Consider the following 46,009-nt stretch of genomic DNA (forward strand, 5'->3'; position numbering starts at 1 on the left):
TCCAGTTCGGTCTCGACTGAGAAATTCCCGTTAGGCAGGGAGACGTCCTTCCTGGACCCGGGCTGATCCCTCGCCAAACCTGCACGCTCCCCCGTCCCAAGGGGAGCGTGCTTTGCCATTGACGGGGACTTGCGTCGGTCGCATGGATCGCAATGTCGGTTTCCCCCGGCGTGATGCCCGCAAACAGGGTAAACAGGCGGCAATCCCAACAGGAAGCGGTTCCATGTTCCTCAGCGTTTTCGACATCTTCAAGATCGGTATCGGCCCGTCCTCGTCCCACACGATGGGGCCAATGACGGCGGCGGCGCAGTTCCTCGAACAGCTGCGCACCGGATTGCGGGAACCCGGCGCCGGAGATGTGGCGCGGGTCATGTGCTCTTTGCACGGGTCCTTGGCGTTTACCGGCAAGGGCCATGCGACCGACCGGGCCGTGATCCTGGGGCTATTGGGGTTTCTTCCGGCCACGATCGACCCGGACAAGGCGGAAGTGGCGGAAGCAGTGCTGAAAGACAGCCACACCCTGACGCCGGAGGGTTTGCCCCCCCTGTCATTTGATCCCGAAAAGGACGTGGTGTTCGATTTCGGGCCGCCGCTGCCGGGCCATGCCAACGGGATGATCCTGCGGGGCTTTGATGCGGCCGGGAACCTCTATATGGAGGAAACCTATTACTCCATCGGCGGCGGTTTCGTGATGACCGCGGCCGAACTTGATCGCCACAAGCAGGGCGGGGCCGAGGAGCTCCATGCGGAGAAAGCCGCACACGGGTATCCCTATCCGTTCGGTTCGGCGGAGGAGATGCTGCGCATGGGGCAGATCTCGGGCAAGTCCATTGCCGAGATGAAATGGGAAAACGAGGCCACACATGGTGGCCGCGCCGAGGTCAAAACGCGACTGGACGCGATCTGGTCAACTATGGACGCCTGTATCGACCGGGGACTCTCCCAGGAGGGGATCCTTCCCGGCGGGCTGAAGGTACGACGCCGGGCGAAGGCGATCCACGAACAGCTGCTCTCCGAGCGTGGCACGAACCTGGCGCAGCCGCACACCGTCAATGACTGGCTCAGCGTCTACGCCATGGCCGTCAACGAAGAGAACGCCGCTGGCGGCAAGGTCGTGACGTCGCCCACGAACGGAGCTGCCGGGGTCGTCCCGGCTGTCCTGCGCTACTACCGCGATCATTGCATCGGCGCCACCGAAGAGGGTCGGCGTACCTTCCTGATGACCGCTGCCGCGGTAGGCGGCCTGATCAAGCATAATGCCTCGATCTCGGGCGCGGAGGTCGGCTGTCAGGGCGAGGTCGGGTCCGCCGCCGCGATGGCCGCTGCCGGGCTTTGCGCCGCCTTGGGAGGCACGAACGAGCAGATCGAGAACGCCGCCGAGATCGCGCTCGAACACCATCTGGGCATGACCTGCGACCCGGTCGCGGGCCTGGTGCAGGTGCCCTGCATCGAACGCAACGGGTTGGGGGCGATCAAAGCTGTCTCCGCCGCTTCGCTGGCTTTGCGCGGCGACGGGCAGCATTTTATGCCCCTGGACAACTGTATCGAGGCTATGCGCCAGACCGGGATCGACATGAGCGAGAACTACAAGGAAACCAGCCGTGGCGGCCTTGCCGTGAATATTCCGGAATGCTGAGAACATCTTGATCACTCCGCTGCCGTGGCTTCTGCGGCCTGAATCCGTTCTTCCTCTTCGATGTATCGAAGCAGCATTTCCTTCGCCGCCTCGTCCGTGACCTTGAAATCGCTGATCCGGTTGCGGTTGAGCATATGCCGCAGCTTGGGCAGGTTGCGGGCACCGAGCGCGCCGTCGAGCCGTTCGTTCAGCTGACCCGCCGCCGATTTGGCGCGCAGCCACTGGCGCAGGTATTCGTGATCGGTCGGGGCCCGTTCGCACCAGACGCGCTCGAAGGTCATCATGATGAAATCCTGTACGGATTTGTACAGGTGGCGCCGGTCTTCCTTGAAGGGGTAGTTGAAGATGTCGGCCACGATTTCGTAGGACGGCCAATAGAAGATATGCTCTTCGTCCTTGAATTCCCGCATCACTTCGTCGATGGCAACGCGCAGCACGGCCTTGGATACGCTGTTGGCGCTGATGCAGCTTTCATCGCGGAAGGTGGCGATCAACGGAATGGGCGACAGGGTCAGGATGATCTTGGCATCCGGGCGATGCTTGCGGATCAGGCGGTAGATTTCCCGTAGATTGTCGGCGTTTTCCTGGGCGGTCGAAACACGGAATTTATGACGTTCGGGGTCGTACTTGTCCTTCGGCAGGGTGCGCCAGAAGACACCTCCGGTCGGTTCGTCATACCAGACCTCGGACAGGCCAAGGGTCAGGATGAAGACGTCGGTTTCATTGAAGAGCCGCAGCGTTTCAGCGCGTACATCTTCGTCATAGCCGAACTCTTCCGACTTGTAGCCATGCCACAGGGGCGCGTCGAAGCTCTTGGCCTCGAACGCCCATTCGAACTGCTGGCGGATGACGAAGGTGTTGACCATTCCCTCGCCGCAGCTGACCACATAGGCGTTGCTTTCCTTGTTGCGGGTCAGCACGTTGTAATGGCGAGAGGCCAGCCAGTCCGAGATATAGGCGGCAAAGCAGCTGCCGAAGGCGGTCACTTTCGTGGTTTCATTGATGCAGGGGGCGGGAGGTTCCCAGCCTTTCAGCACATAGTCCAGAACAGCCGTTTCCGGCATCATCTGCATGGCCTTGGGTGGGCGGCTGCCCTTTGATCCCCGGAACCATGTCTGGTGGACACGTCCCTCTTTCGTGGATTCGTTGCCTGCCACACGATCTGCCGCCTTGGTCACCGCGGCCGGGTCCAATAGTTTGGTCATCTTGTACCTTCTGCTCGATCCGGGCTTTTGTGCCCGGTTTTCCTGAATCGTAGCAGAGATGACGAAAAAATGAATCCCCTTTTCTTGGAAGGGGTTCGGAATGTGTCAGACGGGGGCGCGCATGGTATCTCCGGGGTCGAAACCGGCATCCATGGTGATGATCTGATCGCAGCTTTCACCGGCCACGCGCGCGGCGATGATCTGGGCCGCCGCGCGGCCGATCTCCAGCCTGCGCGTGTCCATCGTGGCCAGGCGCATCGGCAGACCATCAAGGATCTCCACCGCGTTGAACCCGGCAAGCCCCAAATCCTGGGGAATGCGAATGCCCTTCTCAAGGCAATACAGCAGCCCGCCTGCGCCGATCATATCATTGGAATAGTAGAGGAAATCGAGGTCGGAGTGCCGCGTCAGCATCTCTTGTGTCATCTCGCGTCCTTTGCCCAGGCCCGAACCGCCGGAGTAGAAGATGCGATCCACCAGATCGACTCCGGCCTCGTTCAGAACGGCTTCAAACCCTTCCAGCCGTTTCCGCGCCCGGTAATCCAGCGGCATCTTGGTGCCCATGAAGCCGATCCGCCTATAGCCGCGCAACAGGATCTCTTTTGCCATGCGCGCCCCGGCGGCGCGGTGGCTGATGCCGACCATCGCGTCGATCGGGTCGCCATCGGCATCCATGATCTCGACCACCGGAATGCCGGAATTGGTCAGCATGGCAATCGACGCCTCGGAATGCTCGATCCCCGCAACGATCATGCCCGACGGCCGCCAGGACAGCATCTCGTAGATCACTTCCTCTTCGCGTTCCGGCTTGTAGTGGGTTGCCCCGAAGACCGGTTGCAGCGGTGTGTCATCCAGCACGTCCGAGATGCCCGCCAAGACCTGCGGGAACACCATGTTGGACAGCGACGGGATGACCACACCGACAAGATTGACGCGCGACGAGGCCAGCGCCCCGGCGATCTTGTTGGGTACGTAGCCGAGCGACCGGGCTGCCTCCAGAACCCGCGCCCTTGTGGCCTGCGAAACGTCCCCCCGGTTGCGCAACACACGGCTGACCGTCATTTCCGACACGCGCGCGGCCTCGGCCACATCGCGAAGGGTCAGTTGAGGTCGACCTGGATCTTGGCTTCTGGGGGGCAAGGCGGCGGGCTCCGGTTGATTGCGATAACACGACTGTTACGCACTTCCGGGCGGCTTGTCCAAACCAGAACGTCGCAGACGGATTTTTCCCGGCCAAGCGCTTGCCAGCGCGGACGGAATTGGCCAGAACGGGCAAAGGCTGGCCCCGTGGCTCAACTGGATAGAGCAGCCCCCTCCTAAGGGGCAGGTTGCAGGTTCGAATCCTGCCGGGGTCACCACTTTAGTCGATGAAATGCACCAGCCCTTCGCGGACCAGCCGACGCAGCAAGACAGCTTTGCCCGCATCGTCCAGATCACCCGGCAGATCAGCCATCGTGAAGCGCGGGGTGGAGATTGCATATTCCAGCGGTTCGCGGGCATGGGCGGGCAGGGTGATCACGGTGCCTTGGCAGGACAGGGCGACGCTGTCGGGCTGGTCGCCCTTCGCGGGCACATCTGTCAGGCGGTAGATCAGAGTCGGGCGGGCCCCCATCACGCTGTCGGGGCCAAGCCCGTCAAGCCGCGCCATCTGGGCAAGTTGATCATGCGCGCGGGGCAGGCGGGTGGCGATGAAATCTTCGCGGAACTCGTTCAGCACGGGGTCCAGAGTGGCACCTGACAGCTTGCCCAGAAGAGCCGAGAATTTGGCCTCGGCCCCGCTGCCTTCAAAGCCCTCATTGGCAAAGCCCGGCGGCAGTCCCTCGCGGAATTCGGCGTCACTCAGGGCCATTTTCCGCACCGCCTCGACCATCACATCGGCCCAGGACCGCATCATCAGCCCCGTCGTGATATGCAGGCTAGTCTGGTCGGTCGACACCGCATCATGGGTCAGCCCTCGGGGCACATAGACCATGTCGCCCGGTTCCAGCACGAAACTGTCGGTCATCTCGCCGATCGGGACGTCATGGGGGTTGAAGGCCTGTTCCTCCAGCGGAAGGTGAACGGGCGTGTCGTAGATGCGCCATTCCTTGGTGCCCTCGACCTGCAGAACCAGAACGTCATGTCCGTCGTAGTGGGCCTTGAAACCCTGGCTATGGGCGGGGGTCATGTAGATGTTTGTCTGCACGCGGGCGGAGAAGACCTTCTCCAGCTCCCGGCAGAACATGGCCAGCTTCGGCAGCCGTTCCTGAAGGTTCGACATGATGATCGTCGCGCCCTCGGCGAAGAGCTGATTGACCGCGACCGGATCAACGAAGCCGCTGCCATAGGCGAAATCGGCTGCGGTAATCTCCCGATCCGCCTGGACAACGTTCACTTCGGGCACTGACAGCCCGAGCGTTGAGACCGCCCAGTCAATATCGGCGCTCGCCAGCAGGCTGGAATAGTAATCCGCCTGCCCCCTGCGAATGACCAGATGCTTCTTTTCAAACGAATGGTCGAAGAAGTCCTTTGCGGTGACCGGTGCAATGGCCTGATCGAAACTCATGGACATCTGTCCGCTCTCCCATCTGCTGACTGGAGCGTCAGCTCTGCATCGTGCCGGAGGGGCCGCAACCGGCGTGAATTGGCCGATGGACGGAGGCGGGCATTGACGGGCTTACCTGTTGTCCATATAGTTCGTGTGAGTATTACACATGATTTGGCAGCAAGGAAGGCCACCATGTCTAAAAAAGATAAGACCGGCCAAAAGACGCTGACCGACAGCGATATTTCTACCGCGCGTCCGGCCCGGCGGGCCGTGCTTGGCCTGATGGCAGCGAGTGGAGTTGTGGCGCTGACCCCGTCGACAGCGCAGGCCAGCGACGTGGACAACGGAAACTGGACCGACAGCGGGTCTTGTCCGCGTGGCGGAGGTGGGGCCTATACCGGCCACACCGATAGCGACAATGGCCGCATTACGGATCGAGGCGGCTATGGGCGCGGTGCGCCTTACTGCTGATTTCGGTGCAACATCTGCTATAGTTCACGTCGGGCCCCTAGGGGCCCGTGCATTCATCAGACCAAAGGATTGGACCGCCAATATGACCGAGAAATCCGACAAGACCCTGACGGATAGCGATATTCAGGTGGGCCGCAGTGGACGGCGGCGGTTCCTTGGTCTGGCTGCCGCCGGTGGCACGGTTGCGATTCTACCGGGTCAGGCGCAGGCCGCCGATGGCGATACCGGATCATGGAGCGATGGCAACGCCTGCCCGCGTGGTCCCGGCGGCACCCGCACCGGCTATACCGACAGCGACAATGGCAGCATTTCGGACAGGTCCGGCTATGGTCGCGGGCGGCCCAACAATTGCTAGGCCGGACCCCGGTCAGATCATCTTGATCACGTCCTTGTCGATCGCCAGCATATAGCCCCGGCGGGCGATGTTCTTGACCAGCAATTCGCTGACCATCTGATTGCCGAGCGTATCGCGCAGGCGTTTGATTCGCGTGGCCCCGGCGGCTTCCTCGCAATCCGATGCCGGTTTCCCGGACACCATTGATTCGATTTCCGCGCCGGACAGCACGTCGTCATCCATCCGCGCCTCGGCCAGAACCGACAGGGTTTCCATCGCGGCGGCGGTCAGCTTGAATTCCATGTTGTTGAGGTAGACGACCCCCTCTTCACGGCTGACGACCAGCGAAGACACCTGGATGCCAGACCGCTCGATCTCATGCATGCGGCGGTTCAGGGTGATGATCGTGACGAGGAAGACGAGACAGGCAATCAGCAGCGCCGTGGCGAAGACGATCAGCACGAAGATGATCGCGCGATAGCTGGCCAGAACCTTGGAAAAGGTGGTCCCGGATTGCGCCAGAATCTCAAGGATTCTTATGGATTCCGTGGTGGTCAACGCATCGTTGACGACGAAGATCTCCTCGACCGCGTCGTTGAACGCGCCTGCATCGGGCAGGTAGGAGAACAACAAAATCGCCGCCACCGCGAGGATGGCGACGACTGCCACGATCCCGAGCTGTACGACCCGGGTACCGGTGATCCGCGACTCAGAAGCGGAGGTAGTATTGTCCTGCACGGTCTCTCCTCGAATCGAGGCCGGTCTCGTCGAAGACCGACATAACTTCCAGGAGCTGCCAGCCGCCCGTCAGGCGACCTGCGATGTTCGACGCAGCGGCGCCAACCGAACAGGCAGAATCCGGCAACTCGATCACACCGTAATGCAGGCGGAGCGGGTTATCCATCTTTGCCTTGTAATCGGCGAAGCAAGTTGCGTTGGCCGTAGTGGCGAGCCCGATGAGGGCGAGGGAAAGAATAAGCTGTTTCATGAGGTTGAGTTAGTGTCAGATGGCCCTGTCATTCAATATCAGACGCCCGAAAACGGCCTGTTATCCGATATCGAGGGGCTGATATTGCCTGTCTGACCGGGTCAGGGGGATTTTGGACGCACCAGCCGCGCATGCCCGCGGTGTTTCATGACGTGCCCCCAACACTCATCTACCCGGAGACCAACCCATGTTTAAATCCCTTCCCAAATCCCTTGCCGCCGTGGGGCTGGCCGTGACCGTCGCCCTGACGGGCACCTTCGCCAGCACCACCGAAGCCCGCGCCGACCGCGATGACCTGCGCACCTTTCTGGGTGCAGCCGCTGGTATCGTGATTCTCGGCAACATCCTGAATGACCGTCACAACCGCACCCACTACTATGCGCCCGCGCCGGTCACGCGCTACGTTGCCCCGCCCGCCACGCATTATGTGGTGCCGCAGGTGATCGTGCCGAACCTCGTGGCCCCAAGGTCCTGCCACCGCCGCTTCGAGGGTCCGAATGTCGATATGCGCGCTTTCGGTGCCCATTGTTTGCAGCAGCACGTGCCCCATTATGCGGCCCTGCCCGGCAGCTGCCGCGAACGCATCTTCACCTATCAGGGCTGGCGCGACGTCTATGATGCGCAATGCCTTTACCGCCATGGCTGGGTTCGGTCGTAACGGCTGACCAGCTTTCGTCGAGCAGTGCGACGGAAGGCGGCGGGGCTGTGGCCCCGTCGTCTTTTTGTTGTGTCTGTAGGGCTGCCATGGTTTCTGGCCGCATGGCAGAGGGACCGGATTTCAGTTTCGAGATGCAGATCGGCGGCCGCGTGGCCGGCGTGGACGAGGTGGGGCGGGGTCCCTTGGCCGGGCCAGTGACTGCCGCCGCCGTAGTGCTGGACCCTGCCGCGATCCCCGAGGGGCTGAACGATTCCAAGAAGCTGACCGCCCGCAAGCGCACGGCGCTGCTGGAAACGATGCTGACCAGTGCCGAGGTGTCGCTTGGGTGGGCCAGCGTCGAGGAGATTGACGCGCTCAACATCCGCAACGCCACCTTCCTTGCCATGACCCGCGCCCTTGCCGGGCTTGCCCCCGTTGATCACGCCCTTGTGGATGGCAACGCCTTGCCGCCCGATCTGCCCTGTCCCGCCACCACGATCATCAAGGGCGACGGGCGCAGCCTGTCGATTGCCGCGGCATCAATTGCGGCAAAAGTTGGGCGAGATGCGCACATGATGGCGCTTTCAAGGCAATTTCCGGGCTATGGTTGGGAGAGGAACGCAGGCTACCCCACAGCGGATCACAGACAGGCGCTTCTAGATTTGGGGGTGACCCCTCACCATAGACGCAGCTTCAAGCCCGTCCACAATATCTTGTATCAAGAAAAATCTATAACCTCCTGATTCAAAAAAGAAATTGACGGCGAATCACCTTTGACTCATCCTTGGGGCACAAAATGAGTGCCCGAAAGAGGCGCCAAGTCAGAGGCAGTAATGACCAAGAAAACGCAAGACACGGGGGCGTCCGCGCTTCCGCTGAACACCATATTGTCCGGGGACTGCATCGATGTGATGAACAGTCTGCCCGAAGCGTCCGTCGATCTGATCTTCGCGGACCCGCCCTATAACCTGCAGCTCAAAGGCAACCTGCACCGGCCCGACAATTCCATGGTGGATGCCGTGGATGACCATTGGGACCAGTTCGACAGCTTTGCCGTCTATGACCGCTTCACCAGAGAATGGCTGAAAGCGGCACAGCGGCTGCTGAAGCCAAATGGTGCGATCTGGGTCATCGGCAGCTATCACAACATCTTCCGTGTCGGGGCCGAGCTTCAGAACCAGGGCTACTGGATTCTGAATGACGTGGTCTGGCGTAAATCGAACCCGATGCCGAACTTCCGGGGCAAACGCCTGACCAACGCGCATGAAACGATGATCTGGGCGTCGAAATCCGAGGGCGCGAAATACACCTTCAACTATGAGGCGCTGAAGTCCCTGAACGAGGGTGTGCAGATGCGGTCGGACTGGGTTCTGCCGATCTGCAACGGGCATGAGCGTTTGAAGGATGAAAAGGGCGACAAGGCCCATCCGACGCAGAAACCCGAAAGCCTGCTGCACCGCATTCTGGTTGCCACGACCAATCCCGGTGACGTCGTGCTCGACCCGTTCTTCGGGACCGGCACCACCGGCGCGGTCGCCAAGAAACTGGGCCGCGACTATATCGGGATCGAGCGTGAAGCGGCCTATCGTGACGTGGCCGAGAAACGCCTGAAATCCATCCGCCGGTTCGACCGGTCTTCGCTGGAGGTCACCACCTCCAAACGGGCAGAGCCGCGCATTCCCTTCGGCCAACTGGTGGAACGCGGGTTGCTGAACCCCGGCGAAGAGCTGGTCAGCCCGCGCGGCAAGGTGGCCAAGATCCGCGCCGATGGAACGCTTGTGGTGTCCAACACCAAGGGCTCTATCCATCAGGTGGGCGCCAAGCTGGAAGGCGCACCGTCCTGCAATGGCTGGACCTACTGGCACTTCCGGCGTGAAGGCAAAACCGTGCCGATTGATATCCTGCGCCAGCAGGTCCGGTCGGAACTCAGCGGCTGAGAACACCAAGAAATTACCGCCCGTGCCTGTGGTCTGAATGGTCGCGGCACGACACCTATCCCCGCCCGCGGCAACGCGCTGGCGGGGCTTTTTCACGTCACTGTGACTGGACTCAGGGATATCTACCTACTAGTTGGTAGATATGACCATGAAAGCCAATCTCTTGACTCACGCCGAAGCCTTGGCCCGCAGCCGCGGGATCGACGCGTTCAGCTATGCCGATCTTGCTGCCGCCACCGGCATCCGCAAGGCGAGTGTTCATTATCACTTTGCCACCAAGGCCGATCTGACTCTCGCTTTGATTGAAGACTATGCCGCGCGTGTCGCTGACAGGCTGAACCAAATCGAAGCCCAAAGCGCCGCTGCCTCTGGTGCCTTGCGTGATTTCCTGCAGCTTTATCATGACGCGCTTGGTACAGGTGACAGCCTATGCCTCTGCGTGGCTTTCAGTGCGGCGACGGACAGCCTGCCCGAAGCGAGCGTCACGCGGGTCGAAGCCTTTCGCAATGACGTGACCGCTTGGCTCAACGCCCAGTTCGACCGCGCGCGACAGGACGGATCGGTTCGCGCCCTGTCCGATCCCGCGCAGGAGGCCGCCGCGCTGTTTGCCCTTGTCGAAGGCGCACAGCTCGTCGCCCGCGCCGCCCGCAACCCTGACCGCTTCACCGATGCGGTCGCACACTTCTCTGACCGACTGCTGATGGGAGCCATCCAATGAAACTCAACGCCGACTTCTCCAAACGCGTTGTCATCCGGCCCGACGACTACGATTGGGTCGATTCCCCCGCATCGGGCGTTCAGCGGATGATGCTGGACCGGATCGGGGAAGAGGTGGCCCGCGCCACGACCATCGTGCGCTTTGCCCCGAACAGCCAGTTCGATCCCCATACCCATGGCGGAGGCGAGGAGTTTCTGGTGCTGGAGGGCGTCTTCTCGGACGAACACGGCGACTACCCGGCGGGCAGCTATGTGCGCAATCCGATCGGCACGTCACATCGCCCCCATATCGGGCCAGAGGGCTGCACGATCCTGGTCAAGCTGTGTCAGTTTTCCGAAACGGATACCGATCAGAAGGCCATCGACACGCGCAAGGCGGCGTTCCTGCCCGGATCGCGCCCCGGCCTGACGGTCCTGCCGCTGCATTCACATGAGGCGGAGAATGTCGCGCTCGTCAGATGGGCCCCCGGCACGCGCTTTGCCGATCATGCCCATTGGGGCGGTGAAGAGATCTTCGTGATCGAAGGCACCTTTCAGGACGAGCATGGCGACTATCCCGCCGGCACCTGGATCCGCAGCCCGCACCTGTCGCGCCACAACCCGTGGTCGGATGAGGGATGCCTGATCTATGTAAAGACCGGGCACCTGCCGGACATGGCGGCCTAGCTGGCCCCGCGCGGCATGGGTGTCTTGCCCTTGTTGTAAGCCTGCCAGTCTGTGACTTCCGGGTAATACATCTGCCGCCAGCGGCGCACGCGCGGGTTCATGTGCCTGCGCCAGAGCGGCGGGAACAGGGCAATGGCGGTCATCGCCGGATAGCCAAGTGGTAGCTGCGGGGCGTCGGCCTCTGAGTATGTCTGCAACAGCGGGAAGCGACGGCTTGGCTTGTAGTGGTGGTCCGAATGGCGTTGCAGGTTGATCAGCAGCCAGTTGGACACGCGATGCGAGGCGTTCCAGCTGTGGCGCGGCTGGACATGCTCGTATTTGCCATTGCCCAGGTGCTTTCGCGTCAGTCCGTAATGTTCGATATAGTTGGTCAGCTCCAATAGCGACACGGCGATAAAGGCGGCGAACAGGAACAGGCCAAGCCCGGCCCATCCGCCGACGATCAGCACCAGAATGATCATCGCGCCCTGCAATGCCCAATAGCGCCAGAACGGGTTGGCCGCGTCATGCCAGGGCCGCCCCTTGCGGGCCAGCATCGCCTTCTCGGCCCGGAAGGCGGATTTCGGGCAGTCACGCAGCACCCGCCAGAAAAACCGGTGGAAACCCTCGTTATAGCGCGCCGTCACTGGGTCACGCGGGGTACCCACATGGATGTGGTGAACCAGCAGATGTTCGCTGCGGAAATGACTGTAGAGCACCGAGGCCATCAGCAGATCGCCCAACCAGCGTTCCAGCTTGTTTTTCTGGTGCATCAGCTCATGCGCGTAGACGATGCCGATGCCTCCCGACATGACGCCGACGCCGTAGAACAGCAGCAGCTTTTCCCAAGTGGCGAGGTGGCTCGAATGGGTCGTGTACCAGATTAGGGACAGGACGGTGACGAATTGCACCGGAAACCAGATCAGCGTGACCAGTCGGTACCAGAACAGCCCGTCATCGGGTGTCTCGGGATCGGGGTTGTCCTGGTTGAGGCCAGAGATCGCATCGAGCAGCGTCGTCAGCCCGATGGCGTAGAGTGGCAGCAGCAGCAGCGCCAACCCCCCGGCCCAGGCCCCGAACACCGCCAGCGGCACCAGCAGGACCGACATCCAGAAGGGCAGGGCGTTTTGCAGTTTGGCAACCTGAGAGGCGGGGATCATCGCGGGGGCCTTTGTGACAGGGCGTCGGGTACTGGTGACACGGATTGCTGAAAACGAGTTAAACGCAGTCTTGCGCAAGCGGCAGCGTATCTCAATCCTCTGGCCACGCACCTTGCGCGAGGTCAAAGGCCTTTCGCATCACCGTGGGCAGGTTCGCGGGGCGGAAGGCATCGCGCGTCAGAAAATTGCCCCGGTCGGGTTCGGCGGTGGTCACCAAGGCCAGTCGCAACGACAGGCGCAGGTGGAAATGCGTGAAGGTATGGCGCACCTCCAACCCCGGATCGTGCCAATCAGCCTTTAGAGGAGGCGCCTCCCGTGGGGCGTCCTCGGTCCAGTCGGTGCCGGGCCAGCCGAGCATCCCGCCAAGCAACCCCTTCTCGGGTCGGGTCTCCAGCAGCCACGCGCCATCCGCTCGTCGAGCCAGATAGGCAATTCCGTACCGGATCGGCTTAGCCTTCCTGGGGGACTTTCGGGGCAGATCAGCGGCTATACCCTCAGCCCGCGCTTGGCACGGATCGCGCAGGGGGCAGATGCCGCAGGCAGGATTGCGGGGCGTGCAGATCGTCGCGCCAAGGTCCATCACCGCCTGCGCATGGTCGCCGGGGCGCAGCGCGGGCGTCAGCCGGGAAGCATGAGATTTCAGGAGCGGTTTCACCTCAGGCAGCGGCGTTGTTTCCGCAAAGAGCCGCGACATCACCCGTTCCACATTGCCATCCATCACCGGCGCGGGCCGGTCGAAGGCGATGGAGGCGATGGCGGCGGCGGTATAGGGGCCGATGCCGGGCAGGGTCAGCAGGCCCTCCTCCGTATCGGGAAACGCACCACCATGCTCGTCCGCCACCACGCGGGCACATTTCAGCAGGTTGCGTGCGCGGGCGTAATAGCCAAGCCCGGCCCATTCGCCCATGACCTCGGCATCCTCTTCTGCTGCCAGCGCCTCCACCGTCGGCCAGCGTGTTGTGAACCGGTGGAAATAGTCTTTAACGGCGGCAACGGTCGTCTGTTGCAGCATGACCTCTGACAGCCAGACCGCATAGGGGTCGGGCACCACACCCGCGGCTCGGTCCGCAGGCCCAACCCGCCACGGCAGCACGCGCGCGTGCCGGTCATACCAGTCCAGCAGGACGGCGCTGTAATCTTCGTCACGCAAGTTTTATCTCTCCGCCCGTTGCTGACCCATTGGTTCCCCCGCCCGGGAAGGATAGATTGACAGGGATGAAAGGAAACCCGATGCCCGCAGCCCGGCCCAAAATGCCGCCCAAGCCGCCCCGCCGCAAGCGCGGGTTCGAGGCCGCGTCCAAACTGGTCGCCGGGCATCTGCGCGGGCCGCTGGAAAAGCGCGGGTTTTCAGAAGCCAAGCTGATCACCCATTGGCCCGAGATCGTGGGCGAGGAGATTGCCGCGAGTGCCATGCCGGTCAAGATCCGCCACGCACATGGCGGGATAGGTACGACGCTGGTATTGCTGACCACCGGCGGCCATGCACCGCTGCTGGAAATGCAGAAGGATGCGATCCGCCAGAAGGTCAATGCCTGCTACGGCTACAACGCCGTCAGCAAGGTGCAGATCACCCAGACCGCGCCAACCGGCTTTGCCGAGGGGCAGGTACAGTTTGCCGCCCGGCCCAAGCAGAAACCTGTGCCAAGCCCGGAGGTTTTGCAGGCCGCCCATGCCGCTGCCGCCCCAATTCACGACGAACGTCTGAAAGAGGCGCTTGAACGCCTTGCCCGGAACGTTCTAACCAAGAACAGCCATTGAGGAGAGCATTCATGTCCCGCACCCTTATTCTGTCTGCCCTGTCCGCCGCTATGGTGGCATTGGGCGGGTATCTTTACCTGACCGCCTCGCAGTCGGTGAACCAGACCCTCAGCCAGCCGCTGATGGCCGCCAGCGCGCAAGAGGCCGGCAGCACCGATACCGCCCCCGCAGATGCAGGCGAGGACGCTGCCGTTGAAGTGATCGAGATGGTGATGGGCGATGAGGATGCGCCGATCACGGTGATCGAATACGCCTCCTTCACCTGCCCGCACTGCGCCCGCTTTCACGAAGAAGTCTACCATGACCTCGTGACGAACTATGTCGACACGGGCCATATCCGCTTCATCATGCGCGAGGTGTATTTCGACCGCTACGGCCTGTGGGCCGGTATGGTGGCCCGCTGTGGTGGCCCGCTGCGCTATTTCGGTATCTCCGAGATGATCATGGAAGAGCAGCGCGATTGGGTGCAGGGCGAACCGGCTGAGGTTGCTGCCAATCTGCGCCGCCTTGGCCTGCGTGCGGGCCTGTCCAACGAGGCGCTGGATGCCTGCCTGACCAATAACGACATGGCGCAAGCCATGGTGACCCTGTCGCAGGAACAGGCGGAAGCCGATGAGGTTCAGGGCACCCCAAGCTTCGTGATCAATGGCGAGATGTATTCCAACATGAGCTACGCGGCCTTTTCCGAAGTGCTTGACGGGCTGCTGGCTGAAATCGAGGGATGAGCACGCCGCTTGAAGGGCTCAAGGTACTAGAGCTTGCACGTATCCTGGCCGGCCCTTGGGCCGGTCAGACTTTGTCGGATCTTGGGGCCGAAGTGACCAAGGTCGAAAGCCCCGCGGGCGATGATACTCGCCAGTGGGGGCCGCCCTTCATCGAGCGCGAGGGAGATCGCACGGCGGCCTATTTCCATTCCTGCAACCGGGGGAAGCGGACGGTCACCGCCGATTTTCGCACGCCCGAGGGTCAGGAACTGGTGCGCAAGCTGGCCGTCGAATCCGACATCCTGATCGAGAATTTCAAGCTTGGCGGGTTGAAGAAATACGGGCTGGACTATGACAGTCTGTCGCAAATCAACCCCCGGCTGATCTATTGCTCCATCACCGGGTTCGGGCAGACCGGCCCCTATGCGCACCGCGCGGGCTATGACTACATCATTCAGGGCATGTCGGGGCTGATGTCGATCACTGGCGACCCCGATGGTCAACCGCAGCGCGTCGGGGTCGCGGTCACTGATCTCTTCACCGGGCTTTATTCCGTGAACGGCATCCTTGCCGCGCTGTATCAGCGGGAACGGACCGGGAAGGGCCAGCATATCGATATGGCGCTGCTGGATTGCGCCGTGTCGATCACGGCCAATCAGGCGATGAACTATCTGGCGACGGGCACGCCACCGGGCCGGACGGGAAACTATCACCCCAACCTGACACCCTATCAGGTCTTCGATTGCGCCGACGGCTTCATCATCATCGCAACTGGTAATGATGCCCAGTATCGGCGGCTTTGCGGTATTCTGGGTCTGGAAGAGATGGCAGAGGCGCCAGAGTTCCTGACCAATGCCGATCGCATCGCCAACCGTGAGACCATGATCGCCCGCCTGATGGAGCGCACCCGCCAGCGCAGCAAGGCCGACCTGCTGGCTGCCTGCGAGGCCGAGGGCGTGCCTGCCGGGCCGATCAATGACATGGCCGAGGTCTTTGCCGACCCACAGGTTCAGGCACGCGGGATGCGGATTGATCCCGAAGGCGTGCCGGGTGTGCGGTCGCCGTTCCGGTTCTCGGATGCCGAACTGAAGCTGGACCGGGCCTCGCCCAAGCTCAGGCCTTAGGCCAACAGCCGATCCAACGCGGCGTCCAGAAGCTCCGGGTTGTCCAGCCGCAACCGGACCGGCACCGTCAGCACCTTGCGGCGGAACCGGTCGGGCAGGCGGACGGCATCTTTTTCGGTGGTCACCAGTTGCGCGCCCAGATTGAACGCATCCTGTTCCAGCCGTGACAGCAAGGCATCGGTCAAGGGCTGGTGATCTGACAGAGGTTCAGCGCGCCGAACATCTGCCCCCACGGAACGAAGCGTGGCGAAGAACTTGCCCGGATGTCCGATCCCGGCGAAGGCCAGCACCGGCAGCCCGTCGAACGGCATGCCCGTGGGCAGCGGCTCCAGCCTGCCGGTGAGGTGGGGCAAGCGGATGTCATTGGCCCAGTCTCCCTTAAACCGTTCCTGTGCCTTTGCTGGCCCGATGGACAGGACCAGATCGGCACGGGCAAGCCCCGCTGCGACCGGCTCTCGCAGGGGTCCTGCGGGGATGGTCTTGCCGTTGCCGAAGCCGCGCGCGGCATCCACAACGATGATCGACAGATCCTTGTGTAGGGCCGGGTTCTGAAACCCGTCATCCATCAGGATCACCTCGGCCCCGGCCTGAACGGCGGCATCCGCCCCGGCAGCGCGATCCTTGGCGACCCAGACCGGCAGGAAGGCGGCCAGCAGCAGCGGTTCGTCGCCCACGGCGTCGGCCTTGTCCGTGGCCTCGTCCACACGGTGCGGTCCTTCGACCGTGCCGCCATAGCCACGACTGACCACATGGGCGGCAATGCCGCGCTGTGTCAGTCGCTCGGCCAGGGCGATTACAGTCGGTGTCTTGCCGGTGCCGCCCGCGTTCAGGTTGCCGACACAGATCACCGGAACCCCGGCGCGATGCGGATGGCCCTTGCGCAACCGTCGGGCCGTGGCACCTGCATAGATCGCCCCGAGCGGTGACAGCAGCAGGCTCAGCAGCCCCGGTTTGTCATGCCAGAACCGCGGCGCCTGCATCAGTCCGCCGTCAGCCGCGGGGTGCGGTCCAGATGGTCGAACAGCATGTCGAGCGCCTTGTCGGTCACCTCTGCCCCGGCGGAGCAGACCTCCCAGGCCGCATGGGCCATCTCGGCGGCACGATCGGGATTCAGCAGGTCGTTGACAGCTGCCGCCAGTGAATCAGGAGAGGACACCAGCCGCGAGGCCTTGGCTTCGGCCAATCGCTGAAAGATATCGACGAAATTGCTGACATAGGGCCCGTGCAGAATGACCGAGCCGAGTGCTGCGGGTTCAAACGGGTTATGTCCGCCAATGGGCTCCAGCGACCCGCCAACAAAGCTGATCGGTGCAAGGCGATACCAAAGGCCAAGCTCACCGAGCGTATCGGCCAGATAGACGGCAATATCGGGGTCGGGTTGTTCCCCCGCGCTGCGGCGGGCGAAACTGAAACCCTGGGCTTCGATCAGCGCGGCGACGTCGTCCCCCCGATGCGGGTGACGCGGGACCAGCACCAGCAGCAACCGGGGATTGACCTTGAGGGCCTGTTTGTGGGCGTCGAGGATCTTCTGTTCCTCACCCTCATGGGTCGAGGCCGCCAGCCATGTGGGGCGCCCGTTCAGGTGCCGGGCCAGTTTGGCGCGCACGGTCTCGTCGCAGGGCAGAGCGGCGGCCCCTTCCTTCAGCGTTCCGGTGACATGCAGCCGGTCGCCCGGCAGGCCCAGGTGCCGAAGGTAAGAGGCGGTCAGATCGTCCTGAACATGCGCTTCATCGAACTGTTCCAGCAGGCGGCGCACCATGCCCCGCAGGAACCGCCAGCGGTCGTGGCTGGTTTTCGACATGCGCGCATTGATGATCACCATGGGAATCGACCTGGCCTTGGTTTCCAGGATCAACGCGGGCCACAGCTCGCTTTCCGTCCAGACGGCCAGATTAGGGCGCCAGTGATCGAGGAACCGGCGGACATAGGGCAGGGCATCGACCGGGATGAACTGATGAAAGGCCGCAGACGGCAGGCGCGCGGCCATCACTTGCGCCGAGGTGACCGTGCCGGTGGTCACCAGAAAATGCTGGTCGGGCCGTTCCTCCGACATGCGGCGGATCAATTCCAGCAGCGACAGGGATTCGCCCACGCTGGCGGCATGAAACCAGATCAGATCGCCCTCTGGCCGCTCCATCCCCGCAATGCCCCGGCGCTCGTCGATGCGGTCGGGGTCTTCCTTGCCGGCATCCAGCCGCGCGGACAGCTTCCTCTCGGCATAGCGCGTGGCGCGGGCCGAAAAGGCCATATAGGCCGAAAGCGCAAGGGAAAACCGCATCAAAGGGGTGCTTTCAGCTATCGAGTTCTTCGGTCGGGGACGCCTCACGCTCTTCGTCGCGCAGGCGGTGAATATGGGCGATGTAGTAACGCATATGGGCATTGTCCACGGTGCGCTGCGCCGCGTCCTTCCATGCGTCATAGGCGCTGGCGTAATCGGGGAACATGCCGACGATGTCGATGGCGTCGACATCCTTGAAGGCGCTCTTGGTCGGGTCGATCAGCTCGCCGCCGAAGACGAGGTGCAGGCGTTGTGTCATGGGGGCCTCGGGGGTTGGTGCCACAGCTTGGCGGCACCCTAGGCATTTGCGGGCAGGGGTCAAGCGGGCCAGCCGTCGCGCGGCAATCACGCGGAAAACCCGCCAGCGGGTAGAACTGAAAACGCGCCCCCGATACCCCGGAGGCGCGCAGATCATGTCAGCGGATGCAGGCCCCGTTAGTGGAACTTGCGGATCTCGCCGGACTTCAGCCGCGACAGGTAGCTGTCCAGCTCGCGTTTGACGATCGGCATCAGCAGATACAGCGCGACGATGTTGACCACGGCCATGGCGAAGATCGCCGCGTCCGAGAAGTCGATGACCGGGCCGAGGCTGGCGGCAGCACCGATAACGACGAAGATGCAGAAGATCACCTTGAACACCAGTTCGGTCGTCTTGCCTTCGCCGAACAGGAAGGTCCAGGCCTTGAGGCCATAGTAGGACCAGCTGATCATGGTCGAGAAGGCAAACAGGATCACCGCGATGGCCAGCACGTATTTGAACCAGCCAAAGGCCGAGGAGAAGGCCGCCGAGGTCAGCGCCACGCCCGAGTTGCCGTCGACGGTCTGGATCGCGCTGCCACCTTCGTTCAGCAGGTAAAGCCCGGTTTCAGGGTCGGATACCAGCTGCCCGGTGATGATGATCACCAGCGCGGTCATGGTGCAGATCACCACGGTGTCGATGAAGGGTTCCAAGAGCGATACGAAGCCTTCGGTGATCGGCTCTTTCGTCCGCACAGCCGAGTGCGCGATTGCAGCGGAGCCAACGCCCGCTTCGTTCGAGAACGCGGCCCGTTTGAAGCCCTGGATCAGAGCACCGACCATGCCGCCCGCAACGCCAAGCCCGGTGAAGGCCCCTTCGAAGATCTGGCCAAAGGCCCAACCGATCATGTTGGCATTCATCAGCAGGATGACCAATGCGGTCACCACATACATCACGCCCATGATCGGCACGACTTTCTCGGTGACTTTCGCGATGGACTTGAGGCCACCGACGATCACAGCAAACACGATACCCGCGAAGATCACGCCGGTGATCCAGCCGGGATAATCGCCAATGACGTTGGTCAACTGCGCATGGGCCTGGTTGGCCTGGAACATGTTGCCGCCGCCAAGCGCGCCGAGGATACAGAAGATCGAGAACAGGATCGCCATGGCCTTGCCGCCGGGGATGCCACGTTCCGCGAAGCCCTTGGTCATGTAGTACATGGGGCCACCCGAAACGGTGCCATCCTCGTATTCATTCCGGTATTTCACGCCGAGCGTACATTCGGTGAATTTCGACGCCATGCCCATGAGGCCCGCGAGGATCATCCAGAAGGTTGCGCCCGGGCCACCGATGCCGATGGCGACGGCCACACCGGCGATGTTGCCAAGGCCCACGGTGCCGGAAAGTGCGGTTGCAAGCGCCTGGAAGTGGCTGACTTCGCCCGCATCGTTAGGGTCGGAGTAGTCGCCTTTCACAAGGGCGATGGAATGCGGGAAGGCGCGGAACTGAATCAGCCCGAAATAGACTGTGAAGATGGTCGCCGCGATCACCAGCCAGGCCACGATCCACGGGAAGGTGGTGCCCGGGAAGGGGCTGAAGATGAAGTTGACGAACCAGCCGGTGGAATTTGCGAAGATCTCGTTCACGCGCTCGTCGATGGATTGGGCCATGGCGGGTGCGGATGCAGCCAGCCAGGCCGTCGCGGCGATTGCCGCGGCCTTGTAATGCGTTTTCATGACGTGTCCTGACTAAGGATTATGGAACAATGGTCACGGCGACCGGCGCGGCCTGCGCCAGGCTGCCCGCAACTGATCCGAACAGGCGGGACGACAGGCTGGAATGCCCGGTCCGGCCAATGACGATCTGATCTGCGCCTTCTTCCTTGGCGATGCTGATCAGCGTTTCGGCGATATGGCCATAGCGAAGGGCGGTGGAAACCGCGACGCCGCTTGCTTTCACGCTTTCCACCACGGGGGCCAGGATCGCCTTTTCAGCGCGTTCCAGCTCTTCCCCGCGCCGCTTGTGACGCTCTTCCAGCTCTGTCGGGGTCAGAAAGGAATAGGGTGACCATTCCAGGACATGGGCGATGAGAAGCTCACCCCCGTTTTTGCGGGCCGCTTCGACAGCGAAGGTCAGGGCCGCTCGGCCGCTTTCGCTGCCGTCGAACCCGACGACGATCTTTTGGGACATTCATGCCTCCCTTGGGTTGTTTTCGCCTCCTCCGAGACAATTCAAAGATACCATTGGTGGGGCAAAAAAGATTCCCATATTTCTTGCACAAGAAGATAATTTGCGAAAAATGGAGCAAAATACGCTCAAAGGAGGGAAAATTTCCGATGGATCACTTGGACGTGAAAATTCTTTCCGTCTTGCAGAGGGACGGGCAGATATCAATGGCTCGGCTGTCCGAGCAGGTCGGTCTGTCCCTGTCCGCCTGCCACCGGCGCGTCAAGCTGCTGGAGGGCAGCGGCAAGATCGCGAATTACACGGCGCGGCTCAGTCGCAAGGCCGTGGGGCTTGAAATCCAGATCTTCATCGAGGTCAAGCTGGCGAGCCAGCGCAAGGAACACATCACGGCTTTCGAAAAGGCGATCCGGCACATGCCGGAGATTCTGGAATGCCACATGATCTCGGGCGAGTTCGACTATCTGATCCGCCTTGCGGCGCGAAATACCGAAGCCTACGAGAAGCTCTATCGTGATCGCCTGTCCGAGATTCCGTCCGTCACTCAGATGAAAACGCTGCTCAGCCTGTCGACGGTGAAAGAGTTTCAGGGCTATCACCTGGAGTGACGATTAGGGCACCGGAAATGGCGCCCCGAATTCCCCGCAAAGGGGCGTTTCGAGGAACGTCGCCAGCGCTGCCCGCCCGGTGATCGTTGCCAGCGCAAGGGACAGCTTGGCATAGGCAGCCTCCAGCGTCATGTCGCGCCCGTCGATCACCCCGTGATCCAGCAACACCGCCCCGGCGGCGTAGTGGCCAAGCGATGTGCCACCTGCCAGCGTTTCACTGACCGCGACAACCGGGATGCCTCGGCCTGCGGCGCACACCAGCCCCTGTTCCAACAACGGATCGTCGGGCACGGTGCCGCTGCCATAGCAACGAAGGACCACGCCGTCGCTGTGATCCATGGCAAAGCCCACCACCCGCATGTCGCAACCGGGTGCGACCGGCACCACGGCAATCCGCGCCTCCCCGAAGCGATGCTGTGTCAGCATCCCACCCTCGCGGCGCGGGGGTCTGTCCGACAGCATGGCGGAAAACGCGTCGGGGGCGGAACTGTGGATCTTGCGCGCCCGCGGACCGCGCAGCAGCTTGCCTGCGAACTGGATCCAGACGCCGGGCTCTGCCGTTTGCGTTGCCGCTAGCGCGTCGCGCAGATTGGCCCATCCGTCGCTATCCTGACCGCCAAGCGGGATCATCGAGCCGGTCAAGATCACCGGCTTGTGCAATCCCTCAAGCGCCATGGTCAGGGCCGAGGAGGTGAAGGCGAGCGTGTCGGTGCCATGTGTGATCAGGATCGCATCGCAGCTGTCCGCCCGCGCCACGATCTCGGCGGCCAGCCGGTTCCAGTCTGAGGGCGTCGCGTTGGCGCTGTCGATCAGCGGTTCCAGCCGGACGATCTCAATATCCAGGTCATTCCCGCGCTCCGCCATCGCCCGGTCAACAGCGTGCTCGACGACCCCAAGCTCCGGCTTCAGGCCGCGCGCGGTCGGGACCATGCCGATGGTGCCGCCGGTGTGAAGCAGCAGGATACGATTTCGCGGGTTCATTTCGGGACAGGCTCTCGCATAGGTTGCGGTGCGCTTGGTGCGCCGATCAAGAGGGCCGGTCAAGGGGCAAGGGCCGCGAAATGAAAGAGATTGCTTTCAAACCGCTGAAAATCCGTGTATGGCCCCGCCATCTGAGACGTGATGCCTTTGACCCCGGGCGCATGAACAGGATTGGGGTCGGCGGCAATGGGGCCGCCATGCAATCGGGAGACCCGGCAGGGGCTGGGAGTGCTCCCATCGAGGATACGATACATGTTCAACGTTACGACGAAATCCATGCAGTGGGGCGAGGAAACGCTTACACTGGAAACGGGCAAGATTGCCCGCCAGGCAGATGGCTGTGTCATCGCCACGCTCGGTGAAACCTCGGTCATGGCCGCGGTGACCTTCGCCAAGCAACCCAAGCCGGGGCAGGACTTTTTCCCGCTGACCGTGCACTACCAGGAAAAATACTACGCCGCCGGTAAGGTTCCGGGTGGCTTCTTCAAGCGCGAGGCGCGTCCGACCGAAAAGGAAACGCTGACCGCGCGCCTGATCGACCGTCCGATCCGCCCGCTTTTCGTGCCCGGCTTCAAGAACGAAGTTCTGGTCATGTGCACGGTGCTGAGCCACGATCTGGTCAACGATCCCGACATCGTCGCGATGATCGCAGCCTCCGCCGCGCTGACCATTTCCGGCGCGCCCTTCCGTGGCCCGATTGCGGGCGCACGCGTTGGCTTCGAAGATGGCGAATACGTTCTGAACCCGACGGTCGACGACATGCACGACCTGCGCAACAACCCCGATCAGCGTCTTGATCTGGTTGTGGCCGGCACCAAGAACGCCGTGATGATGGTGGAATCCGAGGCTTACGAGCTGTCCGAGGCAGAGATGCTGGGTGCCGTGACCTTCGCGCATGAGCAGATCCAGCCGGTGATCGACCTGATCATCAGCCTGGCCGAAGATGCCGCGAAAGAGCCCTTCGATTTCCAGCCTGCCGATTACTCGGAGCTTTACGACGCCGTGAAGGCGGCTGGCGAGGACAAGATCCGCGCAGCCTACGCCATCACCGACAAGCAGGAACGCACCACCGCCGTTTCCGACGCCAAGGCCGCCATTATCGAGGCCCTGACCGAGGAACAGCGCGAGGATGAGAACCTCGGAACCGCGCTGAAAAAGCTGGAAGCCGCCGTTCTGCGCGGTGACGTGGTCAAGACCGGCAAGCGGATCGACGGCCGTGCACTGGATACCGTGCGCCCGATCGTGTCTGAAACCGGCCTTCTGCCCCGGACCCATGGTTCGGCCCTGTTCACCCGTGGTGAAACACAGGGTCTGGTCGTGACCACCCTTGGCACCGGCGACGACGAACAGTTCATCGACGCCCTGCATGGGAACTTCAAATCGAACTTCCTGCTGCACTACAACTTCCCGCCCTACTCGGTCGGTGAAGCCGGTCGCGTGGGCCCTCCGGGCCGTCGTGAAATCGGTCACGGCAAACTGGCATGGCGCGCCCTTCAGGCCGTTCTGCCCGCCGCCACCGATTTCCCCTACACGATCCGCGTTGTGTCCGAGATCACCGAGTCCAACGGCTCCTCCTCCATGGCGTCCGTCTGTGGCGGTTCGCTGTCGATGATGGATGCGGGTGTTCCGTTGAAAGCCCCTGTTGCCGGTGTGGCCATGGGCCTGATCCTGGAAGACGACGGCGATTACGCGGTTCTGACCGACATCCTGGGTGACGAGGATCACCTCGGCGACATGGACTTCAAGGTTGCGGGTACTGAAGCGGGTATCACCAGCCTGCAGATGGACATAAAGGTTGCGGGCATCACGCCCGAGATCATGTCCAAGGCGCTGGAACAGGCCAAGGCTGGCCGCCTGCACATCCTGGGTGAAATGGCCAAGGCCCTGACCGAAGCGGGGTCCTTCTCGATCCACGCCCCGCGTATCGAGACCATGCAGATCCCGACCGACAAGATCCGTGAAGTGATCGGTTCGGGCGGCAAGGTCATCCGCGAGATCGTGGAAGTCTCGGGCGCCAAGGTCGACATCAACGACGACGGTATCATCAAGATCGCCAGCCCGAACGGCGAAGCCATCCAGAAGGCCTATGACATGATCCACGCGATCGTGGCAGAGCCGGAAGAAGGTCATATCTACAAGGGTAAGGTCGTGAAGATCGTCGATTTCGGCGCCTTCGTGAACTTCTTCGGCAAGCGTGACGGTCTGGTGCATGTGTCCCAGATCGAGAACCGCCGCCTGAACCATCCCTCCGACGTTCTGAAGGAAGGTCAGGAAGTGTGGGTCAAGCTGCTCGGCTTCGACGATCGCGGCAAGGTCCGGCTGGCCATGAAGATGGTCAACCAGGAAACCGGCAAGGAAGAAGCGCCGGACGCTGGCGAATAAGCCCAAGCATCAGCTACATGCCCATGACCCCGGAGATTTCTCCGGGGTCATTTTTTTGCCGAAATTTTCGGAAAAACTGTGTAAAGATAAGGATAACGAGCAGACCTGCCCGCAAGAGCGCACACCGCCGGGGGCAGAGACGAGAGGCTAGGGCATGAGCGGGCAGATCACGATTTGCATGACGATGGGGCTGCGCCCCGACTATCTGGAACAGACGATCGAGAGCCTTGGTCCCCAGATGCGGCTGCTGCCGATCGTGGCGATCAATGATTTCGGGGATGATCCCACGAACCGGATGTTCGACAGGCTCTGCCCCCATGGACGGCGCATTGATCTTGGCGGTCGTGTCGGCCATCACGCCGCTGTGGACGCGATGTATGAGGCAGTGGACACTCCCTATATCTTCCATATCGAGGATGACTGGCATTTCGCCCGCACCGACTTCCTGCCCGAAGCCATTGCCTTGCTGGACTCCGACCCGACCATGACCTCTGTCTGCGTCAGGGAACTGGATGACATGCCGATCGAGCCACAGCGCGCGGCCCGTGTGACATACGAAGAGATCGGTGGCGTGTCCTACGCGCTTATGACGCGCGTGCACATGCGCTGGTACGGGTTCACCTTCAACCCGCATGTGATCCGCCGCAGCACCTGGCAGGATCTTGGCGGCTACAGCCGGTTCGGCAAGGAAAAGGACATCTCGCGCCATATGCGCGCGGCAGGGCGGCATGTGGGCTATCTGGAGGATGGCGGCTGCCGCCATATCGGGGCCGAGCATTCCATCGCCCGCAAGTCCAACCCGCTGATGGCGGCACGGGCCTGACGGAAAAACCCCGGCAAGCAATGCCTGCCGGGGCTGAAACAAATAACCAGGTACTGAAATCCTGTCGGGGCTGGCCTTAGCCGACAAGCCCGCCATCGTTGCGCCAGACCGCCACGACGGACGAGCGGGCCAGCTGACCTTCGCCATCCGGGAACGGGGCAGAGGGGTGCTGGATGCCCACGAACATTGTGCGCCGGTCCGACGACCAGGTCAGGCCGGTCACTTCCGAACCGTTGGGGCCGGTCAGGAAGCGCACGATCTCACCCGTTTCAGGATCGCCGCAGAGCATCTGGTTGTTGCCCATGCCCGCGAAATCGCCCTCGTTGCTGTCATCCCCGTCGGTCTGGATCCACAGCAGCCCGGCGCTGTCGAACATCATCCCGTCGGGCGAGTTGAAGAGATTGCCCGCGTTGACATTCTCCGACCCGGCATAAGCGTCTTCATGCACCTCGGGATTGCCCGCCATGACGTAGAGATCCCAGGCGAAGGTTTCGGACGCGTGGTCGTCATTCGCGGGGCGCCAGCGCACGATCTGGCCATAGCGGTTGCCCTCGCGCGGGTTGACCGCGTTCAGTTCCATCACGTCACCGCCTGCATTGGCGCGCATGGTGCCATCGTCGTTCAGCAGCGCGCGGCGGCTGTTATTGGTCAGCGCGCAATAGGCCTCGACCGCGATCGGGTTCACAGCGACCCATTCGGGACGGTCCATGGTTGTGGCACCAACGGTGGAGGCGGCCATACGGGTGTGCACCAGGATTTCGACCTCGGACATACCGGTGGCTTCAGGGGTCAGGGCGACCCACTCACCGCTGCCGTCCTCGTTGAAGCGCGCCACGTAGAGCTGCCCGTCATCGAGCAGGCCATCGGTGTTGCCACCGGGCTGATAGACACCGTTGGAGAGGAACTTGTACAGGAACTCGCCCCGTTCATCGTCGCCCATATAGACGGCGACACGGCCATCGGGGGCAATCGCACAGGCGGCGTTTTCATGTTTGAAGCGGCCAAGCGCTGTGCGTTTCACCGGGGTGCTGTCGGGGGTCGACGGGTCGATCTCGACGATATAGCCGAAACGGTTCGGCTCATTCGGTTCCGCCGAGATATCGAAACGCACATCGTGATGTTCGTAGTTGTAGCGGCTTTCGAGGTTGATGCCGTAGCGACGGAAGGCGGCGGGGCGCTCGAAATCAGGATCGGTCGAGCCGAAATAGCCGTTAAAGTTCTCTTCACAGGTCAGGTAGGTGCCCCAGGGAGTCCGGCCGGACCCGCAATTGTTGAGCGTGCCCAGAACCATCGTGCCAGTCGGATCGGCCGAGGTCTGCAGCATCGCATCGCCCGCGGCAGGGCCGGACAGGCGCATTTCGGTGTTGTGGTGGATACGGCGGTTGAACGGGCTGTCGACAACGATCTGCCAGCCGGCTTCTCCCCTTGCCACTTCCATGACCGTGACGCCTTGCATATTCTGAAGCGTCAGCACCGCGTCGGCGGTTTCGATCTCGCCGCCCGTGGCGGGCAGATTCACGCCCGGGTTCACGTATTCATGGTTCACGGCAATCAGCTCGTGACCGTCTACGTTGAACAGCTCCATTCCGTCGGTGTTTTCCCCGAACACCCGGTCGGATGCCTCGACCGTCACGCCGGTCGCGGGGTCGAGCGTGGCGGGCGCGTCGGAAAACAGGGGGTCACCCCAACGGGCCAGCGGCGCCCAGGAATAGCCCTCGGGCACGTGCACGGTGAAATCGGTCTGCGCGGCAATCGGGGTGAAGGCAAAGCGCGTCGCGCCATGCCCCATGGCCAGAGCCGCGGTGGAATTCAGCAGGCCCGCGCCCATGGCAGTAGCGCCCGATCCGAAGGCCACAAGGCCAGACAGGAAGCCGCGGCGCGACAAGGCCGCTTCGACGACACGGTCGAAATCGGTTTCCTCGGGGCGGGGGTCGTGGTGTTCATCCCATTCGTCCCAGGACAGGTGGCTGAGATCGGACTCTTTCATGGCGGCCTCTTGCGCGATGGTTGCAACTGGCGTTGTGGCTATCGTGGGCCTGTCAAAGCTGTGTGACAGGTTTGAATCACCGATGTGAAACCTGCGCGGGGTGTGGAATTACAGAAACGTTATCAAACAAAGACTTGCCCGGTTCACAAAGGATCGGCCAAACTCTGCCGAGTTCAGATTTTTCACCAAAGGGGAGGGATGCTGCCGATGCTGACCCGCCGCCATTTCATTTCGACCGGGGCCGCGCTGGCCCTCACACCGACCATCGCAGGCGCCACCGAAGGCTGGCAGTTGTCCAGCCGATACGAGCCGCAAATGGTTGACATCAACCCCGGCTTCCGCCCCGGCACGATCCATGTCGATATGGGGGCCCATTTCCTATATCTGGTGCATGAGAACGACACGGCGCTAAGATTTGGCGTTGCCGTGGGGCGCGAAGGTCGTCAGGCATCCGGTTCTTTCCGGGTTGGCCGCAAGGCGGAATGGCCAAGCTGGACACCCACACCAAGCATGATCGCACGCGAGCCGGAGGTCTATTCACAGTTCGCCGGTGGCATGGAGGGCGGCCCTGACAACCCGCTCGGGGCGCGGGCTCTGTATCTCTATACCGGCTATGGCGATTCGCTTTTGCGTATCCACGGAACGCCGCAACCCTGGTCTATCGGCATGTCGGCATCCTCTGGCTGTATCCGGATGGTGAATGACCATGTGATCCAACTGTACGACATGGTGGATGTGGGAACACCCGTCAGGCTGCACCCCTTCTAACGTCGGACCGGAACGCAAAAGGCCCCTGGAACCGTCCCAGGGGCCTCTTCCTTACTGCGATCCGAGGCAGATCAGGCAGAGAGCTTCGCCATGCGCAGATAGGGCAGTTTCTTGTCGATCTCGCCGTACTTGGCGATGGCGTCCTCGTCACTGACCGACAGCGGCACCACGACATCACCACCGGGGGTCCAGTTGGCCGGGGTTGCCACGGTTTCGCGCGCGGCGGTCTGGAGCGCATCCAGCGCGCGCAGCACCTCGGCGAAGTTGCGGCCCACATTCATCGGGTAGGTCATCGACAGCTTCAGTTGCTTGTCGGGGCCGATGATGAAGACGGTGCGCACGGTCTGGCTGTCGGCGGGTGTCGGGTTGTCGGACAGGTAATAGTCGGCCTGAAGCATGTCGAAGGCCTTGGACACTTGCAGATCGGTGTCGGCGACAATCGGGAAGCCCGCCTTGGCGCCACCGACGGATTCGATGTCACCCTTCCACTTCACATGTTCTTCCACGCTGTCCACGGAAATCCCCAGTACTTTTGTGCCGCGCTTTTCCCATTCGTCGGCCAGTTGGGCGACAGCGCCGAACTCGGTCGTGCAGACCGGGGTGAAATCCTTGGGGTGGCTGAAGAGGATCGCCCAGTTGTCTCCGATCCAGTCATGCAGGGTAAAGCTGCCCTGATCGGTTTCCACGGTAAGGTTGGGGATGGTGTCGTTGATGCGCAGGGCCATACTCGGGCTCCTCGTTATTTGGTTGCTGTCGTCAACTATAATATGGGTATTCCGAGGGGGAGTTACACCGCCAAAGATTAGAATCCTTATAAAAAGGGACAGACATTCCGCCGCACTGCGGCAGGATGTGACAGGCGTTCCCGCAACTCCGTCGCGTCACGAACGGGGGGCCTTGTCCTTGGCATCAGTCGATGACAGGCTCCGCGCCGAACAAGGGAGACAGATCATGCCCAAGAGCACAGATTTCTACATCAACGGCCAATGGGTGGCCCCGAGCCAGCCCAATGATTTCGACGTCATCAACCCCTCGACCGAGGAAGTCTGCGCGACCATTTCCCTCGGCGGGCAGGCCGATGTGGACGCCGCCGTTGCAGCAGCCCGAACAGCATTTGAAAGCTATGCCTATACGTCCAAGCAGGACCGGCTGGACCTGATCCGCAAGGTGTTGGAGGTCTACAAGGCCCGTGGCGAGGATATGGCGCAGGCGATTTCGACCGAGATGGGCGCACCGATTGACATGGCGCGGTCCTCTCAGGTCGGCGCGGGCACGTGGCACATCTCGAATTTCATCAAGGCGCTGGAGGATTTCGAGTTCGAACGCCCCCTGGGCGACCACGCGCCGAATGACCGGATCATCTACGAAGGCGTTGGCGTCGTCGGCATGATCACCCCGTGGAACTGGCCGATGAATCAGGTCACGCTGAAGGTCATCCCTGCTCTGGCCACGGGCTGCACGATGATCCTGAAACCGTCCGAGATTGCGCCGCTGTCGTCGCTGGTCTGGGCCGAGATTCTGGATGAGGCGGGCGTGCCCGCAGGCGTCTTCAACATGATCAACGGGGACGGGGCGGGCGTGGGCTCGATGATGACCGCGCATCCCGGCATCGACGCAATCAGCTTCACCGGATCGACCCGCGCGGGTATCGCGATTTCGAAGAACGCGGCGGACACGCTGAAGCCCTTGCATCTGGAGCTTGGCGGCAAGGGCGCGAACATCATCTTTGCCGATGCGGATGAGAAGGCTTTGAAGCGTGGGGCGATCCACTGTTTCAACAACTCCGGCCAGTCCTGTAACGCCCCCACCCGGATGCTGGTGCAGCGCGACATCTACGATCAGGCGGTAGAGATTGCCGCCGCCACGGCAGAGGCCACCACCGTTGGCTTGGCCAGCGAGTCCGGCCGCCATATCGGCCCGGTGGTCAGCCAGATGCAGTTCGACAAGATCCAGGGCTTGATTGCCAAGGGCATCGAAGAAGGCGCGCGTCTTGTGGCCGGTGGCCTTGGGCGTCCCGAGGGGTTCAACAAGGGCTATTTCGTGCGGCCGACGGTCTTTGCTGACGTGAATAACGACATGACCATCGCGCGCGAGGAGATATTCGGGCCGGTCCTGTCGATCATCCCGTTCGAGGACGAGGCGGAAGCGCTAGCGATTGCCAATGACACGGAATATGGCCTGACCAACTACGTCCAGACCCAAGATGGGGCCAAGCGCAATCGGCTGGCCCGGCGCCTGCGGTCCGGCATGGTCGAAATGAACGGCCAGGGTCGCGGCGCGGGCAGCCCCTTCGGTGGCATGAAGAAATCCGGCAATGGGCGCGAAGGCGGTGTCTTCGGGCTGGAGGATTTCTGCGAGGTCAAAGCCGTGTCCGGCTGGTCGACTGACGACGCCTGACCGGTGAACATGGACAAAGCTTTGCATCCGGGGGTATCACCGCCCCCGGATCTTTCTTTTCGGGGGTTTCGCCCTTCATGCCTGACCAGCCCCTGACCTTCGTGCCGGATACGGTGCTCAAACGCGATGTGTTTTCGGAAACCATCGCCGGTCATCTTGCCGAAGATCCGTCCCGCAAAGTGGCCCTGCGCAAGCTCGATGGCGTGCCGATCTGGGCGCGGCCGATTGCATGGTATCTTGCCCGCAAGGAAATACGGGGGCTTAGGGCGGTGCAGGGTATCGAGGGCACGCCAGAGCTGTTGCGCGTGGACAAGGTCGGGCTGCTGCGCAGTTGGTCGGAGGGAACACCCCTGCAACTGGCCCGCCCGGTTGACCGCGAATTCTACCGCGACGCCAAGCGCCTGCTTCGCCAGATGCGGCGGCACGGGGTCACCCATAACGATATCGCCAAGCCCCAGAACTGGCTGCGCACGCCCGAAGGCCGCGCGGCGGTGATTGATTTTCAACTGGCCAGCGTCCACCGGCGGCGTGGGGTGATGTTTCGCACCATGGCAAGAGAGGATCTGCGGCATCTTCTGAAACAGAAGCGCGCCTTCGCGCCGGACCTGCTGACCGCGTCCGAAAAGCGCTTGCTGGCCCGCAAGTCACTGCCGTCGCGCATCTGGATGGCGACCGCCAAGCCTGTCTACAACTTCATTACCCGGCGGCTGATGAACTGGTCCGACGGAGAAGGCACCGAAGACCGGATCGCACGCGACGGTCCCGCGATCCGCGAACTGGCGGCCCGGCATGATGCCCTGCGCGATGTGGCCTTGTGCACCTACGCCCTGCCCGCGCGCGGGGTTGGGGTTTACGTCTTTGCGGAAACGGACATGGATGCCGCTGAACTACGCGCCCTTATCCCCGAGGCGCGGGCCGAACTGGTTCAGCCCGTGGCCGACTTGCCCCGGCGGCAGGATGGAAGCGTGCGAAGCGATGTTCTGCAACTGATCGCCACCAACCGGCTGGACGATCTGGAAGAGGTCTTGCGAAGAGAGCCGGAATTGGAGCCGCTTCTCTGCCCGATCGTGGCCGCGCGCCTGAACTTCACCGACAGGGTGCTGCGCGGGTAGAGGGCGCTGGAACGATCTTGAAAGATCGTTGAAAGGATTTTCAAAATCCTTTTCCGCGCCCCGGTCAGAACGGGGCTTTGACGGAGAAGTTCATTCCTTTTCCCCCGTCGGGATGGCGCAGGCGCAGCGATTCTGCGTGTAGCATCAAACGGGGAAAGTCGCGCGCTGGCCCCTTTGCATAGAATGGATCGCCCAGAATCGGATGGCCGAGCGCCAGCATGTGCACACGCAACTGGTGCGATCGGCCGGTACGCGGATAGAGCCGAACCCGTGTTTCCCCGTTACCGGTTCGCATGACCCGCCACCCGGTTTGTGCAGGCTTGCCGTTTTCGTGGTCGACCATCTGCAACGGCCGGTTCGGCCAGTCCACGATCAGCGGCAGATCCACTTCACCGGTCTTCTCGGCCATTTCGCCCCAGACCCGTGCCACATAGGTTTTCTTGGTCTGGCGCTTTTCGAATTGCAGCCCCAGGTGCCGCTGCGCATGGGGTGTCAGTCCGAAGACCATGACGCCAGAGGTGTCCATGTCCAGCCGGTGCACCAGCAGGGCCTCCGGGAAAGCCTCTTTAACTCGGGCGATCAGGCAATCGGACAGGTGATCGCCCTTTCCGGGCACGGATAACAGCCCGCTTGGCTTGTTGACCAGCAGGAGCTCATGGTCATGGTGCAGGATTTCAAGCGGTTCCTGCGGGGGGTGGTAGTCGAGCGGTTGCATGGGGCTGGTCTATTGGCTCCGGCGCGGTTCCGAAAGGCCTATTCCACGCCGCCAGCTTCGAAGGCAATGACGAGGGATGGTGCCATTATCCCAAGCAGCGACAGGGCCCAAGGACCCCGCGTCAGCCTGTGAGAGAGAGCTTTCAGCCAGACGCCCATGGCCGACAGAAACGACACGGGATCGGGAAACATCTGTCCGCTGCGACTCTCTAGCAATGGCGCGGATCTGGAACACGGCCCGAAAGGACAGCCCCGTCCAAAGCGCAAAGCATTCTCCCTGCGCGATCAGAAGGATGAAAATGCCGCGGTCCATGGTGTTGCCTTTCGTGAACCCGTTACAATTGACCGCTTTATCCCGTCCGATGTTAAGTCCTGGGTAACTTCTGTGGGTGCAGTCTGATCGGACTGTGGGGGCGTGAACCAGCAGGTGAACGTCATGATCAACAAAACCTCGGAAATCCGCGTCCTGAAACTTAAGGAAACCCACCCAGAGGAACTGGGCCGCGCCAGCGATGCGCAAACCATGCTCCGTATCTGGTCGCTGCTTGGCGGGCAGGCTCAGATGCGTGACCGGACCATCTGCAACCGCGTTCTGGGCTGACTGATCCTCACCTGCCCCGACATGCAGCGGGGCAGGGCATTGCTGCGACATTTATACGTCCCTTCTGTACTGGACCTGCCCGCGCCGAAGTGAAACCTTCCCTTCGACGCGAAACCGGAGGTCGACATGCGCGATTGGGCAGGGATGCGATACTGGCTTGTAGGGGCAGACACGCCTCTTGGCGCCGCGCTTGCCGAAAAGCTCAGCCGCGCCGGGGTGTCCCTTGTCCTGTCAGGGTGCGATCAGGACAAGCTGGAAGACCTGATAGTGTCGCTGCCGGGGCGCGCAAGCTACATCCCGATTGATGTCAGGGACGAAGGCAGGCTTGCCGAGATTGCCATTGAACTGGGCGCTGTGAACGGTCTGGTCTACGCCATTGACGACCATCAGGCGGTCAGCGCCGAGGCGTGGAACGCGACGGGTGCTGCCCGGATGATCTCATCCAATCTGACCGGGATCGCCAATGCGCTTGGCGTGGCGTTGCCGATCTTCGAGGGGCGGGGGCATATCGTTTTGCTGGACAGCCTAGCCGGGATCGGCGGATCGCCCCGTCAGGCAGGCTATGCCGCATCCAAGGCCGGGGTGCGCCTGATGGCCGAATCGCTGCGCGCCGAGGCCAGGGGGTCGGCGCTGGCGGTGCAGCTTGTCACGCTCGGGGTGCCCGGAAGCCGTCTGGCCGTTGCCCCTGCCGCCGCTGCCGCCGAGATCTTCGAACATATGGGTACGCCGCGATTCCGCCGGACGGTTCCTGCCATGGCGGGGGCCGTGGTGCGGCTGCTGCACGTCCTGCCCGGTTGGCTGACACGTCCTGCCATTGCATGGCTGACAAAACCGGCGCAGGATTGAACCGGGCGCGCAACAATCCAAGACTCGGACAGAACCGGAGGACCCGACATGCTGGCCATTTCCACCCACAAGGTCGCACAGATCATCCTGATGGGGCACGAGCTCGACCGGGCCGAGGGTGAATTGCGCGGGTTTCTCGAAACCCTGAACGAGGATGAGCAGGCCGAGGTTGTCGCCATCATGTGGATCGGGCGCGGCAGTTTCGAGCCCGAGGATTTCGCCGAGGCGCTTTCCACCGCCCGCAACGAGGCGACAACGCCGACGGCCGACTACCTGATCGGCACCCCGCACCTGTCGGACCATCTGGAAGCCGGGTTGGAGGCGCTCGGCGTCGACCCGTCCGAGGCGGAAGACGACCTGATGTAGGGCCTCGCCCGACGGGTCAGCCGATGTGCTTGTCAAATTCCGCCTTCGCCCGCGCCCAGACCCCACTATCCAGATCGGTCAGTGTCAGGAGAGAGGGCAGAAGCTGCGCCGCGTAGTCCTGCGAAGACTCCACCGGCAGCATCGAGGGCAGGTTGTCGATGGCCATCACGTCCATCGGCGGGGTGTCATGGACGCGCAGCACGGGCGCATCCCATGTGGTTGCGCGGTCGTAGACCGGCACCGGGTTGTAGTCGCTGTCGGGGTCGCAGGCCACGTCACCGATCACGGTCAGGCTGCGGGGCTGCGTCAGTGCCTCGCGCGGGACGAAGACGGGCGTTCCGGGGCGGGCGAAGATGCAGTTGAGGAAGATGTCATGGTCGAGGATCTCCGGGAACGGCCCGCCGCTGGCGGTTTCTGCCATGTCCCACTTGGTCACGCTCATTCCCATGGCTTCGCACAGATCCGCCGCGCCGGTGCCCACGCGGCCAAGCGCGCCGATAACGATGGCGCGGGGGGCGGTCAGGCCCGCCATGCCCTTGGCCAGATCGGACAGCAACGCGTCCTTGCCGGGATAGGCCCCGACGGGTGGGCAGATGCCGCCGGATTGCTGCGCGATCCAGGCCTTCAGTGACACGGCCGCGCCTGCAAAGCCGGCCCAGTAGCCAAAAGCGGCGACGCGGCGGCCGGTCTCGTCCACCAGGTATTCCAGATCGTAGAGCGTGCCGCCCCCGGCCTTGAACCGATCCAGCAGCGCACGGCCCGAAAACTGCCCCTTGAAGGCATGGCCGAACATGATGTGACGGTGCGGCAGCGGGGTGCCGTCCTCTGGCAGCTCCTTCAGCCCGAAGATGATCGCGTCGGCGGGCGCCTCGGGCCAGCTGTTTTCCGGCGCGATCTCGGCCCCGGCCTCGGCATAGCCCGTCAGACCTGCGGCGCGAACCGAGCTTTCCTCGACCGTCACGCGGATGCCCGCCGCGATCAGGGCGCGAACGCCCTCTGCCGTGATCCCGGTGCGTTCCTCGTTCGGGCGCTGTTCGGCGCGGACCCAGAGATGTGTCATATCGGTTTCCTCACAGATGCGTGCGCGCGAATTGCCGTTCCGGGTGCTCCAGATGCGGCAGCGCGTTGAATTGCGTCAGCGCCAAAGACCCGCGCAGGGGCAGCCAGCGGCTGAGCGAGGTGTTTTCCACGGCCAGGCAAGCGCGGGCATAGCCCATCAGGTCGAGCCCGAGCGTGATCCGCATGGCCATGCCGATGACCCCGCCAGAGGTCACGACCAGCGCCCGACCGTCGCCGGCGCCGATCTCTTCCATGCCGTCCCGAACGCGGGTTTCGAATGCCTGAAAGCTTTCCGGTGGATTGTCGATCTCGCCTGCCTGCCAAGCAGTGAACAGGCGGGGCAGATGATCGGTGAAATCCTCCCGGTCCTCGGGGATCGGCACGCCATGCTGGTCGCGGTAGAGCGTGGCCAGCGTGAAGAACTCCATCTCGTTGAACCGCGCATCCATCTGCGGCTCGGCATGACCGTCCAGCCCGATGGCTGCGGCGGTTTCCCGGTGACGCTGAAGCGTGCCGGAGTAAAGTCGTGGAAACACCTCACCGGTGCGCGCCAGATGCTGCCCCAGCCACTGGGCCTGTTGGGTGCCAAGATCGCTCAGCCGGTCATAGCTGTCTTCGTCGCGCGCTTCGGTATTGGCCTGACCGTGGCGCACGAGGGTGATGTAGGACATGGGGATTTCCTCGCGCCGTATGCCCCCCGCTTAGGACGTCGGGGCGCGCAAGAAAAGGGGCGAAGCGTCTCAGAGCCCGAGGCTGGCACGGATCGTGGGTAGGGCACCGGCAGCTATCAGGCCCACAACGGCCCCGATGCCAAGACGGATTGCCGGGCGGCCAAGGTTTGGGCTGACAAGGCCCAAAAGGCCACACACCACGGCGTAAAAGGTAAGCGTTACAGGGTCCATGACTAGACGATAGCATAAAACGGGCTAGGAATGGGACATGGGACAGACATTCGATATCGATTCCGCGCGCTTTCTGGCCGATCTGCATCATCTCCGCAGCTTCGGGGCAGAGGGGTCCGGCGTGGTCCGGCCCGCCTTCTCGCCCGCTGATGTGGCCTCACGTGAATGGCTGTCCACGCGCATGCAGGAGGCGGGGCTTGCGCCGCATATGGACCCGGCGGGCAACCTGTTCGGGTTGGTCGACGGGCCATCCCTGCTGGTCGGCTCGCATTCCGATTCGCAGCCGGAAGGCGGCTGGCTCGATGGGGCGCTCGGCGTGATCATGGGGCTGGAGGTGGCTCGTGCATCGCGCGAGGCCGGTGGACCCGCCATTTCCTGCGTTAGCTTTCAGGACGAGGAAGGGCGCTATGGCGCCTTGACCGGCAGCGATATCTGGTCGGGCAGCACCACGCTGGCCGAGGCGGATGAGTTCCGCGCCACCGACGGTCAGAGCTTTGCGGAAGGCCGAGCGGCGGTCGCCCATCTTGCCAAGCCCGATTTCGTCGATCCGGCCCGGTTCACCGGATTTCTGGAGTGCCATATCGAACAGGGGCCGGTTCTGGATCAGGTTGGCGAAGCGGTTGGCGTTGTGACCTCTATCGTGGGGCTGAGGCAATTGCAGGTCACGGTGAGCGGCGAACAGAACCACGCGGGCACCACGCCAATGGCCATGCGCAAGGATGCGTTTCAGGGGGCGGTGCGGATTGCGACGCTGCTCAATGACCGGTTCCGCAACCTGGTGACGCCGCAGACCGTCTGGACCATCGGCCATATGCGGCTTCTGCCCAATGCATCTTCCATCGTGCCGGGCAAGGCCGTGTTCACCATCCAGTGGCGCGATGGCGATGCGGATCGGCTGGACCGGATGGAACGGGTGATCGACTCCGTTCTGCTGGAGGTCGAGAACGGCACCGGCCTGAACATCAGCGCCGACCGTCTGCGTCACGATCTGGTGCCCGTGCCGATGGATGCGCGGATGCAAGAGGCGCTGTCGAGGGCCGCCGGACAGATTGCGCCCGGCAAGTGGCGGTCGATGCCGTCCGGTGCGCTGCATGATGCGTCGAACCTGTCGCGGATGATGCCGGTGGGGATGCTCTTCGTGCCCTCCATCGGCGGGATCAGCCACGACTTTGCCGAAGACACCGCCGAGGCCGACCTGGTGACCGGCCTTAAGGTTCTGGCCCGCGCGGCGGCGGATTTGGCCCCCTCCTGAGCTTTTTGACTCTCGTCAAGGCGTCAGTCTGGCTTCGGGCGCAGACTGCGGCCAGATGTCGGGTGCATCGCTGCTTGCCCGGCGGATCGCAGGCGAGGAGGCGTTCTCATGAAAATCCTGATCGGCTATGCCACGACAGAGGGCCAGACCCGCAAGATTTGCCGCCATGTGGCAGATCACTTGATTGACGGCGGTCATTCTGTCGAACTGCTCCCTCTTTCGGAGGCCGATGACCCGGGCGTTGCGCGGTTCGACAGGGTCATCCTCGCCGCGTCGGTTCACCTTGGCCACTACCAGCAGGCGCTATCGGACTTCGTGACCGATGCTGCGCCATCGTTGGCAACGCTGCCCACCCTGTTCTTGTCGGTTTCCCTATCCGCAGCGGGGCACGATGCCGAAGACTGGCGCGGCCTTGAAACAATCGCCGAGGAGATGACCGAGGCCACAGGTTGGACCCCCGACAGGGTGGAGCAGGTGGCGGGGGCCTACACGCCCTCGCGCTACGACATCATTCGACGCTTTGCCATGCGCCGGATCATCGGTGGGAAGGACCCCGGTCAGGACCTATCCGCAGATCGAGAATATACAGATTGGACAGGGCTGGACCGGGCAGTTGACGACTGGATCGCCGCCTAATCCCACTTCACATCACCCAGAAAGATATAGCCCGCGCCGTAGATCGTCTTGATCAGGCGTGGGTTTTTCGGGTCTTCCTTCAGCTTGGTGCGCAGGCGCGAGATGCGGACATCCATGGCGCGGTCAAAGCTTTCGCCCGCTGCGCCGCCAAGGGCTTCCTGCATCTGCTGGCGGCTGATCAGGCGCTTGGGGCTGTCGAGGAAGAGCCGCAGAACCTCGCCTTCCGCATGGGAAAAACTGACCTCCTCGCCCGCTTCATCGACCATCACATAGCGGTCGAAATAGGCGGTCCAGCCTTCGAAACGGGCGGTGTCGGATTGCGCCGGGCGACTGCGCACATCCCTGAGCCTTGCACGCACACGGGCCACGACCTCGGCCGGATCGAAGGGTTTGATGATGTAGTCGTCGGCCCCCAGTTCCAGCCCGGTTACCCGGTCCTGCACCTGTGCGCGGCCCGAGATGATGATGATCGACGCGCCCGATTCCAATGCCAGCCGGTGCACCACGGCCAGTCCGTCCCGGTCCGGCAGACCCAGATCGACAAGGCAGACATCGGGCGTGGTCTTGCGCAGGGCGGCTTCGAACTCGGTCGCGCGGGAATAGGCGGCGGTGCGAAACCCGGCCTCGGTCAGGGCCTCGGACAGCATTAACCGGATCTGCGGTTCGTCGTCCAGAATGGTGACCAGCGGTTCGCTCATGCGCTTTCCTCCTGCGCCAGTATGGCGTGAAGCTGGCCGCTGTCGAAGGGTTTCGACAAAACGGGCCAGCAGGCCGCCCCCCGCTGTCGCAGCGGGTGTGTTTCGGGCAGGGACGTCATCAGCGCCAGTCGCAGTTCCGGCCGCCGCCGGGCCAGCCTCGCCAGCAGATCGACACCGGTCGTATGGCCAGAGAGCTTGATATCGGACAGGACCATATTGATGGCGGGCAGGTCGGCCAGCGTATCGGCCTCGGCAAAGCTAGCGGCCTCGATCACCTGATGGCCCATATCGGTCAGCATTTCGCGCACCGACACACGCAGGTCGGGCATATCCTCGACCAGCAGGATCAGCATCGGTGTGGCCTCGGACAGGGGCACCGCGCGGAAGGGCAGCCGATAGGTGACGCGCGCGCCCCCGCGATGGTTTTCCAGACGAACATTGCCGCCTGACAGCTTGGCGAAATCGAAGACCATCGACAGGCCAAGCCCCGACCCCGCCTGTCCCTTGGTGGTAAAGAACGGGTCGAGCGCGAATTCCAGCGCCTCTTTCGAAAAGCCCGGCCCGGTATCCTCCACCACGATATCGAGCCACGTATCCCGCACCTTCTGGGCGCGGATGCGAATCTCTCCTCCTTCCGGGCCAATCGCGTCACGGGCGTTCAGCACGAGGTTGAGAAGGCTGTCCTGCAAGGATCCTTCATCCAGCATCAACAGCGGGTCGGGCACGTTCTGGGTGATCGACAGGCGGATATTGTCGGCCAGGGGCGCGCGGGCCAGCGCCTCGAAGGTCTCGAAAAAGCGGCGCATATCGACCGGGGCGGGGTGCAGTTCCCGCGGGCCGGAGATGCGCGCGATCCGGTCCAGCAGTGTCCCGCCCCGGCGGGCGGCGGCTGTGGTGGCGCTGGTCAGTTCCTTCGCGGCCTCCGGCAGGTCCATCCGGGACAGGCGGCTTTGCAGGCCGAGGATGATGGTCAGCAGGTTGGAGAAATCATGCGCCATGCCGCTGGTAAGTTGCGCCGCCAGTTCGCGCTTGTTGGTCTGGATCAGCACCGCGCGCGCCTGCGCCTCTTCCGTCACATCTGTGGACAGCAGGTAAACGCCGTTGATCGGACCGGTTTCGCCCACCCGATCGGGGGTAAAGGCCGTGCGAATGCGGCGGCCAGAGTCCTCGTCGGTGAATTCCAGCACGCTCGACTCGCCCTGCATGGCCCGATCCAGATGTGGGCGCAGGCGGCGCGAGGTTTTGACCCCGAGCGCTTCGCAGAAATGCAGCCCCACGATCTCGTTCGACCGCCCTGGCAGCACCGAGGACAGGCGCCGGTTGGTGAAGGTGTAGACGCCATCGGTATCCACATGGCCGATATGGGCGGGCGTCATCTCGGTGGTCAGGCGGGTGCGCGCCTCCATCTCGGCCAGCCCGCGCTTGGTTTCTTCCAGCTGTGCGATGGTGGCGGCGAGCTGGCGGTTGGTGCGAGAGAGTTCCTCCGCGTGTGTCAGCAGCTGATCGGACAGTTCCTCGGACCGGGCGCGCAGCAGCGACTCCTGGCTCTTGATCGAGGTGATGTCGGTGTAGACCGTGACCCAGCCCCCCTCTGGCAGCGGGCTGCCCTCGACACTTATCATCCGGCCATTGGACCGGCGGCGTTCCATGTAATGCGGTTCAAAGGCACGGGCCTGTTCCACACGGTCAGTGACGAATCCCTCGGGGTCGTCCACCTCGCCATATTCGCCGCGTTCGACCAAAAACCGGATCGTGTCGCGAAATGTCGCACCGGGGGTGACCAGAGATTCCGGCAGATCGAACATGGTCTGGAAGGGCCGGTTGCAGACCGCAAGCTTCAGGTCGCGATCGTAGATCGTCAGCGCCTGCTGGATCAGGTTCAACCCGGCACGGGTCATATGCGCAGTGGCGTCCGATCTGGCCATCTGTCAACTCCTCCTGCCTTTCCGCTACACGCTTGGTTCCCTCGCGCCAAGACCTGCCAGCCGCGTGTTACAATTCGTTAGGATTGGGAAAAAGTCAGGTAAAAATTGACGCCCAACCATGGCGACAACACGGTGAGGTGCGGATTCGTTTTCGTCATGGAACCGCGTGGCCGTCGGGATGACCGGCGAAGGGAGGACAGAACTTGGCTGAGATGAAAGCGGTTTCGGGCGTGCCTGAATCCGTTCCTGCGTTGCTCGCACGGAACGTTGCACAATTCGGAAGCAAGCCCGCCTATCGGGAAAAGGAATTCGGTATCTGGCAAAGCTGGACCTGGGCAGAAGCGGCCGAGGAGATCCAGGCAATTGCCTTTGGGTTCCTGGCACTTGGCGTCGAGAAGGGCGACCATGTTGCCATCGTGGGCCGCAACCGTCCGGCCATGTACTGGTCGATGGTTGCCGCGATGAAGGTGGGGGCCGTGCCGGTTCCCATGTATCAGGACGCCGTGGCCGAAGAGATGACCTATGCGTTGGACCATTCCGGTGCCCGCTTCGTCGTTTGCGGCGATCAGGAACAGGTCGACAAGGTGATCGAGGTGCAGGAAACCGTGCACCAGATCGAACACATCATCTATCAGGATGCGCGCGGCCTGCGGAAATACGATCACACCAAGCTGCATTCTCTGGCCTCCGTGCAAGCAGAAGGCCGCGCGGCCAGTGAGAGGTTCGAAAAGGAACTCGCCGACCGCGAGGCCTCGATCGGCTACGATGACACCTGCGTGATGCTCTATACCTCAGGCACCACAGGCAAATCCAAGGGTGTGGTGCTGTCCAACCGCAACGTGATCGAGACGGCCAGGGCGTCCTCCGAATTCGATCATCTGCGCCCCTCGGAAGAAATTCTCGCCTACTTGCCGATGGCTTGGGTTGGCGACTTCATCTTCTCCATCGGGCAGGCCTACTGGACGGGTTTCTGCACCAACTGCCCGGAATCGCCCGACACGATGATGACCGACCTGCGCGAAATCGGTCCGACCTATTTCTTCGCCCCGCCCCGCATGTTCGAGACGACGCTGACCACTGTCATGATCCGAATGGAGGACGCGGGCGAATTCAAGCGCAAGATGTTCCATAAGTATATGGAACACGCAAAGAAAGTCGGCCCCAGGCTTCTGGACGGCAAGCCGGTTTCCTTCGGTGACAAGCTGAAATACTGGATCGGCGACAAGCTGGTATACGGGCCGCTGAAGAACACGCTCGGCTTCAGCCGCGTCCGGGTCGGGTATACGGCGGGTGAGGCCATCGGGCCGGAAATCTTCGAATTCTACCGCTCGCTTGGCATCAACCTCAAACAGCTCTATGGCCAGACGGAAGCGACAGTGTTCATCACGCAGCAGCCCGATGGCGAAGTGCGCGCCGATACCGTGGGCGTTCCCAGCCCCGGCGTGGAAATCAGGATCGGCGACAGCGGCGAAATCTACTACCGCAGCCCCGGCACCTTCGTGGAATACTATAAGAATCCCGAAAGCACCGCCGATACCAAAGATCCCGAAGGCTGGGTTGCGACGGGCGATGCGGGTTTCATCGAGGAAGACAGCGGACACCTGCGGATCATCGACCGCGCCAAGGATGTGGGCAAGATGGCCGATGGCCGCCTGTTCGCGCCGAAATACGTGGAAAACAAGCTCAAGTTCTATCCGAACATCCTGGAAGCCGTGGTTTTCGGGAACGGGCGCGACATGTGCACCGCCTTCATCAATATCGACCTCGCCGCCGTCGGCAACTGGGCCGAGCGCAACAACATCGCCTATGCCTCCTACCAGGAACTGGCCGGGCACAAACAGGTGCTGGACACGATCCAGCAACATGTTGAAGAGGTGAACAAATCCGTCGCGCAGGACCCGATGCTGTCGGGCTGTCAGGTGCATCGCTTCCTTGTCCTTCACAAGGAGCTCGATGCCGATGACGGCGAGATGACCCGGACCCGCAAGGTGCGCCGCCGCATCGTGGAAGAGAAATTCGCCGACCTGATCGACGCGCTCTATACCGGCAAGTCGGAACAATACACCGAAACCGAAGTGACCTACGAAGACGGTCGCAAGGGCAAGATCAACGCCACGCTGGAGATCCGCGACGCCAAGGTCGTGGAGGCGGCGGGCCAAGCGCAGGTGGCCGCAGAATGACCATGATGCACTACAAACCCCATGTGACCGCCGATGGTCGGACTATCGGTAACACCATGATGGAAATGAAGAATATCACCCTGCGCTTTGGCGGCGTGGTGGCGATCAAGGATATTTCCTTCGATATCCGCGAAGGCGAGATCCGCGCCATTATCGGCCCGAACGGGGCCGGGAAGTCCTCGATGCTGAACGTCATCTCGGGCTTCTACAAGCCGCAGGAGGGCGAGGTCTGGTATCTGGGCGAAAAGCGCGGACCGATGCGCCCGTTCGAGGTGGCACGGCAGGGCATCGCCCGGACCTTCCAGAACATCGCCCTGTTCGAAGGGATGACGGTTTTGGACAACATCATGACCGGCCGCCTGAACCACATGTCGGCCAGCTTCCTCGATCAGGCGATCTGGTGGGGAAAGGCCGAGCGGGAAGAGGTCGCGAACCGCGAGAAAGCCGAAGAAATCATTGATTTCCTTGAAATTCAGGCCATTCGGAAAACACCGGTGGGGCGTCTGCCATACGGCCTGAAAAAGCGTGTGGAACTGGCCCGCGCGCTGGTCGCGGAACCCTCTCTTCTGCTGCTCGATGAACCGATGGCCGGTATGAACGTGGAAGAAAAAGAGGACATGAGCCGCTTCATCCTCGACGTGAATGACGAATACGGCACCACCATCGCGCTGATCGAGCACGATATGGGCGTGGTCATGGACCTGTCCGACCGCGTTGTCGTGATGGACTACGGCAAGAAGATCGGCGACGGCACGCCCGACGAGGTGCGCAACAACCAGGAAGTGATCGACGCCTATCTGGGGGTCGCCCATGATTGAGTTTGCCCCGAAAACAGGGGGGTGCCATGCGTACACCCCCTGTACACCCCCCGTACACCCCCTGTGCAGACAAAACGCCCCTTTGACCAGCGGAGGCCACCATGCCTGAACAACTCGTCTTTGCCATGGAGGTCTCGCTCAACGGCCTGATGACCGGGGTGATGTATGCCCTCGTCGCGCTGGGCTTCGTGCTGATCTACAAGGCCTCTGGCATCTTCAACTACGCGCAGGGTGTGATGGCTCTGTTCGCCGCGATGACGCTGGTGGGCATTCAGGAGGGCCGGGTGCCCTTCAGCCACCTGATCAACGCCATCTTCGGCACCGAGGTGCACCATCTGCCCTGGCATTCGGTTCCAGCGCTCTTTGCCATTCTGCTGACCGTGGGGGTGATGATTGCCTTTGCGTGGCTGGTGCAGAAGGTGGTCTTCAAGCACCTTGTCGGGCAGGAGCCGATCATCCTGTTCATGGCCACCATTGGATTGGCCTATTTCCTTGAAGGCGTGGCCGACCTGATGTGGGGGTCCGAGATCCGCACGCTGGATGTGGGTCTGCCGCAGGGGATCAACCTTGCCATCGACGAAACCACCTTCAACTGGTTCGGCTACGGCTTCTTCATTGATAATCTCGACATCGTGGCCGCCATCGTGGCTGCCGTGCTGGTGGCGGGTCTTGTGGCCTTCGCGCAATACACCAAGCAGGGCCGCGCCATGCGTGCGGTGGCCGATGACCACCAGGCGGCGCTGTCGGTCGGCATCTCGCTCAACTTCGTGTGGATTCTGGTGTGGTCGCTGGCGGGCTTCGTGGCGCTGGTCGCAGGGATCATGTGGGGCAGCAAATCGGGCGTGCAGTTCTCTCTGTCGCTGATCGCGCTGAAGGCGCTTCCGGTGCTGATGCTGGGCGGGTTCACCTCGATTCCCGGTGCCATCGTCGGCGGGCTGATCATCGGCGTGGGCGAGGCCCTGTTCGAATTCACCATCGGCCCGATGATCGGCGGCGCGACCGAAAACTGGTTCGCCTATGTTCTGGCCCTCGTCTTCCTCGTCTTCCGGCCGCAGGGCCTGTTCGGCGAGAAGATCATCGAGAGGGTGTAGCCAGATGCGCAAGCTGATCGCCATCATCAACGTGATCTCGTGGTCGGGGTTCTGGGCCTTCGGATACCTTGCCCTGACCTCGGAACAGCCCGACAGCCAGCAGACGCTGATTGCCCTACTTCTTGCCGCTGCGGGAATGCTGGCCGGTGTCTGGGCCTACCTGAAACTTTCGAAGGGACAACCCTTGCCCCATCACCCCAAGCATACCCGGTCGGAGGTCTGATCCATGTTCTACCGTGAAGCCGGCGATTTCAAAACCAGCTACTCCCAAGACAACCAGACCTTTCCGATCGCGTTCGACCGCTGGCGCTATTATTTGGTGCTGTTCGTCGCGATCGTGGTCATTCCGCTGACGATCTCGGATTACTGGGCGAACTCTCTGCTGCTGCCCTTCCTGATCTACGTGATCGCGGCGCTTGGTCTTAACATCCTGACCGGATATTGCGGGCAGGTCAGCCTTGGGACCGGCGGGTTCATGGCCGTGGGGGCCTATGCCACCTACAAGCTGATGACGGCCTTCCCGTGGATGGACATGGTCAGCGTGACCATCCTGTCGGGGCTTGTGACGGCCATCGTGGGCGTTTTGTTCGGCCTGCCATCCTTGCGCATCAAGGGGTTCTACCTGGCCGTGGCGACATTGGCCGCGCAGTTCTTCCTTGTGTGGCTGTTCAACCGGGTGCCGTGGTTCTACAACTATTCGGCTTCCGGCCAGATCAACGCGCCGGAGCGGACCATGTTCGGCATGGCGGTGACAGGTCCCAATGCCGAGGTTTGGGTCAAGTACCTGTTCTGCCTGTTCTTCGTGATCGTGCTGGCCTGGATCGCGCGCAACCTGACCCGCGGGTCGGTGGGGCGTCAGTGGATGGCAATCCGCGACATGGATATCGCTGCCGAGATCATCGGGGTGAACCCGCTGAAATCCAAGCTGACCGCCTTTGCCATCTCGTCCTTTTTCGTGGGCATATCGGGCGCGCTGCTGTTCTCGGTCTATCTTGGCGCAGTCGAAGTGGGCGAGGCCTTCGGCATCCAGAAATCGTTCCTGGTGCTGTTCATGATCATCATTGGCGGCCTGGGCTCGATCTTCGGCAGCTTCGCGGGCGCGGCCTTCATGGTTCTGCTGCCGGTTCTGCTGAAAATCATCGGCGTGGACCTGCTGGGATGGCCCACGGATATCGTGGCGCATATCCAGTTGATTATCGTGGGCGGCCTGATCGTGTTCTTCCTGATCGTGGAACCGCACGGGCTGGCGCAACTGTGGCGCCTGGCGAAAGAAAAACTGAGACTCTGGCCGTTCCCGCACTGAGGCGGGGCCAG

48 protein-coding genes and 1 tRNA gene are annotated in these 46,009 nt (G+C 62.4%); 28 read left to right on the top strand and 21 right to left on the bottom strand.

Annotated elements, in window-relative coordinates; all coding sequences use genetic code 11:
• Positions 1-223: 223 nt before the first annotated feature.
• Positions 224-1,636 (top strand): L-serine ammonia-lyase, encoded by a 1,413-nt coding sequence (locus BKY26_RS16480; protein ID WP_071691472.1) that lies wholly within the window; start codon positions 224-226, stop codon positions 1,634-1,636.
• Positions 1,637-1,647: 11 nt separating this feature from the next.
• Here the strand turns inward: BKY26_RS16480 and BKY26_RS16485 are convergent, their stop codons facing one another.
• Both BKY26_RS16485 and BKY26_RS16490 read right to left on the bottom strand, forming a co-directional pair.
• On the bottom strand, positions 1,648-2,841 hold the full coding sequence (locus BKY26_RS16485; RefSeq protein WP_071691473.1) for a GSCFA domain-containing protein: 1,194 nt from the start codon (positions 2,839-2,841) through the stop codon (positions 1,648-1,650).
• Positions 2,842-2,946: 105 nt separating this feature from the next.
• Positions 2,947-3,981 (bottom strand): LacI family DNA-binding transcriptional regulator, encoded by a 1,035-nt coding sequence (locus BKY26_RS16490; RefSeq protein WP_071691474.1) that lies wholly within the window; start codon positions 3,979-3,981, stop codon positions 2,947-2,949.
• A 141-nt stretch (positions 3,982-4,122) separates the two neighbouring features.
• Here BKY26_RS16490 and BKY26_RS16495 point away from each other — a divergent pair.
• A tRNA-Arg gene (locus BKY26_RS16495) sits at positions 4,123-4,199 on the top strand.
• A 2-nt stretch (positions 4,200-4,201) separates the two neighbouring features.
• On the opposite strand, the gene BKY26_RS16500 is transcribed toward BKY26_RS16495, so the two are convergent.
• Positions 4,202-5,392 carry a cupin domain-containing protein gene (locus BKY26_RS16500; RefSeq protein WP_083431490.1) on the bottom strand — a complete coding sequence of 397 codons (1,191 nt, stop codon included), beginning with the start codon at positions 5,390-5,392 and terminating at the stop codon, positions 4,202-4,204.
• Between the two features lie 168 nt (positions 5,393-5,560).
• Here BKY26_RS16500 and BKY26_RS16505 point away from each other — a divergent pair, with 168 nt between their 5' ends.
• Complete coding sequence (locus tag BKY26_RS16505; RefSeq protein ID WP_071691476.1) at positions 5,561-5,839, top strand: hypothetical protein; 279 nt, start codon at positions 5,561-5,563, stop codon at positions 5,837-5,839.
• 82 nt (positions 5,840-5,921) lie between these two features.
• Positions 5,922-6,194 (top strand): hypothetical protein, encoded by a 273-nt coding sequence (locus BKY26_RS16510; RefSeq protein WP_071691477.1) that lies wholly within the window; start codon positions 5,922-5,924, stop codon positions 6,192-6,194.
• 12 nt (positions 6,195-6,206) lie between these two features.
• On the opposite strand, the gene BKY26_RS16515 is transcribed toward BKY26_RS16510, so the two are convergent.
• Together BKY26_RS16515 and BKY26_RS16520 are read right to left on the bottom strand one after the other, a co-directional pair.
• Positions 6,207-6,911, bottom strand: coding sequence for a winged helix-turn-helix domain-containing protein (locus tag BKY26_RS16515; RefSeq protein ID WP_071691478.1), 705 nt, complete (start codon positions 6,909-6,911; stop codon positions 6,207-6,209).
• A complete protein-coding gene (locus BKY26_RS16520) occupies positions 6,883-7,161 on the bottom strand; it encodes a hypothetical protein (RefSeq protein WP_071691479.1) in 279 nt (92 codons plus the stop codon). The genes BKY26_RS16515 and BKY26_RS16520 overlap by 29 nt, the downstream gene beginning before the upstream one ends.
• A 187-nt stretch (positions 7,162-7,348) precedes the next feature.
• Here BKY26_RS16520 and BKY26_RS16525 point away from each other — a divergent pair, with 187 nt between their 5' ends.
• The 5 genes from BKY26_RS16525 (at position 7,349) to BKY26_RS16545 (ending at position 11,118) form a co-directional block, all read left to right on the top strand.
• Positions 7,349-7,819 (top strand): hypothetical protein, encoded by a 471-nt coding sequence (locus tag BKY26_RS16525; RefSeq protein ID WP_071691480.1) that lies wholly within the window; start codon positions 7,349-7,351, stop codon positions 7,817-7,819.
• Positions 7,820-7,920: 101 nt separating this feature from the next.
• A complete protein-coding gene (locus tag BKY26_RS16530; RefSeq protein WP_071691481.1) occupies positions 7,921-8,541 on the top strand; it encodes a ribonuclease HII in 621 nt (206 codons plus the stop codon).
• A 90-nt stretch (positions 8,542-8,631) separates the two neighbouring features.
• Positions 8,632-9,735 carry a site-specific DNA-methyltransferase gene (locus BKY26_RS16535; RefSeq protein WP_071691482.1) on the top strand — a complete coding sequence of 368 codons (1,104 nt, stop codon included), beginning with the start codon at positions 8,632-8,634 and terminating at the stop codon, positions 9,733-9,735.
• Positions 9,736-9,883: 148 nt separating this feature from the next.
• Positions 9,884-10,453, top strand: coding sequence for a TetR/AcrR family transcriptional regulator (locus BKY26_RS16540; RefSeq protein ID WP_158514351.1), 570 nt, complete (start codon positions 9,884-9,886; stop codon positions 10,451-10,453).
• Positions 10,450-11,118, top strand: a complete 669-nt coding sequence (locus BKY26_RS16545) for a cupin domain-containing protein (RefSeq protein ID WP_071691484.1) — start codon at positions 10,450-10,452, stop codon at positions 11,116-11,118. Before BKY26_RS16540 ends, BKY26_RS16545 begins: the two co-directional genes overlap by 4 nt.
• Here BKY26_RS16545 and BKY26_RS16550 read toward each other — a convergent pair.
• Both BKY26_RS16550 and mutY read right to left on the bottom strand, forming a co-directional pair.
• A complete protein-coding gene (locus BKY26_RS16550; protein ID WP_071691485.1) occupies positions 11,115-12,257 on the bottom strand; it encodes an alkane 1-monooxygenase in 1,143 nt (380 codons plus the stop codon). The genes BKY26_RS16545 and BKY26_RS16550 overlap by 4 nt on opposite strands.
• 91 nt (positions 12,258-12,348) lie before the next feature.
• The gene (gene mutY, locus BKY26_RS16555) at positions 12,349-13,407 is read right to left on the bottom strand and encodes an A/G-specific adenine glycosylase (RefSeq protein ID WP_071691486.1); all 1,059 of its coding nucleotides are present in this window, start codon (positions 13,405-13,407) and stop codon (positions 12,349-12,351) included.
• Positions 13,408-13,508: 101 nt separating this feature from the next.
• Here mutY and BKY26_RS16560 point away from each other — a divergent pair, with 101 nt between their 5' ends.
• The 3 genes from BKY26_RS16560 to BKY26_RS16570 are packed head-to-tail and all read left to right on the top strand — an operon-like array spanning position 13,509 to position 15,843.
• The gene (locus tag BKY26_RS16560) at positions 13,509-14,015 is read left to right on the top strand and encodes a DUF721 domain-containing protein (RefSeq protein ID WP_071691516.1); all 507 of its coding nucleotides are present in this window, start codon (positions 13,509-13,511) and stop codon (positions 14,013-14,015) included.
• 11 nt (positions 14,016-14,026) lie between these two features.
• On the top strand, positions 14,027-14,740 hold the full coding sequence (locus BKY26_RS16565; RefSeq protein ID WP_071691487.1) for a DsbA family protein: 714 nt from the start codon (positions 14,027-14,029) through the stop codon (positions 14,738-14,740).
• Positions 14,737-15,843, top strand: a complete 1,107-nt coding sequence (locus BKY26_RS16570; RefSeq protein ID WP_071691488.1) for a CaiB/BaiF CoA transferase family protein — start codon at positions 14,737-14,739, stop codon at positions 15,841-15,843. Before BKY26_RS16565 ends, BKY26_RS16570 begins: the two co-directional genes overlap by 4 nt.
• On the opposite strand, the gene lpxK is transcribed toward BKY26_RS16570, so the two are convergent.
• The 5 genes from lpxK to BKY26_RS16595 form a co-directional block, all read right to left on the bottom strand.
• On the bottom strand, positions 15,840-16,823 hold the full coding sequence (gene lpxK / locus BKY26_RS16575) for a tetraacyldisaccharide 4'-kinase (protein WP_071691489.1): 984 nt from the start codon (positions 16,821-16,823) through the stop codon (positions 15,840-15,842). The genes BKY26_RS16570 and lpxK overlap by 4 nt on opposite strands.
• Positions 16,823-18,121 (bottom strand): 3-deoxy-D-manno-octulosonic acid transferase, encoded by a 1,299-nt coding sequence (locus BKY26_RS16580; protein ID WP_071691490.1) that lies wholly within the window; start codon positions 18,119-18,121, stop codon positions 16,823-16,825. Before BKY26_RS16580 ends, lpxK begins: the two co-directional genes overlap by 1 nt.
• Before the next feature lie 13 nt (positions 18,122-18,134).
• Positions 18,135-18,380, bottom strand: a complete 246-nt coding sequence (locus BKY26_RS16585; protein ID WP_071691491.1) for a DUF4170 domain-containing protein — start codon at positions 18,378-18,380, stop codon at positions 18,135-18,137.
• Between the two features lie 176 nt (positions 18,381-18,556).
• A complete protein-coding gene (locus BKY26_RS16590; RefSeq protein ID WP_071691492.1) occupies positions 18,557-20,101 on the bottom strand; it encodes an alanine/glycine:cation symporter family protein in 1,545 nt (514 codons plus the stop codon).
• 19 nt (positions 20,102-20,120) lie between these two features.
• A complete protein-coding gene (locus BKY26_RS16595; RefSeq protein ID WP_071691493.1) occupies positions 20,121-20,555 on the bottom strand; it encodes a universal stress protein in 435 nt (144 codons plus the stop codon).
• Between the two features lie 146 nt (positions 20,556-20,701).
• Between BKY26_RS16595 and BKY26_RS16600 the strand changes: the two genes are divergently transcribed.
• Entirely contained in the window at positions 20,702-21,157 is a 456-nt protein-coding gene (locus BKY26_RS16600) for an Lrp/AsnC family transcriptional regulator (RefSeq protein ID WP_071691494.1), read from the top strand.
• A 3-nt stretch (positions 21,158-21,160) separates the two neighbouring features.
• Here BKY26_RS16600 and BKY26_RS16605 read toward each other — a convergent pair whose 3' ends face one another.
• Positions 21,161-22,201, bottom strand: coding sequence for an asparaginase (locus BKY26_RS16605; protein WP_146632874.1), 1,041 nt, complete (start codon positions 22,199-22,201; stop codon positions 21,161-21,163).
• Between the two features lie 189 nt (positions 22,202-22,390).
• Between BKY26_RS16605 and pnp the strand changes: the two genes are divergently transcribed.
• Together pnp and BKY26_RS16615 are read left to right on the top strand one after the other, a co-directional pair.
• Positions 22,391-24,520 carry a polyribonucleotide nucleotidyltransferase gene (gene pnp, locus BKY26_RS16610; RefSeq protein ID WP_071691496.1) on the top strand — a complete coding sequence of 710 codons (2,130 nt, stop codon included), beginning with the start codon at positions 22,391-22,393 and terminating at the stop codon, positions 24,518-24,520.
• Positions 24,521-24,674: 154 nt separating this feature from the next.
• Positions 24,675-25,343: a glycosyltransferase gene (locus BKY26_RS16615; RefSeq protein WP_071691497.1), complete on the top strand. Its 669-nt coding sequence runs from the start codon at positions 24,675-24,677 to the stop codon at positions 25,341-25,343.
• Between the two features lie 76 nt (positions 25,344-25,419).
• Here BKY26_RS16615 and BKY26_RS16620 read toward each other — a convergent pair whose 3' ends face one another.
• Positions 25,420-27,330, bottom strand: coding sequence for a PhoX family protein (locus tag BKY26_RS16620; protein ID WP_071691498.1), 1,911 nt, complete (start codon positions 27,328-27,330; stop codon positions 25,420-25,422).
• A gap of 207 nt (positions 27,331-27,537) precedes the next feature.
• On the opposite strand from BKY26_RS16620, the gene BKY26_RS16625 reads away from it, so the two are divergent.
• Positions 27,538-28,098, top strand: a complete 561-nt coding sequence (locus BKY26_RS16625) for a L,D-transpeptidase (protein WP_071691517.1) — start codon at positions 27,538-27,540, stop codon at positions 28,096-28,098.
• Positions 28,099-28,169: 71 nt separating this feature from the next.
• Here the strand turns inward: BKY26_RS16625 and BKY26_RS16630 are convergent, their stop codons facing one another.
• Positions 28,170-28,823, bottom strand: coding sequence for a peroxiredoxin (locus BKY26_RS16630; RefSeq protein WP_071691499.1), 654 nt, complete (start codon positions 28,821-28,823; stop codon positions 28,170-28,172).
• Positions 28,824-29,049: 226 nt separating this feature from the next.
• Here BKY26_RS16630 and BKY26_RS16635 point away from each other — a divergent pair, with 226 nt between their 5' ends.
• Both BKY26_RS16635 and BKY26_RS16640 read left to right on the top strand, forming a co-directional pair.
• Positions 29,050-30,495: an aldehyde dehydrogenase family protein gene (locus BKY26_RS16635; RefSeq protein ID WP_071691500.1), complete on the top strand. Its 1,446-nt coding sequence runs from the start codon at positions 29,050-29,052 to the stop codon at positions 30,493-30,495.
• A 77-nt stretch (positions 30,496-30,572) separates the two neighbouring features.
• Positions 30,573-31,607: a serine/threonine protein kinase gene (locus BKY26_RS16640; protein ID WP_071691501.1), complete on the top strand. Its 1,035-nt coding sequence runs from the start codon at positions 30,573-30,575 to the stop codon at positions 31,605-31,607.
• Positions 31,608-31,671: 64 nt separating this feature from the next.
• Here the strand turns inward: BKY26_RS16640 and BKY26_RS16645 are convergent, their stop codons facing one another.
• The gene (locus BKY26_RS16645; protein WP_071691502.1) at positions 31,672-32,322 is read right to left on the bottom strand and encodes a pseudouridine synthase; all 651 of its coding nucleotides are present in this window, start codon (positions 32,320-32,322) and stop codon (positions 31,672-31,674) included.
• A 435-nt stretch (positions 32,323-32,757) separates the two neighbouring features.
• On the opposite strand from BKY26_RS16645, the gene BKY26_RS20315 reads away from it, so the two are divergent.
• From BKY26_RS20315 to BKY26_RS16655, 3 genes are all read left to right on the top strand, one after another.
• Positions 32,758-32,922 carry a hypothetical protein gene (locus BKY26_RS20315; RefSeq protein ID WP_158514352.1) on the top strand — a complete coding sequence of 55 codons (165 nt, stop codon included), beginning with the start codon at positions 32,758-32,760 and terminating at the stop codon, positions 32,920-32,922.
• 126 nt (positions 32,923-33,048) lie between these two features.
• Complete coding sequence (locus BKY26_RS16650; protein WP_071691503.1) at positions 33,049-33,768, top strand: SDR family NAD(P)-dependent oxidoreductase; 720 nt, start codon at positions 33,049-33,051, stop codon at positions 33,766-33,768.
• Positions 33,769-33,816: 48 nt separating this feature from the next.
• Positions 33,817-34,134, top strand: a complete 318-nt coding sequence (locus tag BKY26_RS16655; protein WP_071691504.1) for a DUF3775 domain-containing protein — start codon at positions 33,817-33,819, stop codon at positions 34,132-34,134.
• A 16-nt stretch (positions 34,135-34,150) separates the two neighbouring features.
• Here the strand turns inward: BKY26_RS16655 and BKY26_RS16660 are convergent, their stop codons facing one another.
• From BKY26_RS16660 to BKY26_RS20440, 3 genes are all read right to left on the bottom strand, one after another.
• On the bottom strand, positions 34,151-35,194 hold the full coding sequence (locus BKY26_RS16660) for a saccharopine dehydrogenase (protein WP_071691505.1): 1,044 nt from the start codon (positions 35,192-35,194) through the stop codon (positions 34,151-34,153).
• Between the two features lie 10 nt (positions 35,195-35,204).
• The gene (locus tag BKY26_RS16665) at positions 35,205-35,864 is read right to left on the bottom strand and encodes a histidine phosphatase family protein (RefSeq protein WP_071691506.1); all 660 of its coding nucleotides are present in this window, start codon (positions 35,862-35,864) and stop codon (positions 35,205-35,207) included.
• A 69-nt stretch (positions 35,865-35,933) separates the two neighbouring features.
• Positions 35,934-36,095: a hypothetical protein gene (locus tag BKY26_RS20440; RefSeq protein ID WP_164744772.1), complete on the bottom strand. Its 162-nt coding sequence runs from the start codon at positions 36,093-36,095 to the stop codon at positions 35,934-35,936.
• A 37-nt stretch (positions 36,096-36,132) separates the two neighbouring features.
• Between BKY26_RS20440 and BKY26_RS16670 the strand changes: the two genes are divergently transcribed.
• Both BKY26_RS16670 and BKY26_RS16675 read left to right on the top strand, forming a co-directional pair.
• Positions 36,133-37,347, top strand: coding sequence for a hydantoinase/carbamoylase family amidase (locus BKY26_RS16670; RefSeq protein ID WP_071691507.1), 1,215 nt, complete (start codon positions 36,133-36,135; stop codon positions 37,345-37,347).
• Positions 37,348-37,455: 108 nt separating this feature from the next.
• Positions 37,456-37,983 (top strand): flavodoxin domain-containing protein, encoded by a 528-nt coding sequence (locus BKY26_RS16675; RefSeq protein WP_071691508.1) that lies wholly within the window; start codon positions 37,456-37,458, stop codon positions 37,981-37,983.
• Here the strand turns inward: BKY26_RS16675 and BKY26_RS16680 are convergent.
• Together BKY26_RS16680 and BKY26_RS16685 are read right to left on the bottom strand one after the other, a co-directional pair.
• Entirely contained in the window at positions 37,980-38,681 is a 702-nt protein-coding gene (locus BKY26_RS16680; protein ID WP_071691509.1) for a response regulator transcription factor, read from the bottom strand. The two genes, BKY26_RS16675 and BKY26_RS16680, sit on opposite strands and share 4 nt — an antisense overlap.
• Positions 38,678-40,606: a hybrid sensor histidine kinase/response regulator gene (locus BKY26_RS16685; RefSeq protein WP_071691510.1), complete on the bottom strand. Its 1,929-nt coding sequence runs from the start codon at positions 40,604-40,606 to the stop codon at positions 38,678-38,680. The genes BKY26_RS16680 and BKY26_RS16685 overlap by 4 nt, the downstream gene beginning before the upstream one ends.
• Positions 40,607-40,818: 212 nt before the next feature.
• On the opposite strand from BKY26_RS16685, the gene BKY26_RS16690 reads away from it, so the two are divergent.
• The 5 genes from BKY26_RS16690 (at position 40,819) to BKY26_RS16710 (ending at position 45,998) form a co-directional block, all read left to right on the top strand.
• Positions 40,819-42,786 (top strand): AMP-binding protein, encoded by a 1,968-nt coding sequence (locus tag BKY26_RS16690; protein WP_071691511.1) that lies wholly within the window; start codon positions 40,819-40,821, stop codon positions 42,784-42,786.
• Between the two features lie 2 nt (positions 42,787-42,788).
• The gene (locus BKY26_RS16695) at positions 42,789-43,604 is read left to right on the top strand and encodes an ABC transporter ATP-binding protein (protein WP_071691512.1); all 816 of its coding nucleotides are present in this window, start codon (positions 42,789-42,791) and stop codon (positions 43,602-43,604) included.
• Positions 43,605-43,705: 101 nt separating this feature from the next.
• On the top strand, positions 43,706-44,695 hold the full coding sequence (locus tag BKY26_RS16700; RefSeq protein WP_071691513.1) for a branched-chain amino acid ABC transporter permease: 990 nt from the start codon (positions 43,706-43,708) through the stop codon (positions 44,693-44,695).
• A gap of 4 nt (positions 44,696-44,699) precedes the next feature.
• Positions 44,700-44,918 (top strand): hypothetical protein, encoded by a 219-nt coding sequence (locus BKY26_RS16705; RefSeq protein ID WP_071691514.1) that lies wholly within the window; start codon positions 44,700-44,702, stop codon positions 44,916-44,918.
• 3 nt (positions 44,919-44,921) lie between these two features.
• A complete protein-coding gene (locus BKY26_RS16710) occupies positions 44,922-45,998 on the top strand; it encodes a branched-chain amino acid ABC transporter permease (protein ID WP_071691515.1) in 1,077 nt (358 codons plus the stop codon).
• The last annotated feature ends 11 nt before the right edge of the window (positions 45,999-46,009 follow it).

The organism is Nioella sediminis, assembly GCF_001879695.1.
Lineage (GTDB): Bacteria > Pseudomonadota > Alphaproteobacteria > Rhodobacterales > Rhodobacteraceae > Nioella > Nioella sediminis.

Excerpts from the sequence above, each read along its gene's own strand:
- BKY26_RS16480 (WP_071691472.1), top strand. The coding sequence starts at position 224 with ATGTTCCTCAGCGTTTTCGACATCTTCAAGATCGGTATCGGCCCGTCC.
- BKY26_RS16485 (WP_071691473.1), bottom strand. The coding sequence starts at position 2,841 with ATGACCAAACTATTGGACCCGGCCGCGGTGACCAAGGCGGCAGATCGT.
- BKY26_RS16500 (WP_083431490.1), bottom strand. The coding sequence starts at position 5,392 with ATGTCCATGAGTTTCGATCAGGCCATTGCACCGGTCACCGCAAAGGAC.
- BKY26_RS16505 (WP_071691476.1), top strand. The coding sequence starts at position 5,561 with ATGTCTAAAAAAGATAAGACCGGCCAAAAGACGCTGACCGACAGCGAT.
- BKY26_RS16510 (WP_071691477.1), top strand. The coding sequence starts at position 5,922 with ATGACCGAGAAATCCGACAAGACCCTGACGGATAGCGATATTCAGGTG.
- BKY26_RS16520 (WP_071691479.1), bottom strand. The coding sequence starts at position 7,161 with ATGAAACAGCTTATTCTTTCCCTCGCCCTCATCGGGCTCGCCACTACG.
- BKY26_RS16525 (WP_071691480.1), top strand. The coding sequence starts at position 7,349 with ATGTTTAAATCCCTTCCCAAATCCCTTGCCGCCGTGGGGCTGGCCGTG.
- BKY26_RS16530 (WP_071691481.1), top strand. The coding sequence starts at position 7,921 with ATGGCAGAGGGACCGGATTTCAGTTTCGAGATGCAGATCGGCGGCCGC.
- BKY26_RS16535 (WP_071691482.1), top strand. The coding sequence starts at position 8,632 with ATGACCAAGAAAACGCAAGACACGGGGGCGTCCGCGCTTCCGCTGAAC.
- BKY26_RS16540 (WP_158514351.1), top strand. The coding sequence starts at position 9,884 with ATGAAAGCCAATCTCTTGACTCACGCCGAAGCCTTGGCCCGCAGCCGC.
- BKY26_RS16545 (WP_071691484.1), top strand. The coding sequence starts at position 10,450 with ATGAAACTCAACGCCGACTTCTCCAAACGCGTTGTCATCCGGCCCGAC.
- BKY26_RS16550 (WP_071691485.1), bottom strand. The coding sequence starts at position 12,257 with ATGATCCCCGCCTCTCAGGTTGCCAAACTGCAAAACGCCCTGCCCTTC.
- BKY26_RS16560 (WP_071691516.1), top strand. The coding sequence starts at position 13,509 with ATGCCGCCCAAGCCGCCCCGCCGCAAGCGCGGGTTCGAGGCCGCGTCC.
- BKY26_RS16565 (WP_071691487.1), top strand. The coding sequence starts at position 14,027 with ATGTCCCGCACCCTTATTCTGTCTGCCCTGTCCGCCGCTATGGTGGCA.
- BKY26_RS16570 (WP_071691488.1), top strand. The coding sequence starts at position 14,737 with ATGAGCACGCCGCTTGAAGGGCTCAAGGTACTAGAGCTTGCACGTATC.
- lpxK (WP_071691489.1), bottom strand. The coding sequence starts at position 16,823 with ATGCAGGCGCCGCGGTTCTGGCATGACAAACCGGGGCTGCTGAGCCTG.
- BKY26_RS16580 (WP_071691490.1), bottom strand. The coding sequence starts at position 18,121 with ATGCGGTTTTCCCTTGCGCTTTCGGCCTATATGGCCTTTTCGGCCCGC.
- BKY26_RS16585 (WP_071691491.1), bottom strand. The coding sequence starts at position 18,380 with ATGACACAACGCCTGCACCTCGTCTTCGGCGGCGAGCTGATCGACCCG.
- BKY26_RS16590 (WP_071691492.1), bottom strand. The coding sequence starts at position 20,101 with ATGAAAACGCATTACAAGGCCGCGGCAATCGCCGCGACGGCCTGGCTG.
- BKY26_RS16595 (WP_071691493.1), bottom strand. The coding sequence starts at position 20,555 with ATGTCCCAAAAGATCGTCGTCGGGTTCGACGGCAGCGAAAGCGGCCGA.
- BKY26_RS16600 (WP_071691494.1), top strand. The coding sequence starts at position 20,702 with ATGGATCACTTGGACGTGAAAATTCTTTCCGTCTTGCAGAGGGACGGG.
- pnp (WP_071691496.1), top strand. The coding sequence starts at position 22,391 with ATGTTCAACGTTACGACGAAATCCATGCAGTGGGGCGAGGAAACGCTT.
- BKY26_RS16615 (WP_071691497.1), top strand. The coding sequence starts at position 24,675 with ATGAGCGGGCAGATCACGATTTGCATGACGATGGGGCTGCGCCCCGAC.
- BKY26_RS16620 (WP_071691498.1), bottom strand. The coding sequence starts at position 27,330 with ATGAAAGAGTCCGATCTCAGCCACCTGTCCTGGGACGAATGGGATGAA.
- BKY26_RS16625 (WP_071691517.1), top strand. The coding sequence starts at position 27,538 with ATGCTGACCCGCCGCCATTTCATTTCGACCGGGGCCGCGCTGGCCCTC.
- BKY26_RS16630 (WP_071691499.1), bottom strand. The coding sequence starts at position 28,823 with ATGGCCCTGCGCATCAACGACACCATCCCCAACCTTACCGTGGAAACC.
- BKY26_RS16635 (WP_071691500.1), top strand. The coding sequence starts at position 29,050 with ATGCCCAAGAGCACAGATTTCTACATCAACGGCCAATGGGTGGCCCCG.
- BKY26_RS16640 (WP_071691501.1), top strand. The coding sequence starts at position 30,573 with ATGCCTGACCAGCCCCTGACCTTCGTGCCGGATACGGTGCTCAAACGC.
- BKY26_RS16645 (WP_071691502.1), bottom strand. The coding sequence starts at position 32,322 with ATGCAACCGCTCGACTACCACCCCCCGCAGGAACCGCTTGAAATCCTG.
- BKY26_RS20315 (WP_158514352.1), top strand. The coding sequence starts at position 32,758 with ATGATCAACAAAACCTCGGAAATCCGCGTCCTGAAACTTAAGGAAACC.
- BKY26_RS16650 (WP_071691503.1), top strand. The coding sequence starts at position 33,049 with ATGCGCGATTGGGCAGGGATGCGATACTGGCTTGTAGGGGCAGACACG.
- BKY26_RS16655 (WP_071691504.1), top strand. The coding sequence starts at position 33,817 with ATGCTGGCCATTTCCACCCACAAGGTCGCACAGATCATCCTGATGGGG.
- BKY26_RS16660 (WP_071691505.1), bottom strand. The coding sequence starts at position 35,194 with ATGACACATCTCTGGGTCCGCGCCGAACAGCGCCCGAACGAGGAACGC.
- BKY26_RS16665 (WP_071691506.1), bottom strand. The coding sequence starts at position 35,864 with ATGTCCTACATCACCCTCGTGCGCCACGGTCAGGCCAATACCGAAGCG.
- BKY26_RS20440 (WP_164744772.1), bottom strand. The coding sequence starts at position 36,095 with ATGGACCCTGTAACGCTTACCTTTTACGCCGTGGTGTGTGGCCTTTTG.
- BKY26_RS16670 (WP_071691507.1), top strand. The coding sequence starts at position 36,133 with ATGGGACAGACATTCGATATCGATTCCGCGCGCTTTCTGGCCGATCTG.
- BKY26_RS16675 (WP_071691508.1), top strand. The coding sequence starts at position 37,456 with ATGAAAATCCTGATCGGCTATGCCACGACAGAGGGCCAGACCCGCAAG.
- BKY26_RS16680 (WP_071691509.1), bottom strand. The coding sequence starts at position 38,681 with ATGAGCGAACCGCTGGTCACCATTCTGGACGACGAACCGCAGATCCGG.
- BKY26_RS16685 (WP_071691510.1), bottom strand. The coding sequence starts at position 40,606 with ATGGCCAGATCGGACGCCACTGCGCATATGACCCGTGCCGGGTTGAAC.
- BKY26_RS16690 (WP_071691511.1), top strand. The coding sequence starts at position 40,819 with ATGAAAGCGGTTTCGGGCGTGCCTGAATCCGTTCCTGCGTTGCTCGCA.
- BKY26_RS16695 (WP_071691512.1), top strand. The coding sequence starts at position 42,789 with ATGATGCACTACAAACCCCATGTGACCGCCGATGGTCGGACTATCGGT.
- BKY26_RS16700 (WP_071691513.1), top strand. The coding sequence starts at position 43,706 with ATGCCTGAACAACTCGTCTTTGCCATGGAGGTCTCGCTCAACGGCCTG.
- BKY26_RS16705 (WP_071691514.1), top strand. The coding sequence starts at position 44,700 with ATGCGCAAGCTGATCGCCATCATCAACGTGATCTCGTGGTCGGGGTTC.
- BKY26_RS16710 (WP_071691515.1), top strand. The coding sequence starts at position 44,922 with ATGTTCTACCGTGAAGCCGGCGATTTCAAAACCAGCTACTCCCAAGAC.